The following is a 57,671-nucleotide window of genomic DNA, read 5'->3' as shown; positions in this document are numbered from 1 at the left end:
CGTCCAGCCCGTCGAGTGCGGCGACCGCGCGCACGAGGCGTGCGTGACCGCCGTCCGGGGGCAGCCCCGCGGGCAGGGGGTGGTCGTGCAGCCGGGCCAGCAGCCGTGCCCCCTCCTCCCACGGGGCGTGGTCGTCGCCGGCCTCCAGATCCGCGGGGGTCAGCGGCTCGCCCGCCGGCCAGAGCGTGACGAGCCGGGTGCCCAGCCGCTCCAGGCGGAGAGGGGCGAGCATCAGGCCGGGCAGCCGTCCGGCGGCATCCAGCCGGACGCGCAGGTCCGCCTCGGAGGTCCTCTCGGGATGCGCCTTCAGCACCACATCGCCCACCCGGACCACCACGACTCCGGCGGCGTCGCCCCACGCGGCGGCGCCGGAACCCTGCTTGAGCACCGCCACCGGGCCCTCGTGAGGTGCGAGCCGGACGAGATCGCCGATCAGCTCGGCGGTGGTCCGCCCGAGTCCCGGCGCAGGCCGTTCGAGCCCTCCGGGGGACCGCCCGCCGTCCGCCTCCGCCGCCCCCGCCGTCTGTGCCTCGCGCGGGTCCGGGGGGCCGGCCGGGTCTCCGTCCGGGGGTGCCGCGTCCGCCGCTCCGGCGGTGGGGGACGCTCCGGCGGTGGGGGACGCTCCGTCGCGCGAGGCGATCGGAGCCGGTGCCGACAGTTCGATCACGCGTTCAGCCTATGGTGCCTGTATGAAGATTGGCTTCGCCGTACCGGTCTCGGGCTCGTGGGCGACACCGGGGAACATGAAGCGCATCGCGCGCCGTGCCGAGGAACTGGGCTACCACGAGGTGTGGACCTTCCAGCGGTTGCTCTATCCGGTCGGCCACCCGATGGGGCCGGTGTACCGGAGCGTCCAGGATCCGATCGTCAGCCTGTCCTACCTGGCGGGCCTCACCGACCGGGTCCGGCTCGGCGTCGCGGTGCTGAACCTGCCGTTCGTCTCTCCCGCTCTGATGGCCAAGCAGCTCGCCACCCTCCAGGACGTGTCGGGAGGGCGGCTCGACGTCGGGCTCGGCCTCGGCTGGCTTCCGGAGGAGTTCCTGGCGTCCGGCGTGCCGATGGAACGCCGTGGCAGGCGAGGGGAGGAGTACGTCGAGATCCTCCGCCGCCTCTGGACGGAGGACGTGGTGGAGCACAAGGGCGAGTTCTACGAACTGCCGCCCATTCATCAGGATCCGAAGCCCGTCCCGGCGCCGCCGATCCTGATGGGCGGCACGGCCGCCGTGGCGCTCCGGAGGGCGGGGAGGATCGCCGACGGGTGGATCAGTTCCAGCCGCGCCGATCTGGGCGCGATCGACGAGCAGATCGCCGTCGTCAAGGACGCGGCACGCGAGGCGGGGCGTGATCCCGGCAGACTGCGCTTCGTCTGCCGGGGAGTCACCCGGGTACGCGCGACCGACGAGGGGCCGCTCGCCGGCTCCTACGAGAAGATCCGCGCCGATGTGGCGGCCCTCGGGGCGAAGGGCGTGACGGAGGTCTTCCACGATCTCAACTTCGACCCGGAGATCGGCAACCCGGACGCGGATCCCGTCGAGTCGATGCGCCGGGCCGAGGAGGCGCTCGAAGCGCTCGCCCCCACTCCGTCCTGACCCGTGCCCCGGCGGGCGCGTCGCCTCGCCCGCCGGGCTATGCCGTCATGCCGTGGACCCGGGCGATGAGCTCGTAGGAACGCAGCCGTGCCTCGGCGCCGTGCACCATCGTGGTGATCATCAGTTCGTCGGCGCCGGTGCGCTTGCGCAGCTCGTCCAGACCTGCGCGGACGCCTTCGGCGTCTCCGTGCACCACGTTGGACAGCCGCTCGCGGACGAAGTCCATCTCCATCGGGGTGAACGGGTACGCCTCGGCGGTCTCCGGTGAGGGGAACAGGCCCGGCTTGCCGCGGCGCATGCGCAGCCACGACAGCGCGCCCGGCATGGCCTGCCGGAGCGCCTCCGCCTCCGTGTCCGCCGCGACGGCCGCCACACCGATCAGCGCGTACGGCTCCGCGAGCACCTCGGACGGCCGGAACGAGGACCGGTAGAGGTCGAGCGCGGGCTCGGTGTTCTCCGCGCTGAAGTGGTGGGCGAAGGCGAAAGGCAGCCCGAGCAGCCCGGCCAGCCTGGCGCTGAATCCGCTGGATCCGAGCAGCCAGATGGGCGGCCGGTCGTCGGTCCTGGGGATCGCCTGGATCCGCGCGTACGGATGGTCCTCGGGGAACGCGCCGTCGAGGAAGGAGGTCAGCTCGGCCACCTGCTGGGGGAACTCGTTCGGATCGACGTCGGCGGAGCGGCGCAGGGCGTTCGCGGTCGCCATGTCGGTGCCCGGCGCGCGGCCGAGGCCGAGGTCGATCCGGCCGGGATGCAGCGCGTGCAGCGTGCCGAACTGTTCGGCGACGACCAGCGGAGCGTGGTTGGGCAGCATGACGCCGCCGGAGCCGACCCTGATCGTGCGCGTCGCCGCCGCCAGATGGGCGATGATCACGGCGGGGGAGGAGCTGGCCACGCCGGGCATGCCGTGGTGTTCGGCGACCCAGATGCGGTGGTAGCCCCACTCCTCGGCGCGTCGGGCCAGCTCGGTGCTCGCCCGGAGCGAGTCGGCGGGAGTGCTTCCCTCGCCGACGGTCGCGAGTTCGAGGATCGACAAGGGGGCGTCGGCCGTCCCGCGCGGGACGCCGCGAATGATGTCCGTGGTCACGCCCCGAACAACCGGAGTGGTTTTCCGTTTATTTCGGATGTCTCGGTTTTTTTGCTGTCACGGCGCGTCCGCGATCCGCCGACGCGCGGCCGCCGGCGCCGTGATCACCCGAAGCCCTCGGAGAGACCCCGCGTGATCACGGCCGGCTCGGACCGGTTCAGAGGACCTTGGACAGGAACGCCTGTGTACGGGCGTGCTGGGGGTTGGTCAGCACCTCGCGCGGGACGCCCTGCTCGACGACCACGCCGCCGTCCATGAAGACCAGCGAGTCGCCGACCTCTCTGGCGAAGCCCATCTCGTGGGTGACGACCACCATGGTCATGCCCTCTCGGGCCAGGTCGCGCATGACGTCCAGGACCTCGCCGACGAGCTCCGGGTCCAGAGCGGAGGTGGGCTCGTCGAACAGCATGAGCTTGGGCTGCATCGCGAGCGCCCGCGCGATGGCGACGCGCTGCTGCTGGCCGCCGGACAGCTGTGAGGGATAGTTGCCCATCCGGTCGGACAGGCCCACCCGCTCCATCAGCTGCTCGGCCCTGGCCTTGGCGGCGTCCCGGCTCTCGCCCTTGACGAGGATCGGCGCCTCCATGACGTTCTGCAGCGCCGTCATGTGCGGGAAGAGGTTGAACCGCTGGAACACCATGCCGATGTCCCTGCGCTGCGCGGCGACCTCCTTCTCGCGGAGCTCGTACAGCTTGTCGCCACGCTGGCGGTAGCCGACGAGGTGCCCGTCGACCCACAGCCGGCCCGCGTCGATCTTCTCCAGGTGGTTGATGCAGCGCAGGAAGGTGGACTTCCCGGATCCGGAAGGACCGACGACGCACATCACCTCGCCCTGCCGTACCTGCAGGTCGATGCCCTTGAGAACCTCCACGTGGCCGAAGTTCTTGCAGACCTGCTCGGCCTTCACCATCAGGTCGCCCATCGGCATGTCCGTCTGTTCGCTCACCGGGAGTACCCCTTGCCGTAGTAGCGCTCGAGGTAGTGCTGCCCGATCATCATGATCGACGAAAGGAACAGGTACCAGAGGCAGGCCATGACCAGCATGGGGATGATCTGGTAGGTGTGCGAGTAGATGTTCTGCACGGTGAACGTCAGTTCCAGGTACGGGATGGCCGCGACCAGGGCGGTGTTCTTCAGCATCGAGATCGCCTCGTTGCCGGTGGGCGGTGCGATCACTCGCATGGCCTGGGGCAGGATGATCCGGCGCAGCGTCTGCGGCCTGGTCAGACCGAGCGCGCTGGCCGCCTCCTGCTGGCCCTCGTCCACCGACTGTATGCCACCGCGCACGATCTCGGCCATGTAGGCCGCCTCGTTGAAGATCAGACCGAGCGCCGCCGCCGCGGCCGCGCTGTACAGCGCGTTGGTCTGCGCGGTGACGAACTCCGGGCCGAACGGGATGCCCAGTCCCAGAGTGGGGAAGAGGGCTCCGATGTTCCCCCAGATCAGCAACTGGGTGAACAGCGGCGTGCCGCGGAAGACCCAGATGTACAGCCAGGCCGCGCCGCGCAGCAGCGGGTTGGCGGACAGCCGCATCAGCGCGAGCACGATGCCGAGGACGACACCGCCGATCATGGCGGCGACGGTCAGCCAGATCGTGTTGCGCACACCATCGAGGACCGCGGGCGAGAACAGGTACTTGAGCTGCTCGGACCAGTTGTACGCCTCGTTGGTGACCAGGTTGTTGATCAGCATCGCGGCCAGCACCGCGACCGCCACCCCGGCCACCCAGCGGCCGGGGTGACGCACCGGTACGGCTTTGACCGCCGCGGGACGCGGCTCTGTTTCGCCGACCGACATGGATCAGCCGCCGGCGCCGTTGATCACCGGGGTCGTGATGGCGCCGTCCTGGACGCCCCACTTCTCAAGGATCTTCGTGTAGGTACCGTCCGCGATGAGCTCCTTGAGCGCGCCGAGGACCGCGTCCTTCATCGTGCCCGAGTTCTTCCCGACGGCGAAGCCGTAGGGGGCCGCGTCGTAGACCTGCCCGATGACCTCGAGCTTGTCACCGGTCTCCTTGACGGCGTAGCCGACGATGGGGGAGTCGGCGAGCATGCCGTCGATCTTGCCGGAGACCAGGTCCGCGTTGACCTCGGTCTGCCCCTTGCGCACGACCTGCTCGATCGCGGGCTTGCCGTCCTTGACGCACTTCTCGCTGCGGGCCTTGATGTCGTCGACCTCGACCGTGCCCTGCTGGACGCCGATCTTCTTGCCGCAGGCGTCGTCGGGGTTGACGCCCTTGGGGTTGCCCTTCAGCGCGGCCCACGAGACACCGGCCGAGTAGTACGTCACGAAGTCGACGACCTTCTCGCGCTCGGCGTTGTCGGTGAACGACGAGACGCCGAGCTCGTACTTGCCGGACTGGATGCCCGGAATGATCGTGTCGAAGCCGGCGTTCTGGAAGTCGGCCTTGAGACCGAGCTTGGCGGCGAGCGCCTCGCCCAGCTCGACCTCCCAGCCGACGATCTTCTGGGTGGCCGGGTCGACGGACTCGTTGGGCGGGTAGGAGGCGTCGCTGCCGATGAGGATCTTGCCGTCCGCCGCGATGTTCTCCGGTACGAGCTTGGCCAGCGCGCTCTGGGCGCTGGGGGCCGGAGCAGCGGTGTCAGTGCCGGCGGTGTCGTCGCCGCCGCATGCCGAGAGGGTGAGCCCCGCGGCGATGGCGAGCGCGCCGACCGCCGCGATACGGCGCCGCGTGATTGATCGTGGAAGCACGAGGCACTCCTTGGTTCATCCGGCCGGCTCGCGCCCGGCCGTGCGTGGGGTTTCGGCCTGGTGGCGCCGGTAACCGGTGCCCGGAGCGATGATGACGCCTCGGTCTCTGGAAACGGGCACCAGGGTGACTCTCCTCGAATGGTTTTTCGGGATGGGACACGTTATCCCAGATGTGGGAATCGTCCGCAACCCTTCCGGTGTGCCAGTCGTGTTAACGATGATCTTCCAGCTCGCGTACCGTCCGGCCGCCGGCCCCCGCCCCCTGCCCGCACGCGTCTCGCGGGCCCGGCACGCTCCCTGACATGCTGGAGGCATGAGTGAGGGTAAAGCGATCGAATGCTGGCTGTCGGACATGGACGGTGTGCTGGTTCACGAGGGGCATCCGGTGCCGGGTGCCGACGAGTTCATCACCAAACTGCGCGAGACGGGACGACGCTTTCTCGTACTCACCAACAACTCCATCTACACCCCCCGTGATCTGTCCGTACGGCTTCGCGCCGCCGGCCTTGACGTCCCGCCGGAGTCCATCTGGACATCGGCCCTCGCGACCGCGGCGTTCCTGGCGAGCCAGCGTCCCGAGGGCTCCGCGTACGTCATCGGGGAGGCGGGGCTGACCACCGCGCTGCACCAGTCGGGGTACGTGCTGACCGACCTCGACCCCGACTACGTGGTGCTCGGAGAGACCCGGACCTACAGTTTCACGTCGATAACGCGGGCGATCCGGCTGATCGAGAACGGCGCCAGGTTCATCGCCACGAACCCCGACCCGGTCGGGCCGTCGAACGAGGGCTCCCTCCCGGCCTGCGGCGCCGTCGCCGCCCTGATCACCAGGGCCACCGGTGTCGAGCCGTACTTCGTGGGCAAGCCGAACCCCATGATGATGCGCAGCGCGCTGAACCGGATCGACGCGCACAGCGAGAACACCGCCATGATCGGCGACCGGATGGACACCGACGTGGTCTGCGGCATGGAGGCGGGCCTGCACACGATCCTGGTGCTGACCGGAGTGACGCAGAAGGACCAGATCGACCGGTTCCCCTTCCGCCCGTCACAGGTGGTCAACTCGGTCGCCGACCTGATCGACGCCGTCTGAGTTCCCGTTCGATTCCTGTCACGGCCTGGCAGGATCGGCTGCGAAGCTGACCCCATGAACCGCGTTTACCTGGAGCTGGGACCGAAGAAGGTCTTCGCCTGCTCGCTCGGCTGGCCCGGCTGGTGCCGGATCGGCCGGTCGGAGGAGTCGGCGCTGGACGCCCTGACCGACTACGCGCCGCGCTATCGCGTGATCGCCGAGCGGGCGGGGCTGGCGTTCTCGCCCGGGGACCCGGTCGTGGTCGAGCGGGTACCGGGGACCTCGACCACGGACTTCGGCGCCCCGGACGCGGTTCCCGAGGCCGACGCCGCCCCCGTGGACGCGGCGGAGGCCGGGCGCGGGGTCGCGCTGATGCGGGCCGCCTGGGAGATCTTCGACGAGGTGACCGCGGTCTCACCCGAGGAACTGCGCAAGGGCCCGAGGGGCGGCGGCCGGGACCGCGATCCGATGGTCGCCCACGTCGTCGAGGCGGAACGCGCCTACGCCCGCAAGGTCGGTGTACGGCACAAGCCGTTCCACGGCGACCGGGAGGCCAGGGACGCCATGCGCGCCGAGCTGGCGGACACCCTCGCCCGTCCGGGTGACGCCGTGACGGGCGCGGCCGTGCCGGGCGGCTGGCCGGTCCGTTACGCGGTTCGCCGCATCACCTGGCACGTCATCGACCACATCTGGGAGATGGAGGACCGCCGGTACTGACCCCGGTCAGCCGATCAGTTCGGGCAGCCGGGAGATGTGCTCGCCGAGATAGGTCCCCAGCTCCTCGGGGATCAGGTTGATCGCGCTGATCTCCTCGGGCCGCAGCGGCAGCCGCACCACCTCGTAGTGGCCGCGGGCGGGGTCGGAGAACTCGGGCCCGCAGCGCAGCGCCACGTCCATCGTGACGAGGCGGCAGCCGTACACGTGCTGGGTCTTGACGCCGTTCTCCTGGACGCAGCTCAGCGTGGTGAGCGGGGTGATCGCGTCGACGGTCGCGCCGAGCTCCTCCAGCATCTCCCGCCGGAGCGTGTCCTCAAGCGTGGCGTCCTCGGGCTCGACGTGGCCGCCGGGAACGGACCAGTAGAGGTCGCGGCCCGGCACGGTGCGCCGGAAGAGGATCAGCCGGTCCTCGTCGCCCTCGTTATCGAGGAGTACGGCCCGCACGCTCGGGGGGAGTTCCATCTCCTCAGCCTACGTGGTCACTCCTCGCCCCGACGGAGGCGCTTGACATCGGAGCGGTGTCGTTTGGCCGTCAGGCGGCGCTCGACCGACGCCCGGGAGGGCTTGGTGGCGCGGCGTCGCCTGGGGGGCGGCGCGATCGCCTCGCGGATCAGGTGCGCCAGCCGTATCTCGGCGGCCTCCCGGTTGCGCAGCTGGGAGCGGTGCTCGGACGCCGCGACCGTGAGAACGCCGTCGTGGAGCCGGGAGGCGAGCCGTTCGAGCGCCCGGGTCCGCAGGGCGGGGCCGAGCGCGGTCGTGGTCTCCACGTTGAAGCTCAGCTCGACCCGGCTGTCGGTGGTGTTGACCCCCTGGCCGCCGGGGCCGGATGAGCGTGAGAACCGCCAGCCGAGCTCCGCCTCCGGGATCACGACCGAGCCGCGGACGTGCAACGGGCCTGGCATGGTCTCCTCTTTCTCATTCTCTGTCGCGTTATGCCGTCTTTTGTCGGCGTATCTCGGCGTTCGTGTCGCGTACATCCGGTGCCGGAGATGGTGTCGAGATGGCCTCGGCATGGTGACGGGATGGCGTCGAGAGTGGTTCAGCGTAGCGATCCCGCCCATGGCACGATCAACTGGTTTATCCCAGTGAACCAGGCGGAGTGCGCCTCGGCGATCCCCGGGCGCCCGCGGATCACGTTCGGCGGATCACGTTCGGCGGGGTACGGAGTGTGGAGGCGGGGGCACGAGCATGACGACGATCGTCGGAGTTCACGGGATCGGCAAATACCACTACTACCAGGAGGCCGGAGGGTCACCGGGCAGGGCCGCCGAGACCATGCGGCTCAAGTGGAACGGCTACCTCGACAAGGGGCTGCGCGCCGGAGCGCCGTACGGCGGCGCCGAGTACTTCTCCGAGATCGCGTACTACGCCCACCATCTGCGCCGGACCGCTCCTGCACCGGTCAGGCAGATGGCGCCGGACGCGAAGCTGGTGTTCTCCGACTGGGCGAAGCAGCTCGACGGGCGGCTGCCGAGCCAGGCGGGCGAGACGCTCACCGGGATCGCCCACAGGCTCGCCGAATGGCTGCTCGGCAGGCTGGGCGACCAGGCGGTGCGGTTCGCCGAGGACTTCTGCCCCGAGGTGGCGGCCTACCTCGGCGGCGGCGACCCGAGAACGAAGGCCAGGGACACCGTCGCGGACGTCATCCGGCGCAGGCAGCCGCGGGTCGTCGTCGCCCACTCGCTCGGCAGCGTCGTCGCCTACGAGGCGTTCTGGGCCCACCCCGACCTGTCCACCGAGCTGCTCGTCACGCTGGGCAGCCCGCTCGCGATGCGGAACGTCGTCTTCGAACGCCTGCTTCCGCTGCCCGTCCACGGCAGGGGAGCCCGGCCGCCCGGCGTGGGCCGCTGGATCAACATCGCCGACAAGGACGACATCGCCGCGATCCCGCCGGGGCTGCGCGACCACTTCGAGGGGATCGAACGCGACGTGGCGTGCAACATCGACTGGCTGGACTTCCACACCGTACGGAACTATCTGGGCTGCGGCTCGGCCAACGACTACCTGCGGCCGTACGTCTGACGCGGGCCGCACCGCACTGTTCATCAGGGGTTCCCGCGCAGGTCACAGGGCCAGCCGCGACGTGTAAACCCGCTGGGTTGCACTCCGGGTGTGCAGACGAACACGTCACGAAGAGCGTTCCTGTCAGTGGTGACCGCCGGCGCGGGCGGCCTGATGCTCACGGGGTCGGCCCGGCCCACGCGTGGCCGTACATTGCGGGCGGATCCGTTCGCGCTCGGCATCGCCTCGGGAGACCCGACGGCGGACGGCGTCGTGCTGTGGACCCGGCTCGCCCTGGACCCTCTCGCGCCCGACGGGCTCGCCGGGATGCCCGGACGCGCCGTCGAGGTCGAGTGGCAGCTCGCCGCCGACGAGCGGTTCTCCACCCTCGTCACGTCGGGCACGGCCGTGGCCCGGCCGGAATCCGCGCACAGCGTGCACGTCGAGGCCGCCGGACTCGAACCCGGCCGGGAGTACTTCTACCGCTTCCGCGCGGACGGCCACCTGTCGCCCGTCGGCCGTACGCGCACGGCGCCCGCGTCAGGTTCCGCGGCCGGGAACCTGACCTTCGCGGTGGCGGCGTGCGCGCACTGGGAGCACGGCTACTTCACGACCTACCGGCGGCTCGCCGAGCAGGAGCCGGACCTGGTCGTGCACCTCGGCGACTACATGTACGAGTACCGGCCCGACGGGTACACGGCGGTGAGCGGCACGGTGCGTTCCTTCGCGGGCGCCACCTGCCTGACGCTCGCCGACTACCGGTTGCGGCACGCGCAGTACAAGAGCGACCCCGACCTGCGGGCCGCGCACCGCGTCGCCCCGTGGCTGGTGGCCTTCGACGACCACGAGATCGAGAACAACTGGGCGGGACCGGTCTCCAGCACCGGCGCGCCGGAGTTCTCCGACCGGGTCGCCCATGCCTTCCAGGCGTACTACGAGAACATGCCGCTGCGCCGGGCGAGCGTGCCGCGAGGTGCCCGGATGCGGATCAACCGCCGCGTCTCCTGGGGCGCGCTGGCCGACTTCCACCTGCTCGACACCCGCCAGTTCCGCGACGACCAGGCGTGCGACGACGGCGACCGGGCCGGATGCGACGAACGGCTGAGCGACCGCCGCACGATCCTCGGCGCGGACCAGCGCCGCTGGCTCCTGGACGGCCTCGGCCGGTCGGACGCCCGCTGGAACCTCATCGGCCAGCAGGTCCTGATGGCGCAGCGCGACTTCAAGGAAGGACCGGGCAAGGAGCTCAACATGGACAGCTGGGACGGGTACGCGGCCGACCGGACCCGGCTGCTCACCGGAATCAGGGACGCGGGCGCGGCCAACCCCGTCGTCCTCACCGGGGACGCGCACATGCACCACGCGGCCTCGCTGCGTCCCGACTTCGACGACACGTCGTCCGACCCGGTCGCGGTCGAGCTCGTCACCTCGTCGGTCTCCAGCGACGGCGACGGCTACCGCGACGAGGCCCGTGTCGCCGAGCTGCTGCGGGAGAACCCGCACATCTCCTACATCGACCAGCGGCGCGGCTACATCGTGTGCCGGGTGACGCCCGAGGAACTGCGGGCCGAGTTCCGCACGCTGGAGTACGTCTCGCGGCGCGGCGCTCCCGCGCGGACGTCGGCCCGGTTCACCGTCCCCTCCGGCCACGGCGAGCTCACCTGACCCCGTTCCATTCGCGCGGAGCCTGCCGGGGCCGCTGGTGCGGCGCTCCGGCCTGAGCCCGCGCCCGTCAGCCGGGACCTCGGGCCAGGACCTCAGGCGAGGGCGCCAGGCGAGGGCGTCGGGCCGGGACCTCAGGCGAGGGCGTAGCCGAAGAGGTCACCGTCCCCGCCCGCACCGGCCCCGTCGGTGTGGCCGTCGGTGTGGCCGGCGTTCTCGTACCTGGCTCCGGCGCCGCCGGTGAGCACCCGCGCGGTCCCGGGCAGCAGGCCGGTGAAGGGGCCCTTCTTCCGTTCCGTGCCGATCAGCGTCACCGTGCCCGTCGCCGCGGACGCGACCAGCAGCCCGCCGTCGCCGACCCCGACCGAGGAGCCGAAGCCGCTGCCCTTCAGGCCGGTCACCAGCACGTCGTTCTCGCGGGTCAGCCCACCGGACCGCGTACCCGCGAGCACCTGGACGGCGTCCTCGCCGGGAACGCCCACGATCAGCTCGTCGTCCCCGTCACCGTTCAGATCGCCCGCCGCGAGCGACGTGCCGAACCTGTCGTAGTAGTGCGGCGTCCCCTTGAGGGTGTTCCGCGACCAGAGCTCGCTGCCGACGGCGGTCAGACCGCGGCGGGAGCCGTACAGGACGTTGACCGCCCCGTCGCCGTAGTCCATGCCGCGCACCACCGTGGACAGGTCCTCGCCGGGCACGCCGATCGCCAGGTCGTCCCGCCCGTCGCCGTTGAAGTCGCCGGAGGCGAGCGCGGCGCCGAAGGCGTCCCACTTCTCGCCGTCGCCCTTCACACCCGGGCTTTCCTGCGTGTAGACCCCCGCGTACCGCGTGCGCGGGTCGATGACCGTGACCACCCCCGATCCGGACCGTGTGCCGCCGTCCCCGGGAGCGCCCACCGCGAGCTCGTCGTCCCCGTCGCCGTCGAAGTCCCCGGTCGCCAGCGCCACTCCGAACTGGTCCGTCTCCCCGGGTTCCTGGCCCACCCAGCTCGTCGCCTGCGTGATGAGCCGGCCCTTCCCGTACGGCTCGGCGCCCCCTGAGCCGAAGATCCCGACGCCGCCGCCCCCGTCGAGGCCGGGGACGCCCACGACCAGCTCGTCGTCGCCGTCCCCGTCGAGGTCACCGGCGGCCAGGGCCGCCCCGAACCGGTCGGAACCGTACTTCCGGCCGAGAAGGGTGACATCGACCGTCCCGACCTCCTTCAGGCCGTGTGGCGTGCCGTACAGGATGTGCACGACGCCGTTCCCGTCCGCTCCGGGGACACGATCGCCGGAGAACTCCTCGGACGCGCCGATCGCCAGGTCGGCGCACCCGTCGCCGTCGAAGTCCCCCTTGACCAGAGCCGATCCGAACGCGTCGTCGCGTTCCGGTGTGCCGGAGATCCCGGCCGCGCCCTGGTGCAGCGTCGCGACCTTCTTCGAGCCGTGGAACAGGGTGACCGTCCCGGCGCGCGGCCGCCCGTCCACGGTGGCGTACGGCGCGGCGACCGCGAGGAACGCGGGGCAGGACGCGGCGGTCGCGGGCAGCGCGAGTGACGGGCCGACGACCCAGGGAGCGGTCAGGGCGGTGACCAGCGGAATCAGGACGGTGCGGCGAGTGACGCTCATGGCCGGATCGTCCCCAGTGAATCGGACATCCGGCCCACCACGATATGAACCCCCTGGGTCGGCTACCTGAACTCGGCCGCGTGCTCGCGACATCCCGAGGCGGTCGGCGGTCGGCGGGCGGCGGGCGGTGGGCGGCACAGACGGGGGCGCGTTCAGTTCAGTGGACGGCCGAACCCCTCACCCTCCTGCTCGGGGGCGAACTGCGTGCCGGGCTTCCCCACCCCGCCCGCTCCGCTCCGCTCCGGACCTCCTGCGGGAGAGAGCACGGTCACGCGTTCCTCGGCGCGAGTGGAGACGATGAGCTCGGCCCCGCCGTTCCCGTCGAGGTCGGCCAGGGCCACCTCCTGGCCGAACCCCTGGAGGAAGTCGCCCTGGACACCGGCGGACCGGAGGTCGAACATCTGGGCGCCCCGCGTCGACAATCCGTCCTTGCCGCCGTACAGGACGAAGGCCGCCCCGGCGCCGCCGCTCGCGCCGACCGCGACGTCGGCGTACCCGTCGCCGTTGACGTCGCCGACCGCGACCGCCCCTCCGAAGCCGCTCGTGTCCGCGGGCGGCAGCGGCATGCCGGGAGACGTCAGCGTCCACAGCGCGCGTGTGCCCCGCAGGCCTTCGGCGGAGCCACGGCTGACGTAGATCTGGCCTCCCTCGTCCTCGGCGTCGGCGTAGGCGTTGCCCGCGACCACGTCGCCGTAGCCGTCGCCGTCGAGGTCGCCGATCGCCACGTCGCCCACGCCCCAGCCCGGGAACGTTCCGGGCAGGCGGCCCGCCAGTCCCGACCGCGACCCCTGGTACACCACACCGGTGCCCTCGTCGGCCGGGTCGTCCTCGGAGTAGACCACGGCGAGGTCGGCGAACCCGTCCCCGTCGACGTCACCGGCCGCGAGCGTGGCGACGCGGGCGGTGGGGCCCATGACGGTCTTCCAGGTCGCCGTTCCCTCGCGGACCGCCTTCCCTCCGGAGGTCACCCATACCGTGTCGAAGGTGGCCACCGCCAAGTCGTCGTGGCCGTCGTGGTCGAAGTCGCCGACGGCCAGCGCGGCGCCGAATCCGATGGTGCCCTCGGGCTGCGCCGGCGTGACGGTTCGGTCGGTGAGTCCCCGCCCGCCGCCGAAGGCGATCGCCACGGATCCCGTCCGCCCGCCCTTGCCCGGTGCGCCGATCACCAGATCGGCGTATCCGTCGCCGTCGATGTCGCCGGAGGCGAGGGTCGCGCCGAATCCCTCGCCCTTCACGGCCGCGCCGCCCCTGCCGATGACGTGCCGGTCCGCGCCGGTCACGCCGGTCGTGGAGCCGTACACCACGTTCACGTGACCGGCGCCCTTCGCGCCGTTCACCGTTCCCTCCGGTGCGCCGATGACCAGGTCGGCGTACCCGTCGCCGTTGTAGTCATGAGCCTTCGCCGCCTTCCGCGCGCTCGCCGCCGGTGTCGCCGTGGGAGCGCCGGTCACCGGCCCCGGGCTCGAGGGCAAGGCGGCCACCGGCGTGGGAGGCGCGGAGGCGCCCGCGCCGGAGTTCGCCGCGCAGGCCGCCGTCGTGGCGGCGAGGACACCGGCGAGGAGGCGGGGCGCGAATCCGCCCATGACAAACCTGCCCATGACAAATCCGCTCAGAATGGTCGCGCGCACCAGATCACGATAGGAGCCTGTGCGGCTCCGCGTCGCCGTACCGGAACATCCGCTTCTTCGGGACGGCGCACGTGCGCTCTCCCGCCGCCCCGGTCGCCTGATCAGTCGGTGCGCTCGAGCGGCGGCGCCGCGATCCCGCAGTGCGTACGGCCGGCGGGCGCGGGAGCCACCACCAGCACGTTCGTCCTGATCGTGGAGAACGCGAGCGCGGCGGAGACGGCCAGCATGGCGGCGCTGACCAGCATCGCCGTGTGGAAGCCGGCGGTGAACTCCGCCGGAGAGTTGTACGCGCTCCCGGTCAGGCCGACGAGCGGGGGGACCGCCGCGACCGCGAGCAGGCTGCCGGTGCGGGCCACGGCGTTGTTGATGCCGCTGGCGAGGCCCGCGTACCGCTCCCTGGCCGACGCCAGGACCGTCGCGGTCAGCGGGGCGACCGCCGCCGACAGGCCGAGGCCGTACAGCGTCGCCGCCGGGAACACGTCCACGAGATAGGTGGAGCCGGGACCGATGCGGCTCATCAGCAGGATCCCCGCGGCGCACGCCAGGATGCCCACGGTCATCGGGATCCGGGGGCCCACTCGCCTGGCCAGGTCCCCGGCGCGGGCCGACAGCAGCAGCATGAGGATCGTGACGGGCAACATCGCCGATCCCGCGGCGATCGGTGAGAAGCCGGAGGAGACCTGGAGTTGGACCACGAGTAGGAAGAAGACCACACCCATCGCCGCGTACATGATCATCGTGACGATGTTGATGGAGGTGAAGACCCGGGAGGAGAAGATCTGCACCGGTACCAGGGCCTCCGGTGAGCGCCGGACCTCCAGGACCGCGAAGCAGGCGGCCAGCACCAACCCGGCGACCAGCGCGATCCTCCCGGCGCCCGGTTCGATCAGGCCGTACGTGACGCCCGCGAGGGCCAGGGCGGCGAGCGCCGATCCCAGGACGTCGAAACGCCCCGAGGCCGCGGTGTCCCGGCTCTCCGGCACGTGCCGTACGGTGACCAGGACGGTGACGGCCGCGATCGGGACATTGATCAGGAAGACCCAGTGCCAGCCGACCGCCTCCACCAGCCAGCCGCCGACCAGCGGCCCGACGGCGGCGGCGACCCCACCGAGGCCGGACCACAGGCCGATCGCGCGGGGACGGTCGTCATGCGGGAAGCTCGCCTGGATGATCGCCAATGATCCGGGGGTGAGCAGCGCGCCGCCGATGCCCTGGAGCGCACGGGCGATGACGAGCACCGGGACGTTGGGAGCCACCCCGCACAGGGCCGAGGCCAGCGCGAACCAGACGACGCCGACGAGGAAGATCCTTCGCCTGCCGTACCGGTCGCCGAGCGAGCCGCCGAGCAGGATCAGGGCCGCCAGGGTGAGCGTGTAGGCGTTGATCGTCCACTGGAGATCGGACATGCCCGCCCCGAGATCCCGGCCGAGCGTGGGAAGGGCGACGTTGACCACGGTGCTGTCGAGCATCGCCATCCCTGATCCGAGCACGGTCGCGAGGATGGTCCATCGCCCCGTGGCGGACCGGAGCCGGATCTGGTCAGGTTCCACACGGCCCATCATGGTCCGTGGCCGCGGCCCGCGTGAGGGGGAGGTCTCCGATTCGGGAAGTGTCGGCGGGCTCTGGTAGGACAGTCCCGCAGCTTTCCCCGGCGAGGAGTTCGGCATGGCGGAGTACGACGAGAACGAGGGCTACACCCGGGACTACCGGGATCGGTACGCGGGCCTTCCGGTCACACAGGTTGATCCGGATGACGAGACCGGCGACCTTCCTGCCCCGGATTCGGTGGCCTGGCGGCTGTCGGCCGAGGTCTACGATTCCAACCGCGACTTCGCCGACATGTTCGCCCGGTTCATGGAGCGGGTGGACACGACGAGGGTCTCCGCCGTCGTGATCGGCTCCTGGCAGGAGGCGTACGACACCTCCTCCGAGGAGGTGGTTCGTCTCCTGGTCGACAACGCCGCACGCTTTCCGGCGTTGCGTTCCCTCTTCGTCGGCGCGATGCCGATGGAGGAGTGTGAGATCTCCTGGATCCACCAGTCCGACGTGACGCCGTTGCTGGAGGCGTTCCCGCTGCTTGAGCGGCTGGACGTGCGGGGTGGCACGGGGCTCGGGCTGCGCCCGGTCCGGCAGGGATCGCTGAGGACGCTCCGGCTGGAGACCGGTGGCCTGCCGGGTGCCGTCGTCCGCGCGGTGGGCAACTGCGATCTTCCTGCTCTGGAGCATCTGGAGCTGTGGCTCGGTGTCGAGCAGTACGGCGGCGACGCCACCCTTGCCGACATGGAGGAGATCCTGTCCGGCGTGCGGTTGCCCGCGCTGCGCTACCTGGGGCTGCAGGACAGCGAGATCGAGGACGAGATCGCCGCCGCCGTGGCGACCGCTCCGGTCGTCGCCCGGCTGGAGACGCTCAGCCTGTCCATGGGCATGCTCACCGACGCCGGTGCAGAGGCGTTGCTCACCGGCCAGCCGCTCACGCACCTGCGGCGGCTGGACCTGCACCACCACTACCTGAGCGACGAGATGATCAAGCGCGTCCAGGAGGCGCTGCCCGGCGTCGAGGTCGATCTCTCCGACCAGGAGCAGGGCGAGGACGAAGGCGACGGCGAGGTCTGGCGCTACGTCGCGGTGGACGAGTGAGCGGTCCGGACGAATGAGCGGTGGACCGGCGCGGTTCGCCGTCGTCGGCACACCCGGCGACCGCAGGGTGACGATGTTCGGCGACGCGGTGGTCCGCCACGGCCTGCCCGCGCCGATCGTGATCCCCTGGTGCGATGTCCTCGCGGCGGGTGAGGCGCTCATCCCGCCCGGCGCTCTGGTACGGATCGACTCGCCCGGGGAGGACGCGCGGGCCGACGCCCTGCTGCGCGGCCCCGGCGATCCGAGCCGGGTCGCGGGCGGCGCCCGGTGGTACCGCACCTTCACGGCGGGCCTGGCGCGGGTCCGCGACCTCACCGAGGCCACGCCGTCGGCACACCTGCTCGGCGACCCCGGCGAGATCGCGGTGATGTTCGACAAGCGGCTGACCCACCGGCGGCTCCAGGCCGCGGGCGTCCCCGTCCCGGACGCCCTGCCCGGCCCGATCTCCTCGTACGGCGAGCTGCGGGAGGCGATGGCGCGGCGGCGCTGGGCGCGGGTCTTCGTCAAGCCCGCCCACGGCTCGTCGGCCTCCGGCGTGATCGCCTTCCAGGCGCACGGAGCCCGGGTCAAGGCGGTGACCTCGGCGGATCTCGGCCCAGGCCCGTCGCTGCACAACTCGCTGCGGATCCGGACGTACGAGACCGAGGATGACGTCGCGGCGATCGTCGACGCGCTGGCTCCCGACAGGCTGCACGTCGAGCGCTGGTTCCCCAAGGCGTCCATCGCGGGCCGGGCGTTCGACCTGCGCGTGGTGTGCGTGGCCGGGACGCCGACGCACGCCGTGGTGCGCGCCAGTCGCAGCCCCATGACGAACCTGCACCTCGGCGGTGTCCGCGGCGATCTCGACGCCGTCGCGGGCAGGCTCGGGGACGCGGGATGGGACCACGCCATGGACGTGTGCGCGCGGGCCGCCGCCTGCTTCCCGCGCAGCCTGGCCGTCGGCGTCGACCTCCTGGTCGCGACCGGCTTCCGCTCCGTGGCCGTCGCCGAGGTCAACGCCTTCGGTGACCTGCTGCCGGGCCTGCCCGGTCTCCCCGGCACCCCGGGCGCGGGCCTCGACACGTACGCCACGCAGGTCGCGGCCGCGCTCGGAGGACGGTTCGCGGCGTCATCGGTGCCGGAGCCGCGGGAGGAGCCGGGCGAGTGGGGCGGGGAGGAGACGGCGTGCGTGACATGAACACGGTCGTGGGCAGTCACGACATCCTGCTGGTGACACTCGACACGCTGCGGTACGACGTCGCGGCGGAGCTGGCCGAGGCGGGACGGCTGCCCAATCTCGCCCGCGTCCTTCCCGGAGGGCGCTGGGAACGCCGCCACAGCCCCGGAAGCTTCACCTACGCCGCGCACGCCGCGATGCTCGCCGGATTCCTGCCGACACCGGCCGAACCGGGGCCGCATCCCCGGCCGTTCGCCGCCGTGTTCCCGGGCAGCGAGACGACCGCGTCCGGCACCTGGGTCTTCGACGCGCCCGATCTGCCGTCGGGCCTGGCCGCCGCGGGCTACCACACCGTGTGCGTCGGGGGAGTGGGCTTCTTCAACAAGCTGACCCCGCTCGGCTCGACCCTGCCGGGGTTGTTCGCGGAGAGCCACTGGGCGCCCGAGTTCGGCGTGACCTCGGAGCGCTCCTTCGAGCGGCAGATCGACTGCGCGGAGAGGGCGCTGCGCGATGCCGGGAGGCCGGTGTTCCTGCTGCTCAACGTGTCGGCGCTGCACCAGCCGAACTGGTTCCACCTGGCCGGGGCGACCCGCGAGCACGGTGACACCCGGGAGAGCCACGCCGCCGCCCTGGAGTACGTGGACCGGCACGTCGGGCGGCTGTTCGCCCTGATGACGGCGCGCCGACCGTGTTTCGCGATCGTCTGCTCCGACCACGGCACCGCCTACGGCGAGGACGGCCACACCGGCCATCGGATCGGGCACGAGGTGGTGTGGACCGTCCCCTACGCGGAGTTCGTTCTTGACCGGGCCACGCCGCCCGCGCCGACCGGAGAGTGATGTGAACCAGACCGAGGACGGCACCGGCCGTCCGTACCAGGGCTATGTGTACGCCTACCCGCACAAGACGGCCTACCGGGAGCTCGACCCACGCCCCCGGCTCCGTGACGTGTGGGCGGGGGAGCGGACGGACGCCCTCTTCCTCTACCTGCACATCCCCTTCTGCGAGATGCGGTGCGGGTTCTGCAACCTGTTCACCCGGACCGGCGCGCCCGAGGAGCTGACCTCGGCCTACCTGGCCGCCCTCGAACGGCAGGCGGAAGCCGTACGCGACGCGCTCGGGGAGAAGCCCCGGTTCGCCACGGCCGCGATCGGCGGCGGCACGCCGACCTATCTCAGCGCGGCGGAGCTGACCCGGCTGTTCGACCTGACCGAACGCATCATGGGGGCTGACCTGCGGGCCGTCCCGCTGGCGGTGGAGACCTCGCCGGCGACCGCCACTCCCGACCGGCTGGCCGTCCTGGCCGAACGGGGCGCCACCCGCGTGTCGATCGGCGTGCAGAGCTTCGTCGACGCCGAGGCCCGCGCCGCCGTACGACCGCAGCGGCGCGCCGAGGTGGAGTCGGCCCTGGCCGCGATCCGCGCACAGGGGTTCGAGGCGCTGAACATCGACCTGATCTACGGGATCGACGGTCAGACCCCGGACTCCTGGCGGTACTCCCTCGACGCCGCGCTCGCCTGGCGGCCGGAGGAGCTGTACCTCTACCCCCTGTACGTCCGGCCGCTGACCGGGCTCGGCAGGCAGGGCCGGGCCTGGGACGACCAGCGGCTGGAGCTGTACCGCGCCGGTCGCGACCACCTGCTGGCGGCCGGATACGAGCAGGTCTCGATGCGTATGTTCCGCCTGCCCGGCCACGGCGGCACCACGGAATACAGCTGCCAGACCGACGGCATGGTGGGCCTCGGCTGCGGTGCCCGCTCATACACCCGTGACCTGCACTACTCCTACGAGTACGCCGTGGGCGCCCGTCACGTCCGGGCGATCATCGACGAGTACGTCCGGCTGCCGCGCGAGGAGTTCGAGGTGGCGAACGTCGGATTCCATCTGGACGACGAGGAGCGGCGGCGCCGGCATCTGGTCCAGTCGCTGCTCCAGGCGGAGGGGCTCTCCCGTTCCGACTACCTGAAGCGGTTCGACGCCGACGTGCTCGTGGACTTCGGCGGGGAGCTCGCACGCTTCGCCGAGCGGGGATGGCTGGAGGCGGACGCCGTCCGGCTGCGGCTCACCGCCGAGGGGCTGGCCCACTCCGACGCCATCGGGCCCGCGCTGTTCTCGGGCCGGGTCGTGGCGCTGATGGACGGTTACGAGGAACGATGAACGACAGGATCCGGCTCCCGCGCGTGCCCTCGGACCCCGGTCCCCGCTGCCGGTCCGAGACCTGGCCCGCAGGGGGTCGTGACCAGGATGGGCATCTGTCGATCCTGTACCGGGGCCCGCTGGCGAGTTGCGACTACGACTGCGCGTACTGCCCCTTCGCCAAGCGGCGGGACAGCCCGGAGCGGCTGCGTGCCGACCGGGCGGCGCTGGAGCGCTTCACGGCTTGGGTGGCCGGGCGCGGTCATCCGGTCTCCGTGCTCTTCACGCCATGGGGCGAGGGCCTGGTCCGCTCCTGGTACAGGAAGGCCATGGTCGAGCTCAGCCACCTCTCCCACGTGCGGAGGGTGGTCATCCAGACGAACCTGAGCTGCCGCACCGGCTGGCTCGACGAGGCCGATCTCACCCGGCTGGCGCTGTGGGTGACCTGTCACCCGAGCCAGGTGGCCTACGACCGGTTCCTCGCCAAGTGCCGCGACCTGGCCGGACACGGCGTACGGCACAGCGTGGGCATCGTCGGCCACCCCGACCACCTCGACACCGCCCGCAGACTGCGGGCCGACCTGCCCGCGAGCACCTACCTGTGGGTGAACGCCGAGGAGGGGCGCGCGTACACCGACGACGAGGCGGCGGAGTGGGCCGCGATCGACCCGCTGTTCGGCTACAGCCGATTCGCGCACGCGAGCGCCGGGCTGGCCTGCCGTACCGGTGAGACCGTGGTCTCGGTGAGCGGCGACGGCACGGTCCGGCGGTGCCACTTCGTCCCCGAGGTGATCGGCAACCTCTACGACGGGTCGTTCGACCGGGCGCTGCGGCCCCGGCCGTGTCCCGCGGCCACCTGCGACTGCCACATCGGGTACGTCCACCTGGAGCCGCTCGGCCTGTACGACGTGTTCGCCGGCGGGATCCTCGAACGGATCCCGGCCGACCGGCCCCTCCGGGCCTGAACGCGCGTCGCGAGGCGGTGGTCAGGTCTCGCGCTCGGGGCGGTACTCCTCCTCCGTGACACCGAAGGTCCAGGCCACGCCCTGCCGCGCCCGTACGACCCATGGGGGCACGCGCAGGAAGTAGGTGCGGCGGGTGCCGTCCGGCTCGGGGGTGGAGTTGACCACCTCGACCATGATGACGTCCTCGTCGTCGGGCAGGGCGATCCGCCACAGCACGCCCGTCTCGTCGGCGTGGATCGGGGACGCGCCGGAGTCGGCGAGGTAGCGGTCATAGCCGAAGTGCTCCAGCATGACCCGGCGCAGCTCGGCGTTGCTCTCGGAGCGGATGCGCCCGGCGTCCAGCGTGGCCATGGTCGCGCCGAAATCGGCGGGGACGGGCATCCCGTGCCACGCCTGCAGCGCGAAGCCGTCGGCGAAGAGCATCGCGGGGCCGTCGGCCCGGTGGAGGCGTCCGAGGTCGTCGAGGTGCAGCTCCACGGGCCGCTCGCACAGCAGCGCGACGCGTTCGAACGGCCACCACCATCCGGCCGCCCGCGCGACCTGGCAGAGAGCGCCGAGCGCGGACCGCTCCGTCTCGGCGACTCCGGACAGGATCTCGCGGACCACTCCGGCGTCGGGCGCGAAGACGCAGAGCCACGCGGCGTCGTGCTGGCCGAGGACGGCGTCGAGTGTCACCCGGCGCAGCAGCTCGTCCGTCTCGGCGATCGCCCGCCGGATCTCGAGGACCAGCCGGTTCACCGGGGGCCACAGCTCGCCGCCGCTCGACGCCCAGGCGCCCGACCAGCCGGCCGGGCCGAGCGCCTCGTGGACGGCGCGGCGCGCGCGTTCCCACGGCCCGGTGCGTACGGAGTCACGGACGCTCCGGCCCGCGGGAGCCGTACCGACCTGGGCCAGGACCTGGTCGGCGGCCCGGCCGAGCCCGGCGGCGGCGAGTGCCGCGCGCGCTTCCGGGCCGCCGGACAGCGCGGCGGCCGCGACGGCTCCGGCCGCCGGGGAGTCGAACCAGAGGATGTGCTCGGGCTCGGCCAGCCCGGCGTCGCGGTAGGCGCGCCGTACGCCGTCTTCGGCGGCGGCACGGTCGGCGGGGCCGGTGGCGAGCGCGGCCTCGCGCCAGGTGACGGTCACCCCGGCCGTGGTGAGGTCGGTCGTCATCAGTCGGCCACCACGCGGAACGCTCCGGGGACGTACTCGCGCTGCCTGATCACGCGGTACCACCCCTTCGGGAGGGAGATCGCGTCGTGCTCCTCGTGCACGAGCCGCCCGCCCGAGGGCAGGTGCAGGAAGCCGGGGTTGCGCGGGCTCGGATCGAGCAGCAGGGTGCCGGGACCGGGGATCGCATGGGCATGGCCTGTCGCCTCTCCCAGGGCGAGGACGAGGCGGCCACGCGAGTCTCGCGGCTGCGGTGGCAGCGTCCGCGCCTCCGCGGGCACGGCCTCCTCGGCCACAGGAACGATCAGGATGTCTCCCTGCCGGTACACGACGGCTCCTTTCGGTTGCTGATCGCGAAGATAGGGGACACGGCTGACATTCCGCACACTGCCCGTCCGCTCCGATTACACAATTACGATCGCTCACAGCGAACTCGCGCAAGCAAGGGAACACGGGAAGGCTCTCGTTAGTTGAGTCGGCACAACTCAACCTTTTGGGAGCGACCAGATGACAGAGATCCTTCCCGTCCTTCCCCTCGACGACGAGGTCGTCCTGCCCGGCATGGTGGTCCCGCTCGACCTGTCGGACACCGAGGTCCGCGCGGCCATCGACGCGGCACGGGCAGGGAGCGGCGAGGGCAAGGTGCTGCTGGTGCCGCGCGTCGACGGCCGGTACGGCGCGGTCGGCGTCACCGCCGTGGTCGAACAGGTCGGCCGGTTGCCCGGCGGCGAGCCCGCCGCCGTCGTGCGCGGCGTGAGCCGGATGCGCGTGGGCACCGGGACCACCGGCCCCGGCGCGGCGCTCTGGGTCGAGGCCACGGTGCTGGAGCCGGTCGTCGCCGGTCCCCGGGCCGACGAGCTCGCCAAGGAGTACAAGGCGCTCACCACCACGATCCTGCAGAAGCGCGGCGCCTGGCAGGTCGTCGACGCGGTCAACCAGATCGAGGACCCCTCCGTGCTCGCCGACAGCTCGGGATACGCCCCGTGGCTGACCACGCCGCAGAAGCTGCTCCTCCTGGAGAGCCCGGACCCGGTCGAGCGGCTGGAGAGGCTCGTCGGCTGGGCGCGCGACCACCTCGCCGAGATGGACGTCGCGGAGACCATACGCAAGGACGTCCAGGAGGGCATGGAGAAGCAGCAGCGCGAGTTCCTGCTGCGCCAGCAACTCGCCGCCGTACGCAAGGAACTGGCCGAGCTGAACGGCGACCCCGCGGACGAGGAGGAGGACTACCGGGCCAGGATCGAGGCGGCCGATCTGCCGGAGAAGGTCCGCGAGGCCGCGCTGAAGGAGGTCGCCAAGCTCGAACGCACCTCCGACCAGTCGCCGGAGACCGGCTGGATCCGCACCTGGCTGGACACCGTCCTGGACATCCCGTGGAGCACCCACACCACGGACGCGTACGACATCGCGGGCGCCAGGGCGGTGCTCGACGCCGACCACACCGGGCTCGACGACGTGAAGGACCGCATCGTCGAGTACCTCGCGGTGCGCAAGCGCCGCGCCGACCAGGGCCTCGGCGTGGTCGGCGGCCGCCGCAGCGGCGCGGTGCTCGCGCTGGCCGGACCGCCCGGAGTGGGCAAGACCTCGCTCGGTGAGTCGGTCGCGCGGGCCATGGGCAGGAAGTTCGTCCGGGTCGCGCTCGGCGGCGTCCGGGACGAGGCGGAGATCCGCGGCCACCGGCGCACCTACGTCGGGGCGCTGCCCGGCAGGATCGTCCGCGCGATCCGCGAGGCCGGGTCGATGAACCCGGTCGTGTTGCTCGACGAGATCGACAAGGTGGGCTCCGACTACCGCGGCGACCCGACCGCGGCGCTGCTCGAGGTGCTCGACCCGGCGCAGAACCACACGTTCCGCGACCACTACCTCGAAGTCGAGCTGGATCTCAGCGACGTGCTCTTCCTCGCGACGGCCAACGTCCTGGAGCAGGTCCCCGGCCCGCTGCTGGACCGCATGGAGATCGTCACGCTCGACGGCTACACCGAGGACGAGAAGGTGGCGATCGCCCGGGACCACCTGCTGCCCCGCCAGCTGGAGAAGGCCGGGCTGACGCCGGACGACGTGGCGATCGACGACGACGCGCTGCGCGGGCTCGCGGGCGAGTACACGCGGGAGGCGGGCGTCCGGTCGCTCGAACGGTCGATCGCCCGCATCCTGCGCAAGGTCACGGCCACGGTGGCGCTCGGCGAGGTCGAGCTCCCGGTCGCGGTGTCCGGCGACGGCCTCGTGCCCTACCTCGGCAGGCCGCGGCACGTCCCCGAGTCGTCCCTCCCCGAGTCCCGGCAGCGTACGGCGGTGCCCGGCGTGGCGACCGGCCTCGCGGTCACCGGCGCGGGCGGCGACGTCCTGTACGTCGAGGCGTCGCTCGCCGACCCCGAGACCGGCTCGACCGGCGTGACGCTGACCGGCCAGCTCGGCGACGTGATGAAGGAGTCGGCCCAGATCGCGCTGTCCTACCTGCGCTCGCGCGGGGTGGAGCTGGAACTGCCGGTCGGGTCGCTCAAGGACCGGTCCGTGCACATCCACGTCCCGGCGGGCGCCGTGCCCAAGGACGGGCCCTCCGCGGGCGTCACGATGACGACCGCGCTGGCCTCGCTCCTGTCCGGCCGCCCGGTCAGGAACGACGTCGCGATGACCGGTGAGGTGTCGCTCACCGGCCGGGTGTTGCCGATCGGCGGGGTGAAGCAGAAGCTGCTCGCCGCCCATCGGGCCGGGATCACGACGGTCCTGATCCCGGCGCGCAACGAGCCCGACCTGGACGACGTGCCCGCGGACGTGCTGGCGGACCTCACCGTCCACGCGGTCGGCGACGTCCGCGAGGTGCTCGACCTCGCGCTCACGCCCGCCACGGCGACCCAGACGGCGACCCAGACAGCGACCCAGACAGCGACCCAGACAGTGGCCCAGACAGTGGCCCGGAACGCCGCCGCCTGATCGGCCGCGATCCATCTCGTACGGCTCGCGCCCCGCTCCTGGGGGCGCGAGCCGTACGCGTGTGCGGGCGGGAGGCGAGGGAGCGAGGCGAGAAGGCGGGGCCGGCTCACAGGAGGGAGGGTGTGGATGTGAGATAAGCCACATTGATTGTCGGGAATTATCGGAATTCGCCGCCCTGGTCCTCTGTTGGTGATGACCGTGAACGTGATGTGCGACGGAGCCATGGCCCTGCGGGAGCGGGGCGTCATGATGTGCGGCTGTCGCCCGGCCTGAGCCCCAATTCCTTGATCGTTTCTCGCTCCGAAGGCCTGTTCATGAATTCCCCCACGAACTTCCTCGTCCTGCGCCGTTTCAGCCACCTGCCGTTCCCTCCGGGGACCCGCCGGTCGTGCGCGTCCACCGTCGCCGGCGTCGTCATCGTTCCTGGGGAAGTCTCGTGATCAAAGTGTCCGGTCTGCGCAAGGTCTACGGCTCCGTCGTGGCCCTCGACGGCGTGGACCTCCACGTCCGCAAGGGTGAGATCTTCGGTGTGCTCGGGCAGAGCGGCGCCGGGAAGAGCACCCTGCTGCGCTGCGTCAACCTGCTCGAACGCCCGACGGCGGGGGCCGTCACCGTCGACGGGCGGGACCTGACCGCCCTGGGCGAGGGGGAGCTGCGCCGGGCGCGGCAGGGCATCGGCATGATCCACCAGCACTTCGCCCTGCTGTCCTCGCGCACCGTCGCCGGGAACGTGGCCTTCCCGCTGGAGATCATGGGCATGCCCCGTGACCGGCGGACCAAGCAGGTCGAAGAGCTGCTAGAACTGGTGGGTCTGGCCGGAAAGGCGAAGGCGTACCCGGCGCAACTCTCCGGCGGCCAGAAGCAGCGCGTCGGCATCGCCCGCGCGCTCGCGGGCGAGCCGTCGGTGCTGCTGTCGGACGAGGCCACCTCGGCGCTGGACCCGGGGACCACGCAGTCGATCCTGGCCCTGCTCAAGCGGCTCAACCGCGAGCTCGGGCTGACGATCCTGCTGATCACGCACGAGATGGACGTGATCAAGGCGGTCTGCGACTCCGCGGCCATCATGAGCGACGGCCGGATCGAGGAGGCGGGGCCGATCCCCGAGCTCCTGGCCAGACCGGGGTCCCGGCTCACCCAGGAGCTGTTCCCGCTGCCGCCCGCGGAGCCGGGCAGCGTGACGATCACCTTCACCGGCACCTACACCGGCCGCGCCGACGAACCGGTCGTCTCCCAGGTCGTACGGAAGTTCGACGTGGACGTGAACATCCTCGGCGGCGCGCTGGAGGACGTCGCGGGCGTATCGGCCGGACGGCTCCGCGTACGGCTGACCGGTGAGGAGTCCGGCGCGGCGCTCGGCTACCTGCGCGACCGCGGTCTGCTCGTGGAGGTGGCTTCCCGATGACCTGGTCGGACATGAGCCCCCTGCTGTGGGAGGCCACGGGGCAGACCGCGCGGATGGTCGTCTGGTCCACGCTGTTCACCGTCCTGCTCGGGCTGCCCCTCGGCGTCGCGCTGGTCGGCACCGACAGGGGCGGGCTGTTCCCCGCTCCGGTCGCCCGCCGGATCCTCGGCCTGGTGGTCAACGTCGGCCGGTCGCTGCCGTTCATCGTGCTGATGATCGCCGTCATCCCGGTGACCCGGCTGATCACCGGCACCACCATCGGCACCGGCGCGGCGGCGGTCCCGCTCACGATCGGCGCCGTGCCGTTCTTCGCGCGGCTGGTGGAGACCGCCCTGCGCGAGGTCGGCAGGGACGTCGTCCAGGCCGCGCAGGCCATGGGCGCGAGCCGGGTCACGATCGTGGGCAAGGTCCTGTTGCCCGAGGCGCTGCCGGGCCTGATCGCCGCGCTCACGGTCACCGTCGTCACGCTGATCTCGTACTCGGCGATGGCGGGTGTGATCGGTGGCGGCGGCCTGGGCGACCTCGCGGTCCGTTACGGATACCAGCGGTTCGAGACCGCTCTCATGATCGTCACGGTCGTGGTGCTGATCGTCCTCGTGCAGGCGGTCCAGAGCCTCGGCGACGCCGTCAGCCGCCGGCTCACCCACCGCTGACTTCACGCCTTTTCCCCGTCCCGCCGCCCGGCTCGACGGGGCGGTCCCCTTTCGTCACCCAGATTTCGTCACACAAGGAGTGGTCACACCATGCGCAAGATGTTCGGGCTCCTGCTCGCCGTCGGGCTGTCGCTCGGCCTGGCGGCCTGCGGCTCGTCCTCGTCCTCGTCCTCGTCCCCGGCCGACACGGCGTCGGCCTCGGGCACGGCCGCCGCGAGCGAGCCGCTCAAGATCGGCGTGAGCCCGATGCCGCACGCGGAGATCGTGAAGTACGTCGCGGACAACCTGGCCTCCGCCGCCGGGCTGAAGCTGGAGATCGTGGAGTTCAGCGACTACGTGCAGCCGAACCTCCAGCTCCAGGACGGCCAGCTCGGGGCCAACTACTTCCAGCACAAGCCGTACCTCGACGACTTCAACGCGTCCAAGGGCACCAAGCTGAGCTACGTCACCTCCGTGCACCTGGAGCCGCTCGGCCTCTACTCCAAGAAGGTCAAGGACGTGGCGTCGCTCGGGCAGGGCGCGACCGTCGCGGTGCCGAACGACGCGACCAACCTCGGCCGGGCGCTCAAGCTGCTGGCCGACAACGGCGTGATCACGCTGAAGGACGGCGTCGGCACCGCCGCGACCGAGCGTGACGTCACCGGCAACCCCAAGGCGATCAAGTTCCAGCCGCTCGAGGCCGCCCAGCTGCCCCGGTCGCTTGAGGACGTCGACGCCGCGGTCATCAACGGCAACTACGCCATGGAGGCGAGCCTGAACCCCGAGAGCGACGCGCTGGTCCTGGAGAAGGCCGAGGGCAACCCGTACGCGAACGGCCTGGTGGTGGCCGAGGGCCACGAGAGCGACCCGCGGATCGTCACGCTGTCGAAGCTGCTGACCAGCCCCGAGGTGAAGCAGTTCATCGAGCAGAAGTACAAGGGCGCGGTCATCCCCGCCTTCTGATCCCGGCGGATATCCCGGACATAAATGGGCGAATCATTCGGTCGATTGACCGAATGATTCGCCCATGGTGTCATGGGCTCCATGCTGTACGGAACACCGGTCCTCGACCCGGTCGACGAGAAGGTGCTCGGCGAGGTCGAGGAGATGCGGCGCGACCTGAGATACCTCCTGGCCGAGACCCACCGCTGGGACGGCCAGCTCCGGCGGCAGCTCCAGGCTCGCGCCATCCAGGGGTCCAACTCGATCGAGGGCTACCGGGCGAGCATCGAGGACATCGAGTCCATCATGGTCGGCGAGGAGCCGCTGGAAGCGTCCGCAGGCGTGGCGCGGGAGATCGCCGGATACCAGCAGGCCCTGACCTATATCAACCTGCTGTCCAAGGCGCCGGCGTTCCGGTTCGACGCCGGCCTGCTCAACGCGCTCAACTTCATGATGATCGGTCATCATCTGGACGAGACGCCCGGAACCGTCCGGCCCGGCGGGATCTACGTGCGCAACTCCGCCACCGGAGAGGTCGTCTACGAGGGGCCCGACCACGAGGCGGTGCCCTCCCTGCTCGACGAACTGGTGGACTGGCTGAACTCCGGCGACCTCGACGCGCCGAGCTACGTGCGCGGTGCCATGGCGCATTTCAACCTTGTGGCGATCCACCCGTGGCGGGACGGCAACGGGCGCATGTCCCGGGCGCTGCAGACCCTCGTGCTCGCCCGCGACCAGATCACCACGCCGGAATTCTCCTCGATCGAGGAGTGGCTCGGCATCGGGGAGAACACCCTGGAATACTACGGCGCCTTGCGCGAGGTGCAGCGGGGGCGGTGGGCGCCCCACCCGGACATGCGGTCATGGGTGCGGTTCGTCCTGCGCTGCCACCATATGCAGGCGCAACGCGTCCGGCGGCGGCTGGCGGAGGCCGGGGAGGTCTGGATGCTCCTTGAGGAGCGGGCCGACGCGGAGAACCTGCACCCCCGCTGCGTCTCGGCCCTTTACCAGGTCTTCGTCTCCCGGCGGCTGCGCAGGAGCATGTACCAGTCCGACGAGTCCCTCAGCCAGGGTCAGGCGGCACGCGACCTTCGCGATCTCGTGTCCCGCGACTGGCTGCGGCCGTACGGCGAGACCAAGGGGCGGTTCTACGCGCCGGGGCCGAAGATGCTGGCGATCAGGGAGGATTTCGCCGGCCGGGCCACGCCCCTGCGCGATCCTTATGTGGGTTTCGCGATGAAGTGAGCGGACACTTCCCAGGCTCGATCGTGCAGATTAATGTTCGGTTCTATGCACCCGGGAGCCGTCGCCGCCCTTACCCCCGACAAGCCCGCAGTGATCGTCGTGAGCCCCGAAGCCGGTACGAGCTCACAACCCGCCGGAACCGCCGAGTCCGGACCGGCCACCACCCGCGTGGTCACCTATCGAGAGCTGGACGAGCAGTCCAACCGCCTCGCGCATCTCTTCCGCGCGGCGGGACTGCGGCCGGGCGACCAGATCGCCTTCATGCTGGAGAACCATCCGCTGTTCCTGGTGGTGGCCTGGGCCGCGCACCGGTCCGGCCTGTACTACACCGCGATCAGTTCCCGGCTGGGCAGCGACGAAGTCGCCTACATCGTGGACAACTGCGACGCCAGGGTCTTCATCTCGTCGGCGCGGCTGGCGGAGGTGGCGACCTCCGTCACGAAGGCCACGCCCAAGGTCGAGATCCGGCTCATGATGGACGGCGTGGCCCCCGGATTCACCTCGTACGAGGAGGCCGTCGCGAGCCGACCCCCCACCCCGATCGAGGACGAGTGCCAGGGCTCGGACATGCTGTACTCCTCCGGAACGACCGGGCGGCCCAAGGGGGTCAAGCCCGTCCTGACCAAGGCGCCGCTCGACGCTCCCGGTCCGCTGCTCCAGCTGATCCAGTTCCTGTTCGCTCCCGGCCCTGACAGCGTGTACCTCTCGCCCGCGCCGCTCTATCACGCCGCTCCGCTGCGGTACTGCATGTCCTTCCTGCGGCTCGGGGCGACCGTGGTCGTGATGGAGCGGTTCGATCCCGAGCAGGCCCTGCGGCTCATCGAGGAGTACGGCGTCACGCACGCGCAGTGGGTGCCGACCATGTTCATCAAGATGCTGCGCCTGCCGCCCGAGGTGCGCGGGCGCTACGACATCTCCTCGCTGACCTGCGCGATCCACGCCGCCGCTCCGTGCCCGATCCCGGTCAAGGAGCAGATGATCGAGTGGTGGGGACCGATCGTCCACGAGTACTACGCGGGCACCGAGGGCAACTGCTTCCTCTACGCCGGCTCCGAGGACTGGCTCACGCACAAGGGGACGGTCGGGCGGCCGCTGCTGGGGGTCGCGCACGTCTGCGACGAGGACGGGAACGAACTGCCCGCGGGCAGGCACGGCACGATCTACTTCTCCGACGGCCCGCGGTTCGAGTACCACGGCGACCCCGGCAAGACGCGCTCGGTGCAGGATCCGCAGGGCAGGGGCTGGACCACGCTGGGCGACATCGGCTACCTGGACGAGGAGGGCTTCCTCTACCTCACCGACCGCGGGTCGTACATGATCATCTCCGGCGGGGTGAACATCTATCCGCAGGAGGCGGAGAACGTCCTCGCGCTGCACCCGAAGGTCGCCGACGTGGCGGTCTTCGGCGTGCCGGATCCGCTGATGGGAGAGGCGGTCAAGGCCGTCGTCGAGGCGGCCGACCCCGCGGACGCGGGACCGGCGCTGGAGGCCGAACTGATCGAGTACTGCCGATCGCGGCTCGCGCACTACAAGTGCCCGAAATCCGTCGACTTCAGGGACGAGCTTCCCCGCCACCCCACGGGCAAGCTCTACAAGCGGTTGCTGCGGGACGAGTACTGGAAGTCCGGGAACGTGGCTGATCGCTTAGCGTGACCTTACAGGGCGTTTGGCATCGTGGACGTGTACCGGCGGGAGAGCCGGAAGACGCAGCGGCCACGAGGGGGAAGACGATGAGCTCCGAAGAGCGGACGCCCGAGAACGAGAACACGACGGGCCACGGATGGAGCCAGTTCGGCAGCACCCCGCCCCAGCACGGGCAGTACGGGGCCTACGGCCAGTCCCCCCCGCCGCAGCAGGGTGACACGGCGGCGTTCGCCGCGTCCTCGTTCCAGCAGCCCGTGAAGCGGGCGTGGAGCGGTGGGCAGAAGGCGGTGGCCGGGCTCGCCCTCGCCGCGGTGGCATTGGGCGGCGGGGTCGCGGGGGCCTTCGTCGCGAACAGCTTCGACAACGGCGGGACGGTCATCTCCTCGCCGGTGCTCCCCGTGTCCAACAGTTCGGGGAACACCATCGTGGCGGTGGCCAAGGCCATCCAGCCGTCGGTGGTGTCGGTCAAGGTCAAGACGCGGACCGGCGGCGGTGAGGGGTCGGGGGTCATCCTCTCGGCCGACGGGCTGATCCTCACCAACAACCACGTCGTCGCCGGGGCCGGGCAGGACGCGACGGTCACCGTGAAGTTCAGCGACGGCACGACCGCGTCGGCCACGGTCAAGGGCACCGACCCGGCGACCGACCTCGCGGTTCTCCAGGCCCAGGATGTCTCGGGTCTCACCCCGGCCAGCCTCGGAGACAGCGACAAGCTCCAGGTCGGCGACTCCGTGCTCGCGATCGGCAGCCCGCTGGGCCTGGAGGGCTCGGTGACGTCCGGCATCGTGAGCGCGCTGGACCGCACGCTCACCGAAAGCGGTCAGGACCAGCAGCAGCAGCAACCCTTCCCCTGGGGGCAGGAGCAGCAGCAGCCGACCCAGCAGGTGACCATCGGCGGCATGATCCAGACCGACGCGGCGATCAACCCCGGCAACTCCGGCGGCGCGCTGGTCAACGCGGCGGGCCAGGTGATCGGCATCAACACCGCCATCCTCACCTCGGGCTCCGGCTCCGGCAACATCGGCGTGGGCTTCGCCATCCCGATCAACACCGCCAAGATGGTCTCCGAGCAGCTCATCAAGACCGGCAAGGCGACGCACGCCTTCCTCGGTGTGAGCGTCGCGGACGCGACGGGCGACACGCCCGGAGCGGTCGTCGCCTCGATCACCAAGGGCAGCCCCGCGGACAAGGCCGGCCTCAAGGAGGCGGACCTCATCACCAAGATCGACGACACGGTCGTCGGCGACGCGGAGACCCTGGTGGGCATCATCCGCAGGCACCAGCCCGGCGACAAGATCGCGGTGACCTACACCCGCAACGGCCGGCCCTCGACGGCCACCATCGCCCTGACCGAGAACAGCAGCACGAGCTGACACCCCTCCGCCGTCCCCGCCCGGGGACGGCATCCGTACAGGGCGCCTCCGCACGGGGCGCCCGTACTGGTGTCCGGACAGGTGTCCGGACAGGTGTCCGGACGGGTGATGCCTCAGGCGAGGGCCAGAGGAGGCGAGCGCCGGAGGCGGGGGCAGGTCAGCGGGACGAGGCCCGAGACGACGCGGTCAGGGTCTCCGACTCCCACAGGTCCCGGTAGTACCCGGGCGCCGAGACCAGCTCCGCGTGCGTGCCGCGCTGCGCCACCCGGCCGTCCTCCAGGACCACGATCTCGTCCACCTGCTCCAGGCCGCGTAGGCGGTGGGTGACGAGCAGGGTCGTCCGGCCCCGCGTCGCGTCGAGCAGGTCGGCGGTCAGCGCGTCGGCCGTCTCCTCGTCCAGTGCCTCCGCCGGCTCGTCGAGCAGCAGCACGGCCGGATCGAAGAGCAGGGCCCGTGCGAGCGCCAGGCGCTGGAGCTGGCCGCCCGACACCGTGCGGCCGTCCTCGCCGAGCACCGTGTCCCACCCCGTCCGGTCCGCCCACGTGTCCAGCCGGGCCCGCCGTACGGCCTGGGCGAGCTCGCCGTCCGACGCCTCCGGACCGGCCAGCCGCAGGTTGTCGCGGAACGACGCCTGGAACACGTACGGGTCCTGGGTCAGCCCGGTCATCGCCGCCCGGACGTCGTCCGAGGCGTAGGAGCGGATGTCGACCCCATTGATCGTGATATGGCCCGACTCGATGTCCACGGTCCGCATCAGCGCGGACAGCAGCGTGCTCTTCCCCGCGCCGCTCGGCCCGACGATGGCCACCCGCATGCCCGGCGTGAGGGTCAGGCTGACCCCGTCGAGCGCCGGCTCGCGGTCGCCGTGCCGGACGACCAGGTCCTCCACCTCGACGGTCACCGGGGCCTCGGGCGGGGGCGCGGGGCTGGCCGGCTCCGCCACCACGACCGGGGTCGCCTGGATCTCCCCCAGCCTGCGCAGCGCGGCGCCGACCCCCGCGAAGCGTTCCCCGGCCGCGGCGAGCGGCAGCACCGGTTCGAAGGAGACCAGCGCGGTCAGCGCGAGCACGGCGGTCGCCACCTGGCCGAGCCCGGCGGCCTGCGCGATCAGCACCACCGCGGCCACGGTCGATCCCTGGATGAGGACCCCGAGCCCGAGGGCCGCGGCGTTGATCCTCGCCTGGCCCCGCTCCAGCGCGGAGAGGCGGCCCTCCGCCGCCATCCCGTCCGAAAGTGCCTGCCCCTTCGCGTCGTACGCGGCGAGATCCGCCGCGCCGTGGACCAGGTCGGCCACCCGGGCGGCCAGCTCGGCCCGCGCGGGAGCGATCCTGGCCGACCAGCGGCGGGCGGCGGCGGCCGTACCGGCCGGGAGCAGCACACCGGCGAGTAGTAGTCCGAGGGCGAGCACCAGCGCGCCCACGGGCAGCAGGAACGCCCCGATGACGATGGCCGCGACCCCGGTGAGCAGGGCGGCGACGGCGGGAAGCAGGCAGCGGACCAGCAGATCCTGGACCGCCTCGGTGTCGTCCACCATCCGGCTGAGCAGGTCGGCGCCCCGCTGCCGGAGCGGTCCTGCGGGGATGAGCGACTCGTACAGCCGCTCGCGTGTGCTCGCCTGCGCCCGCAGTGCCACGTCGTGCCCGGTGAGCCGCTCCGCGTACCGCAACACGCCCTTGCCGGTCGCGAACGCGCGCACTCCGACGATCGCGACCGACAACGCGGCCAGCGGCGGCTGCTCGGCGGCCCGCGTGATCAGCCACGCCGCCGACGCGATCAGCGCGACCCCGGCGAGGTCGGCGGCGGAACCCGCGAGGGCGGCGACGACCAGCCTGCGGGCCATCCCCGGGGCGAGGATCGTCCTGCGGAGCCCGGCTCCATGGGGGGCGCTCATCGGGCATCGCCTCTCTCCGCCGCGAGGGCGTCGGCTTCGCGATCATGTCCGCTGTCGTGCTCGTCACCCTGCCCGTGGTCCTGGGGGCGGTCCGGGACGATCCGGCCCCCGCCGATGCGGACGACCCGGTCGGCCAGGCCGATCATCGCGGGCCGGTGCGCCACCACGATGGCGGTACGGCCCTCGGCCAGCGTGCGGGTGGCCTCGACCACGGCGGCCTCGCTGCGGCCGTCCAGGCGGGCGGTGGGCTCGTCGAGCAGCAGGACCTCGGCGGAGGGACGGCAGAACGCGCGGGCCAGCGCGACCCGCTGGCGCTGTCCCGCCGACAGGTTCACGCCGCGCTCGCCGAGCACCGTCTCGTAGCCCTCCGGCAGCGCCTCCACGAACCCGGCCGCCTGCGCCGCGGCGGCGGCCGTACGGATCAGGTCGGGCGAGGCGGAGCCGCCGAGCCCGATGTTGTCCGCGACGGACATGGCGAACAGATGGGGCCGCTGGGGCACGAAGGCCAGCCTGCGTCGCCATTCGTCCAGGTCGAGCGTGCTGAGGTCCACCCCGTCGACCAGCACCCGGCCCTCGGATGGTGTGACGAATCCGAGGAGCAGGTGCAGCAGCGTGCTCTTCCCGCCGCCGCTCTCCCCGACCAGCGCGACCCGCTCGCCGGGCGCGACGACGAGCGACACGTCGTCGAGCGCGGGCTGGTCGCGGCCGGGATAGCGGACCGTGACGTGCTCCAGCCTGATCTCCGGCGCGCGGGACGCTGAGGGAGCGTGCACATCGGCGGCAGCCTGGCCGGGCTGCTTCTCTTCGGGCTGTTTCTCTTCGGGCGGGGCGAGGAGGGCGAACGCCTCGTCCGCGGCGGCCACCCCCTCGACCGACGCGTGGAACTTGGTGCCCATGGCACGCAGCGGCAGGTACGCCTCCGGAGCGAGCAGGAGGACGAGCAGGGCCGTGTCGAGGTCGAGGGAGCCGGAGAGCAGCCGGAGGCCGACGGGGACCGCCACCAGGGCCAGCGAGAGCGACGCCACGAGTTCCAGCACGAGCGACGACAGGAACGCCACCCGGAGCGTCCGCATGGTCGCGGCCCGATGCGCGGCGGCCACGTCGCGGATCACCGAGGACTGGTACCGCGCCCGGCCGAAGGCCCGCAGCGTCGGCAGACCGCGTACGACGTCGAGGAAGTGGCCGCCGAGCCGGGAGAGGGCCCGCCACTGCCGCTCGGTCACCGTCTTGGTGGTCCATCCCACCAGCGCCCCGAAGACCGGGATGAGCGGCAGCGTGAACAGGACGATCAGGCCGGTGGCGAGATCGGCGACGAAGAGCCGGGCCAGCACCGCGACCGGGACGACGGTCGCGACCGCGACGGCGGGCAGGTATCCCGCCAGGTAGGGGTCGAGCGCGTCGAGTCCACGGCCGACGAGCGTGACCAGCTCACCGGAACGCGGGCCCGCGAACACGGTCTCCTGGAAACGCTTCATCAGGCGGGCGCGCAGGACCGACTTGACTCCGGTGGCCGTACGGCCGGCCGAGACGCCCTGGATCCAGCCGAGCAGCCCCCGGAAGAGCACGACCACGACCAGGGGGAGGAGAACCGCCACGGCGAACCGGCCGGACAGTACACCCGCGAGCAGTTCGGCCTGTACGAGCACGAGCAGGCCGGCGAAGACCGCGGCGGCCAGGCAGACGGCCAGATGGCGCCGGACGGCCGGTTCCGCGCGGGCGAGCCGCAGGAGATCCTTGTGCATATATCCCTCAGTATTCCCGAACTCCCGCAGTGCCCCCGACGTGCGCTTTGTCGTCGGGCTGACGACACCGCAGGCGATCTCGAGGTCACGAGACCACCTTGGCATCCGGCAGGGCCGGTGCCGGGTTCGGGGCGGGTGTTGGGCGGGCCCGGACGACCCTCGGCCGGTCAGCGGGCGAACGCCAGGGCCGGCACCAGGGCCGGCACCCGCGTGAGGTCGTCGGCCGGCGCGCTCGACGTCCTCCGTGGACGGCGGATCAGGCGGGGGAGCGGCGGCCGGGACGCCCGTCGTCCTCGTCCCGGCGTACGGGCCCCCGTAGCGGGCTCGCGCGCACACCGGCCCGCGCGGCGACACCGGTACTGCCGCCGCGCGTCGCGGGGAAGCCGTGGCGGGCGCCGGGGGACGGCTCCTGCGCGGGAACGCTGGTCCCCGGTCCTGGCGGGCGGCGCGCGGCATGCTGGGGAGCGGAGGAGGACCACAGGAAGCCTCCGGCGGCGACGGCGGCGACGAGGACGAACCAGGCCAGCGCCCGGCCCGTCCGCAGTCCGTAACCGGACACCAGCCAGTACGCGCCCAGCGCCATCCGGGTGGCCGGGCGGGCGGCGGTGATCCGCCGCATCTCCATCGCGCCGAACGCGAAGTCGGTCGCGGTCCGGTCGTCGTCGACCCGGAGCCCCGCGTACAGATGTTTCAGACGTCCGGGATCGACGGCGCGCCGCGTCGGGCCGAACCGCAGCGTGTGCTCGTCGGCGAGGAGTTGCCGCCTGCTCCACCACCGCACGGGCGGCCAGCTCAGCCGGAGCTGGACCCCGCGCGGGGTGGTGGCGAACACGCAGCCGGTCAGCCGCAGCCGCCCGGGGTCGGGCACACCCGCCAGATGGCATCCGGCCAGATCCACGCCCGTGAGGGAGAGCCGGTCGACGTCGAGCCGCTCCAGGGAGAGCACCCGGACCCGTCCGGCGCGGCGGACCACGCTCGCCTGGCCGCGGGAGACGAGCCCGCGCAGGTCCACGTCGGCGTCGTCCAGCCGCAACACCAGGCGCCCCGTGACCTGGGCGTTGCGCAGGTCGATCAGGCACCCGGACGCGTCGATCTCCAGCTTGCCGTCCGTACGCGCCCCGGCGAGCACGAGGCGCCCGGCGACCGACGAGGGGGACAGGAAGGCGCCGCCGGCGAACCGGGCGCCCTCGAACGCGGCCGCGCCGTCGAAGGCCGACCTGGACAGGGAGACGGCTTTCCGGAATCTGGCGCCACGAAACCGGGCCTCACCGTGGAACCGGGTGCCGTCGAACGAGGTGAACCCGGTGAAATCGGCCTGGTCGAAGGAGGCGGACGACAGGCACGCGTCGCCGAAGAGCGCGTCGCTGCCCACCCGCACCCGGTCGAAGGACGCGTGGCCGTGGACGCGGGCGCCGTGCATCGACAACTCGCGGGCGAACGTGGTCTCCGCGAAGGAGACGTTGCCGGTGAACCTGGACCCGAAGAACGACGCGAGGCCGTCGAAGCGGGCGCGGGCGAACGACGCGTCGCCGAGGAACTCCACCCCGGCGAAACGGGCGGGAGAGGTGAAGCGCGCCAGGTCGAACCGGGCACGGCCGAGAGATCGGCGGGTCGCGGCGAGCACGAGGTCGAGCAGTTCCGCGCCGACCAGGGTGCCGCGCAGGTCGACGCCCTGCCCGGGAGAGAGGGCCCGGAGGCGCGAATCCAGCTCGTCGGGGCCCAGGTGGGCCAGGCAGCGTCCGTACGGCTGATGGGCGGCGCCGGCACATCCGTCGTGGGCGCACGTGATCCAGCCGACATCGAGGAAGCTCGGGGGCATGGAGGAGTCATACCCACATTCACGGGCGTTCGGGATCGATGACGCCCCGCTTGCCGCGGTCCAGGTGCTCCGTACGGGGAACCCGCGGATAGCGCAGGTCGAAGACGGGACGCTCGGACCTGATCGGCGGGATGGTGAGGAAGTTGTGACGTGGCGGCGGGCATGACGTGGCCCATTCCAGGGAGTTGCCGAACCCCCACGGATCGTCCACCCGCACCCGTCTCCCGTGCCGTGCCGTACGCCAGACGTTGTAGAGGAACGGCAGCGTCGAGATGCCCAGGAGGAACGCCCCGCAGCTGGAGACGACGTTCAGCGTGGTGAAGCCGTCGGACGCGGCGTAGTCGGCGTATCGGCGCGGGAAGCCGTCCACGCCGAGCCAGTGCTGGACGAGGAACGTCATCTGGAAGCCGACGAACAGGCTCCAGAAGTGGATCTTTCCGAGCCGGTCGTCCAGCATCTTCCCGGTGAGCTTGGGCCACCAGAAGTAGAAGCCGGCGAACATCGCGAAGACCACGGTCCCGAAGACCGTGTAATGGAAGTGGGCCACGACGAAGTAGGTGTCGGTGACGTGGAAGTCCAGCGGCGGTGAGGCGAGGATGACGCCGGTGAGGCCGCCCAGCAGGAACGTCACCAGGAAGCCGACGCAGAAGAGCATCGGCGCCTCGAAGCTCAGGTGGCCGCGCCACATCGTGCCGGTCCAGTTGAAGAACTTGATCCCGGTCGGCACCGCGATCAGGAAGCTCATCAACGAGAAGAACGGCAGAAGCACCTGCCCGGTGGCGAACATGTGGTGCGCCCACACTGCCATGGACAGCAGCGTGATCGAGATCGTGGCGCCCACCATGCCGACGTAGCCGAACAGCGGCTTACGGCTGAACACCGGGATGACCTCGGTGATGATCCCGAAGAACGGCAGGGCGATGATGTAGACCTCGGGATGCCCGAAGAACCAGAACAGGTGCTGCCAGAGGATCGCTCCGCCGGTCTCCGGATGGAAGACGCGGCTGCCCATCTTCCGGTCGATCTCCAGGACGATCAGAGCCGCCGCCAGCACCGGGAACGCCAGGAGCGCCATGACCGAGGTCAGCAGGATGTTCCACGTGAAGATCGGCATCCGGAACATCACCATGCCGGGCGCACGCAGCCCGATGATCGTGGTGACGAAGTTGACCGCGCCGAGGATCGTCCCGAGACCGGACAGGGCGAGGCCCATGATCCACAGATCGACGCCGTGGGACGGGCTGAACTGGATGAGCGACAGCGGGGCGTAGCCGGTCCATCCGTACGCCGCGGCGCCCCCCGCGGTTCCGAAACCAGCCAGCACCATGATCCCGCCGAACAGGAACAACCAGTACGCCACGGCGTTCAGGCGGGGAAATGCGACGTCCGGCGCCCCGATCTGCAGCGGCATGATCGCGTTGGCGAAACCGGCGAACAAGGGTGTCGCGAAGAGCAGCAGCATGATCGTGCCGTGCATGGTGAAGAACTCGTTGTACTGCTGGTTGGTCACGAACTGCAGTCCGGGTGCCGCCAGCTCCGCCCGGATGATCATCGCGAACAGGCCGCCGACCAGGAAGAAGCAGAAAGACGTGATGAGGTAGAGATGCCCGATCACCTTGTGGTCGGTGGTGGCGAGCCAGGAGATGAGCCGGGCCCCGGTCCGGATCCGCTCCTTGGGCGCCGGGCGCGAGGCTTGCGTGGTCATGGCGTCTCCTGTCCCCGAAAAGGAGGCTTCCAGCCGTCATGTACCCGCCCGGCCACGGATGGAATGCTGGGCAGGGGGCAAGGGGTTATGCCCGCTGAGACGCAGACGAAAGGAGTCGCCGATGGCGACCATCGAGGTAACCGAGAAGAACTTCAACGAGATCGCCGACAAGGGCATCGTGCTGCTGGACTTCTGGGCGTCGTGGTGCGGCCCCTGCCGTACGTTCGCCCCGATCTTCGAGAAGGCGTCCGAGCAGCACGACGACATCACGTTCGGCAAGATCGACACGGAGGCTCAGCCCGGTCTGTCCGAGGGGTTCGACATCACGGCGATTCCCACGATCATGGCGATCAGGGACGGCATCGTGGTGTTCGCCCAGCCCGGTGCCCTGCCCGCTCCGGCGCTCGACGACCTGATCAAGCAGCTTCGGGGGCTCGACATGGACGCCATCCGCGCCGAGATCGACGCGGAGATGAAGCAGAAGTAGGGCGCGTCCCGGTCCGCTGAACGCGGCCGGGCTCTTCGAACGGCAGGCCCGCCCTGGCCAGCCTGCCACGGCTGACGCGCACGGCCCCGCCGAGGGCCGCCGGTTCATGAGTGTTCGCTCGGAACCGGCGGCTCAGTGTCGACCGTTCACGGCCGCGCGCCCGCCGTTCAGGACCGCCCGCGGTTCAGTACTGCGAGCGGCTCAGGACACCGCGGTTCAGGACTGCGAGCGGTACAGCTCCGCGACGCGGAAGGCCAGGTCGAGCGACTGGCTGCGGTTGAGGCGCGGGTCGCAGGCGGTCTCGTACCGCAGCGACAGATCCTCTTCCACGATCGGGTGCCCGCCGCCCACGCACTCGGTCACGTCGTCACCCGTGAACTCGATGTGGATGCCGCCCGGGTGCGTGCCCAGCGCGCGGTGCACCTCGAAGAATCCGGCCACCTCGTCGAGCACGTCGTCCAGGTGGCGGGTCTTGTGGCCGCTCGGCGCCTCGAAGGTGTTGCCGTGCATCGGGTCGCAGATCCACGCCACCGTGGCACCGCTCGCGGTGACCTTCTCCACGAGAGTCGGAAGGGCCTCGCGGACCTTGCCCGCGCCCATCCGGCTGATGAAGGTGAGCCGCCCGGGCTCGTTGTCCGGGTTGAGCTTCTCGACCAGCGTGAGCGCCTCCTCGGGCGTCGTCGTCGGCCCGAGTTTCACCCCGATCGGGTTCTGGATGCGGCTGAAGAACTCCACGTGGGCTCCGTCGAGCTGCCGGGTGCGCTCGCCGATCCAGACCATGTGCGCCGACACGTCGTACGGCAGGCCGGTCCGGGAGTCGACCCTGGTGAGCGCGCGGTCGTAGTCGAGGATCAGCGCCTCGTGCGAGGAGTAGAAGTCGACCGTGTGGAACTCGTCGGGCTCCGGGCCGCAGGCTCGCATGAACGCGAGGGCCTGGTCGATCTCACGGGCGAGCTGCTCGTAGCGCCGTCCGGCAGGGGACTCGGCCACGAAGTCCTGGTTCCAGGCGTGCACCTGGCGCAGGTCGGCGTAGCCGCCCTTGGCGAACGCGCGGGCGAGGTTCAGCGTGACGGCCGAGGAGTGGTAGGCGCGCAGCAGGCGGCCCGGATCCGGCGTGCGGGCCTCGGCGGTGAAGTCGAAGCCGTTGACCATGTCACCCCGATAGGCGGGCAGCTCCAGCCCGTCGCGGATCTCCGTGTTCTTGGAGCGCGGCTTGGCGAACTGCCCCGCCAGGCGGCCGATCTTGACGACCGGGATCTTGGCGGCGTACGTGAGCACGATCGCCATCTGCAGCAGCGTCTTGAGCTTGTTCCGTACGTTGTCGGCGGTGGCGCCGGAGAAGGTCTCCGCGCAGTCGCCGCCCTGCAGCACGAAGGCCTCACCGCGGGCCACGGCCGCGAGGCTCGCCTTCAGCTGGTCGCACTCTCCGGCGAACACCAGCGGCGGCAGCCCCTGAAGCTCGGACACGACCTTGTCGAGTTCGCCGCGGTCGGGCCAGTCCGGCTGCTGGGCCGCGGGCAGGTCACGCCAGGAATCGAGATTGATTGCGCTCACGACATACCAGGTTATTGCACACGGTCAGTGAAGACGGACGTCATGTCCACGTAGTGAGATCACGTTGATGACGTCGAGGGACATTCGCCGGTGGTTTCGCCGCGATATCGATTCGAGATCTCCCCGGAGTCTCCTGGGAGGTGTTCTGAAGCGTCTGATGTGGAAACGGCCGTATGTGGGTAATGAGTATCGGCCGCAATGCGCACGCTGAGGCAGGCGTTTCGCATGGCGGCGGCGAACGTCAACGCAGGACGTTCAGGGCGCGGGTGAGGGAGTCGGCCGTGCGCGTGCGGAGCGGCGCGTAGGCCTCCTCCGGATACTGGCGGGGGCCGTTCTCCACCAGCATGATCAGGTAGAGGTAGGTCCGGTAGAGGGCGTCGCGGATCCGCGCCTCCGGGCCGGTCGCCAGGGTGCCTCCGGCCTCCCGGTAGCCCACGAGCAGCGGGTCGTCGTCCCGCAGCTCCGCGAAGATCGTCGGTGTGACGAAGTCGGCGAGGGGATCGCCCCAGAAGGCCCGCTCGTGGTCGATGAGCGCCTGGATCCGCGGCCGGCCGCCCGTACCACCGTCGTCGCCACCGTCCATGCCGGACAGGAACACGTTGCCCGGCCAGATGTCGAAGTGGACGAGCGCGGGCCGGGTCACCTGGTCCAACGCGTACGCGTTGGAGTAGACGAGGCCGGCGATCTCCAGGAGCGAGGCCGGCAGCGGCGTCGCGTACCGTACGGCGTCGTCGAGGATCGCCCCCACCATGACGAGGAACGCCTCCCGCCAGCTCGGCCCCGTCAGGCCCGCGTACGGATAGCCGAAGACGCCGTCGCCCGGGATCGTATGCAGCCGGGCGAGGTGGTGGCCGAGCTCGAACCTGAGGGTGTTCTCGTGGTCGGGGCCGAGCGTCGCCCGGTTCCACGGCACGCCGTCGAGCGCCGACAGGATCAGGTAGTCGCCGCCGACGAGGGGATCGTCGTAGCCCGCGTACAGCAGGTCCGGGAGGGGCACGCCGGAGCCGGAGGCCAGGTGGTACACCATGGCCTCGGTCCGCAGCAGATCACGCTCGTAGGTCAGGAGCTCCAGATCGGGGGGAGGGCCGACCTTGAGTACCACCTGGCGCCCGTCCTCCAGGCCGAGGCGCCACACGGCGTTGGCGAACCCGTCCGGGAGCTCCTCCGCCGACACGACCCCCGTGCCGAGCGCGTCGAGGACAAGGGCGTCGAGCTGGGCGGGGGACAGCCGCCGCTTCGTCTTGCTATCCATTTGTGTTCCCGCTGTCAGGTCAGAAGGTCGTTATCGTCCACCTGGCCTCGTGCGTGTCCCCCGGCTTGAGCACGACGAGGTCGGTGCCCGAGTTGAAAGCGTCCGGCGGGCAGGTCATCGGCTCCACGGCCACGCCCCGGTGGCCGAGTCCGGTGCCCGTGCAGACCTGCACCCAGGGCATCACCGCGAGATCCCAGGAGATCTCCACCCCGCCCTCCGGCCCGCGCAGCCGGACCCGGCCCGCGGTCAGGCCGGTGAAGGCGTGGTCGATCGCGGTGGCGCCGAGCGCGCGCGGCTGCCGGAAGTCGTACGGCGTGCCCGAGACGTCCTCCAGGGCACGCGGGCGGAGCAACTCGTCCGTCGTCAGCACCTGCCCGGCGGGGAGGTCGAGTTCGTACGCCTCGACGTCCGGACCGGCGAGCAGCCACGGGTGCGGGCCGCAGCCGTACGGCGCGGCGTTCGTGCCGACGTTCTCCGCGGTGACCGTGGTGACCAGGCCGCTCGCCGACACGTCGTGGCGCACCTGGAGACCCAGATGGAACGGGTAACCGGGCGTCGGCTCGATGGTGTGCGTGAGCCGGACGAAGCCGTGGTCGTCCTCGGCGGCGAACAGCTCGGCCACGGTCCACGGCACGTCGGCGACGAAACCGTGCAGGGCGTTCCCCCGGTCGGGCTCGTTGACCGGGAGCTCGTGGTGCTCGCCCTCGAAGTCGTACGCCGCGCCCGCGACGCGGTTGGGCCAGGGGGCGAGCAGGGTGCCGCTGTAGTAGGGGATCGGCCCATCCTCAGGCCAGCTCGTCACCAGGTCGCGGCCGTCGTGCCGGAGAACCCGCAGGGCGGCGCCCCGAGGGCTGATCTCGGCCTGGTAGCCGCCACCAAGGATTTCGTACTGGGCCACGGGGGATGTCCTTTCGCCGGGGAACGGTCATATCAGCGTAAGCGAGCCCAATCATCACGTATGGCCGGTGATACGCCGGAGGGATGGGAGCGCTCCCACAGCGGGTAAGTTAGGGCGTTTTGGCGGAAGAGTCAACTAAATCGGCGGAGTGACGCGCCGATTCATGGAACCAGGAGAAAACCGCTGGAAGACCGCGATTTCCCAGGTCCCGGCCGGGTCCGTCCGAGACACGGGAAATCGCCGCCCGGGACAAATCGCCGTCCGGGGCGACGGAATACCCGTTGGGACATGGAGATCAGCCGTCCCGGACCGGGCCGGGGCCGTCGGGACGGCGGCGAACACAGGCGTGGGGTTCCGGGGTTCGACCGCGGTCGTCGTATCCGGGGCTCGGGCGCCCGGATGCCTTCCCGGGCACCCGAGCGCGGAGCGGTGGAGCCTCCGATCCGGTGTCAGCGCACCTCGCCGGACTTGATGACGTCCCGGTACCAGAGGGCGCTGTCCTTGGGAGTGCGCTTCTGGGTCTCGTAGTCGACGCGCACGATGCCGAAGCGCTGGCTGTAGCCCTCGGCCCACTCGTAGTTGTCCAGCAGCGACCACACGTGGTACGCCTCGACGCGGGCGCCTTCCGCCATCGCACGGTGCATCGCGGTCAGGTGGTCGCGCAGATAGTCGATCCGCTCCGTGTCGCGTACCCGCCCGTCGGGGCCGGGGGCGTCCACGGTGGCCAGGCCGTTCTCGGTGATCACCAGCGGCACGCCGCCGTAGTCCTTCTCGAGGCGGACCAGGATGTCGTGGAAGCCTTCGGGATAGATCTCCAGCCACTCCGCCTGCGCCCTCGGGTGCGTGAAGACCCGCTCGCCCTCGCCGTTCACGAAGATCGGCGTGTAGTACTGCACACCCAGCAGGTCGATCGGCTCGCTGATCGTGGCGAGGTCGCCCTCCTGGATGTGGTCGCGCATCGGGCCGCGCTCCGCGATCCACGCCATGGTGTCCTCGGGGTAGCGCCCCTTGAAGATCGGGTCGAGGTACAGGCGGTTCTCCAGGCCGTCTTGGTGGCGCGCGGCGGCGAGCGCCTCCGGGCTCTCGTCGGCCGGATAGGACGGGTGCAGGTTCAGCGCCGGGCCGATGCGTCGCCCGGGGTGCCCGGCGTGCAGGCGCTGCGAGGCGAGCCCGTGCCCCAGCAGCAGGTGGTGCAAGGCGACGAACGCCCGCGCGTCGTCCTTCACCCCGGGAGCATGGATGCCCTCCCGGTAGCCGCAGTCCACGACGGTCTTCGGCTCGTTGATCGTCACCCAGTCCCTGACGTGCAGGGCGCCGAACACGATCTCGGCGTAGTCGGCGAACCGCTCCGCCGTGTCCCTGTTCTCCCAGCCGCCCCGGTCCTGGAGCTCCTGAGGGAGGTCCCAGTGGAACAGCGTGGCCATCGGGCGGATGCCGCGCTCCACCAGCCCCTCGACCAGCCGCCGGTAGAAGTCCAGGCCCTTCTGGTTGGGCACGCCGGAGCCGGACGGCTGGATCCGCGGCCAGGCGATCGAGAACCGGTAGCTCTGCAGGCCGAGCTCCGACATGAGGTCGAGGTCCTCGGCGTAACGGTGGTAATGGTCGGCTCCCGGCTCCCCGGTGTCGCCGTCACGCACGTTCCCCGGGACGGCGCTGAAGGTGTCCCACACGGACACGCCGCGGCCGTCCTCGGTGGTCGCGCCCTCGATCTGGTACGCGGCGGTGGCGGCGCCCCAGACGAAGTCCGATGGAAATCTCGCCGGTGAATTCATCAGGCTGGTCCAATTCTCACGTATTGAAATGTCCGGGGTTTTCCAGCACCGTCCGGAGCGCACCGAGAAATTCCGCCGCTTCCCGTCCGTTGATGAAACGATGGTCGTAGGAAAGTCCCAATCCGCAGATTTTCCGTACGGTGAAGCCGTCGCCTTCCCGGACCACCTCGGGACGCGGCGCGGTCAGCGCCAGCGCGCACGTCTGGCCGGGGAAGACGATGGGCGCCGCCATGACGATGCCGTCGTACGTGTGCAGGGTGAGCGTGATCGCGCCGCCCCGGAGGTCTCGCTCCCGGAAGCTCCCTTCGAGCGCCGTACGGCGGAAGCCGGTCAGGTCCCGCGCGATCTCGGCGACGGAGCGGCCGGCCGCGTCCCGGACGACCGGGATGAACAGCCCCTTGCCCACGTCGACCGTCACGCCGACGTCCGCGCCGGCGGCACGCCTGGCACGCGGACCGTGCGGGCCGGGGACCGGCGACGCGAAGAAGAGCGGGAAGACGTCGAGGAGCCCGCCCACGGCCTTGACGACCAGTTCGGGCACCCCGACGAGGACCCGGTGCCGCCGGGTCAGGTCACGGGTGAGCGGCAGCGCGTCGGTCACGTCGACGTTCATGAGGGTGAAGGCCGACGGGATCTCCCGGCGTGACCGCTCGACGACCTCCGCTGTCCGCCGCTGCGCCCGCGACAGCGCGATCAGCTCGCCCGCGTCGTGCTCATCCTGTTCACCCGGAGGCTGCTCGCCCGTCGCCCCGCCGACCGGGCCGGCTCCGAGCCCTTCCAGGTCCGCGCGCCTGACGACCTTCCTGCCGAGCGCGCGGATCCGATCCGGTGAGATGCCCAGCTCGTCGATCAGTCTCCGCGCGGGCGCGGTGACGACGATGTCGTCCCCGCCCGTGCCCGCGAGAGGATCACTGCCGGGTGACGCGCCGCCGGGCGACCCGTCGCCGGACGCCTCGTCGCCGGGCGGTTCGTCGCCGGGCGCGAGCAGCCGGGCGATGGTCTGACCGGGGGCGCACTCGGCTCCCTCCCGGACGAGCCGCCGAAGGACGCCCTCCTCCTCGGCCGTCAGTTCCTCGACCGTCTTGGAGGTCTCCACCGTGACGAGAGGGTCCCCGGCCCGTACGGCGTCGCCGTCCTTGGCCAGCCACTCCACGAGGACGTACGCCGCGTCGTTGTTGTTGAGCTTCGGCACCCGGAAATCGCTCATGAAAGGGCCTCGCGTACGGCGGTCTGGATGTGGCCGGCCTGCACCAGCACGTCACGTTCGAGATGAGGAGCGGCGGGGATGACGCTGTCCGCCGAGTTGACCAGGGTGATCGGGCGGCGCAGCCCGGACCACAGCCGCGGGTAGAGCACACGGGCGACCTCGGCGCCCCACGTGCCGCCCTCGGTGCCGTCGTCGATCACGCAGACGTGCCGCGCCTCCTCCAGGTCGGGGAGGTGCGGAACCGGGTAGAGCTGGGCGGGGACCAGCAGCTCGCAGACCAGCTCGTCCTCCAGGAGCAGCGCCCGCATGGCGTCCAGCGTCCGGTGGACCAGCCCGCCGTGCGTGATGAGTGTGCAGTCAGGCTCCGCCGTACCGTCGAGGAAGACCCGTGCGGTGTCGCCGGCGAGTTCGAACCTGAACAGGTCGTCCAGGCGGTACATGTGCCGGGTGTAGAGCACCTTGTCCTCGAAGAACAGGCACGGCCGGTCCAGGGAGAACATCCGGGCGAACAGCTCGGCCGCGTCGTGGAACGGCGTCATCTCGAACAGGGAGAGGCCGGGCACCCCGATGAAGTGCTTCTGCAGGCTCTGGCTGTGCGTCGGGCCGTAGCCGCGGTTGCCGCCGGTCGGGCAGCGCACGATGAGCGGCACGGGCACGGGCCTGCCGTACATGGTGGTGGACTTGGCGGCGAAGTTCGTGATCTGGTCGAACGCCAGCGCCACGAAGTCGGAGAACATGATCTCGACGATGGCCTTGTCCCCGGCGAGCGCCAGTCCGGCGCCGACGCCCGCGACGGCGCCCTCACTCAGCGGCGTGGACCTGACGCGGGAGCCGAACCGGCTGGACAGCCCCCTGGTGACCTTGAACGCCCCGCCGTACGGGTCGGAGATGTCCTCACCGAGCAGGTGCACGGCCGGATCGGACTCCATGAGGTCGTGCAGGGCCTGGTTGAGGTGCTCGGAGACCCGCGTCACGGCCGCCGTCCCGAGGCCCGCCCGGCGGTGGCTTGTCCGGGTACCTCCTGGAACGCGGGCGGAGGGACCACGAGGGGGCGGGCGGTGACCTCGGCGGTGACCTGTCGCACCAGCGCGAGTTGCTCCCGGTCGATCCGGCCGAACCGCTCGGGGTCGGCCTCGGCGTAGCGGGCGTACCAGTCGGACTCGCGTGCCCGCTGGATCTCCGCCGGTGAGCGGGTGTCGTCGCCCTTGCTGTGCGGGCCGATCCGGTGTGTGACGAACTCGACGACCAGCGGCGACGGCTCGGCCCGTACGGCGTGGACCAGCGGGGCGAGGCCGGCCCGGATCTCCTCGACCTCGGTGGAGGTGACCCGGTGATGGCGCACGCCGAACGCGGCCGCCCGGGCGCCGATCGTCCCGGCGAGCTGCGCGGACGTCGGAGTGGACTGGGCGATGCCGTTGTGCTCGACCACGACGAGAAGGGGGAGGCGCCACAGCAGGGCCATGTTCAGCGCCTCGTAGACGGCGCCCTCCCCCCACGTGCCGTCGCCGATGTAGGCGCAGGCGAGTGCTCCGGAGCCGGCGAGTTTCAGCGCCACGCCGGTCGCCACGGGCAGGCTCTCGCCCTGGACCCCGGTGGACAGGAACCTCCGGTGGTAGAGGTGCTGGCTGCCGCCGATCCCGCCGCACACCGCGCCCTCACGTCCCATGATCTCCGCGAGCAGCCCGTACGGCTCCGCGTGGCGGGCGAGGAAGTGCCCGTGTCCCCGGTGGTTGCTGAACACGAAGTCGTCGTCCCGGAGCAGCGGCGTCAGCGCGACGGGGATGTACTCCTGCCCCAGACACGTGTGCGTCGTCCCGCTGACCGCTCCCTGCTCGAAAAGCCGGAGCAGCGCCAGCTCGAAGTGCCGGATGAGCAGCAGCGACCGGAGGTCCTGATCCGAGGGGGGTGGCCGCAGGCTCGGAGGCGGTGCAGCGGTGACGATCACGGGTGGTGCGCTCCTGGGCGTCGGCGATCGAAGGCGCGCTCAACCACGGCACGGCCGTTCACGGCCACACGTGTCCTTGGGAGCGCTCCCACCGGAGCGTAGATTCGAGAGAGATCGCTGTCAATCCCCGAAGTGATGAGGCGGGCTCGCTGTTTCACCTGCCCATTCCATGAACTGCGGAAATATCACCACTTCTGGGCTTTAGTCGGTAATAACGGACTGAAACATCCATGACACTTGACGAACCAAAGGCGTAATCTCTAGCCTCCACTGCCGTGGGAGCGTTCCCACTCATATTGCCGACGTCCGGGTTTCCGCAGCGCGAGTGGCAGCGACCCTCCGTGCCGCGGCGATCGACTCGGTGTCGTCGGTACGGCACAGCACCGCACCACCGCACGCACGCAGCACACGCACGCAGCACACGCACGCAGCACTGCCTCGAACGTCTGCCGTCAACGTCGTCGTCAGCATCGTCGTCAGCATCGTCGTCAGCATCGTCGTCAGCATCAGTCCATCTGATCAACCGTACTGATCACCGCACCGTTCAGAACGTCGTCAGCGCGTCGTCGTCAGCGCGTCGTCGTCAGCGCGCCGTCACCACGCGGCGCCGTCACGCATCGTCGTCGGCATCGGCCGCCGGCACGTTCGCCGCGTCCGCGCGGCAGCACTGGCGGAACCGGTCGCAAGGGGAATGTCATGTCAAGAACGCTGGAAACCGCCGAGGTGGCGGCATCGTGACGCGGACCGGGCTCTCACCGGCGAAACAGGCACTGCTCGCCCAGCGGCTGAAGGTGGCGCAGGCGGCCACCGTGACGGTGCCGCCGCGCCCGCCCGGCACCATTCCACCGCTCTCGCACGCCCAGGAGCGGCTGTGGTTCCTTGAGCAGTACGCCCCGGGAACCACCGCGTACACCGTCGCCTTCGCCGTCCGGCTGGACGGCGAGATCGACGAGGACGCGTTCGACCGGGCACTCACCGACGTCGCGCGGCGTCACGAGAGCCTCCGCGCCCGGTTCGTCACCACGGACGACGGCACACCCGAGATCGTCGTGGACACGGAGCCGGTGGTCGAGCTGCGGCTGTCGGACGACACCGCCGCGGTGCGCGAGGAACTGGACCGGCCCTTCGACCTCGCGACCGGTCCGCTGCTCCGCGCCCTCCTGGTCCGGCTCGGCCCGGCCGAGAACGCGCTGCTGCTCACGATGCACCACACCGTCACCGACGGCTGGTCCTGCGACATCGTGGTGGAGGAGCTCCTCGCCCTCCACGAGGTGTACCGGACCGGGACCGACGCCGGTCTCGCGCCGCCGCCGGCGCAGTACGGCGACTACGCGCTCTGGGAGCGGGGGCGGTCCCACGACGACGACATCCGCTACTGGCGGGAGCGGCTGGCCGGGCTGGCGCCGCTGGAGCTGCCCACCGACCTGCCGCGTCCGCCCGAACAGGGATGGGACGGCGCCGCCCACGGACTGGAACTGGACCGCGAGCTCGGCGACGCGCTGGCGGAACTGGGCAGGGCGCACGGCGCGACGCCGTACATGACGCTGCTCGCCGCGTTCCAGGTGTTGCTCTCCCGCTATTCCGGGCAGCACGACTTCGCGGTGGGCTCACCCGTCTCCGGACGCGACCTGCCGGAACTGGAACGGGTGGTCGGGCTCTTCATCAACTCGCTGCCGATGCGGGCCGACCTGTCCGGCGACCCGTCGTTCACCGAGTTGCTCGCCCGGGTGCGGGAGACCGCGCTCGACGCCTACGCGCACCAGGAGCTTCCCTTCGACCGGCTCGTGGGCGAACTCGGCGTCGAGCGCGACGTCAGCAGGTCGCCGGTCTTCCAGGTGATGTTCGCGCTGCAGAACTACCGGTCGGCGCCGCTGCGCACCCAGGGGCTGGGCATGTCGGCGTACCCGATCGAGGTGTCCGCCACCCGGTTCGACCTCGCCCTCTACCTGATGGAGACCGGGGAGGGACTGCGCGGGAACATCACCTACCGCACCGAGTTGTTCACCGCCGAGACGATCCGGCGGATGGCCGCCTGCTTCGAGCGACTGCTCCGGTCGATCGTCGCCGATCCCGGAGCGCGGACGTCCGAACTGGAGATTCTCCCTCCGGAGGAGCTCGGCCGGGTGCTGGCGTTCGGCGCGTCCGCGCCGGTACCGCCGGTACCGCCGGTCCCGCCGGTCCCGCCGGTCCCGCCGGTACCGCCGGTACCGCCGTTCGACGGTGTGCTGCTGCATGAGGTGATCGCGGCACAGGCCGCGCGCACCCCCTCGGCCACGGCCGTCGTCTCCGGCGACGTCTCGCTCACGTACGCCGAGCTGGACCTGCGGGCCGAGCGGCTGGCGCGCCGCCTGCGGGGGCTCGGCGCGGGGCCGGACGACCGGGTCGCGATCTGTCTGGAGCAGTCGGCCGGGCTCGCGGTCGCGGTCCTCGGCGTGCTCAAGTCGGGCGCGGCCTACCTGCCGCTCGATCCCGAGCACCCGGCCGAGCGGCTCGCCTACGTCCTGGCCGACGCCGGTGCCGGGATCGTGGTGACCAGCGCCGACCTGCGCGACCGACTCCCCGATGACGTGATCCCGGTCCTCCACGAATCGGACGGTACGGAGGGTGGCACGGGGAGCGGCGGCGCGCGCGGCGTCGGGGACGGAAGCCGGGGGGCCGACGGCGTCCGGGGCGCCCCGGGCGACCTGGCGTACGTGATCTACACGTCCGGCACCACCGGGCGGCCCAAGGGGGTGGGGGTCCAGCACCACGAGGTCCTCGTCTATCTCGCGGGCGTCAGGGAACGGCTCGGCGTCGAGCCGGGGTCGTCCTTCGCGTTGCTCCAGTCGCTCGCCTTCGACTTCGGCGTGACGGTGTTCTACCTGTGCCTGATGACCGGCGGCACGCTGCACCTCGTCCCCTCCCGTACGGCGGGGCCCGAGCTGGCGGAGACGTTCCGCCGGGTCGGGGTGGACTACCTCAAGATCACTCCGTCGCACCTGGCCGCGCTGCTCGCGGACGCCGAACCCGCAGAACTGCTGCCCGCGAAGCTCCTGCTCCTCGGCGGTGAGGCGGCGCCGCGCGGATGGGCGGGCGAACTGGCCGCGCTGGGCGAGTGCCGGGTGGTCAACCACTACGGGCCCACCGAGGCGACGGTCGGTGTGACCACCTACGAGGTCACTCCTTCTCCGCCGCCTCCGGCCGTCTCCACGCACCCGGCGGCCTCGATCTCATCGACGAGCCTTCCGATCGGGTCCCCGCTTCCCGGAGCGCGGGTGCACGTGCTCGACGAGCGGATGCGGCCGGTCCCGGTCGGCGTGCCCGGCGAGATCTACCTCGGCGGCGACCGGCTGGCACGCGGATACCTCGGCAAGCCCGGCCTGACCGCCGACCGCTTCGTCCCCGACCCGTACGGCGGGCCCGGGGCGCGCATGTACCGCACCGGAGATCTCGGCAGGTGGTCACCCTCGGGCGACCTGGAGTTCCTCGGCCGCCGCGACCTCCAGGTGAAGATCCGCGGCTACCGGGTGGAGCTGGGCGAGGTGGAGTCCGTGCTCGCGGACCACCCCGACGTGGCCCAGGCCGTCGTCGAGCCCCGTGGCGAGCAGCTCGTCGCCTATCTCGTCGGCCATGCCCTCCCCGACCGTCCCGACGCGCGGGCCGAGGGACCGGACGCGATCGAGATGCGCGCCTGGCTGGCCGAACGGCTGCCCGCCTACATGATCCCGGTCAGGTACGCGTGGCTCGACGAGCTGCCGCTCAAATCGCACGGCAAGGTCGACCGGGCCCGGCTCCCCGAGCTCGGCGCCGAGGCTCCGGCCGCCCTCTTCGTCGCCCCGGCCACGCCGGCCGAGGAGACCGTCGCGGACATCTGGACGGACGTGCTCGACGTGGAGCGGGTGGGCGCGCTCGACGACTTCTTCACGCTGGGCGGCCATTCGCTGCTGGCCATGCGGGTGATCGCCCGGCTGCGCAAGGCGTATCCGGACCGCACCGTCACCGTGCTCGACCTGTTCAAGCACCGGAGCGTCCGCGAGCTCGCGCTGCTCCTCGAAACCGGGGACTCCGGCCCACGCACGCTGCTGCACCGGCTCACTCCCGCCAGGAAGGCCGCCTCCACCCTCGTCTGCGTGCCGTACGGCGGGGGCAGCGCCGTGGTCTACCAGCCGCTCGCCGACGCGCTGCCCGCCGACTGGGCGTTGTACTCGGTCGCCGTACCCGGTCATGAGCTGGGTGAGGAGGCCCGGCCGTTCGACGAGGTCGTACGCGACTGCGTGGCCGAGATCATCGAGATCACGGACGGCGCCTCCGGGCCGCTCGTGCTCTACGGGCACTGCGGGCTCGGCGTCATGCTCATCACCGAGATCGCCCGGCAGGTGGAGGCGACGGGACGCGAGGTGGAGGCCATCTACCTCGGCGGCATCTTCCCCTTCGCCAAGCCCGGTCGTGGTCTCGGCTGGCTCGGCACGCTGATGGACCGGCTGACCAGCGACCAGGGACGGGTCAACGCCCTCACCGCCGCGGGGCTCGACGTCGAGGATCTCGGCCGCGAGCAGATCCGGCTGATCGTCGAGAACCGGCGCGAGGGCACCCGCGCGGCCGAGCGGTACTTCACCCGGCTCTTCGAGGAGGAGGAAGCGGGAGTACGCGCGCCAATCATCTCGGTGGTGGGGGAACGGGATCCGGCGGCCGAGTTCTACCAGGAGCGCTACCGCGAGTGGCACCGGATCACCGACACGGCGGCCTGCGTGGTGATCGACGAGGCCGGGCACTTCTTCATGCGCTACCGCGCCGCCGAGCTGGCCGAGATCATCACCGGCACGCACACGGCCATCGCCTCGGGGCGTACGGCGCCGCTGGAAGGGCCGCTGGAACACGACGACGAGCGCACCTGGTGGCTACAGGGCGTGTCGCGCACACCATCCGGCCCGGTCCACGGTCCGGCGCGGCCGAAGGACGGCGCGGCGGCCCGATCGGGGCCGCCGCCGAGCATGCGGCGGTTCCTCCTGGTCGCGGCGGGCCAGCTCATCTCGATCACCGGCTCCGCGCTGACCGAGTTCGCCATCCCCATCTGGATCTATCTCACCACCGGGTCACTCGCCCGGTTCGCGCTGTTCGCCGTGCTCGGCCTGGTGCCCGGCATGCTGGCCGCGCCGCTCGCGGGCGCGATCGTGGACCGCTACGACCGCAGGAAGGTCATGCTCGCCGGAGACATCGGCGCGGGCGGCACCCAGCTCGTACTGGGCGTCCTGCTCTGGACCGGCAACCTCCAGGTGTGGCACGTCTACCCCCTGCTGGTCGGCCTCTCCGTCGCGCTGACCTTCCAGCGCCTGGCGTACGGCTCCGCCATTCCCCAGCTCGTGCCGAAGCGCTTCCTCGGCCACGCCAACGGCGTCGTGCAGATGGTCACAGGAACCGCGCAGCTCGTGGTGCCGCTGATCGCGGTCGGCCTGATGGCGGCGATCGGGCTCGAGGGCATCCTCGCGATCGACGTGGCGAGCTACGCGGTCGCCACGCTGATCGTGCTCTTCGTCCGCTTCCCGTCGTCGATGGCCTGGCGGCGCCGCGAGAGCATGCTCGCCGAGATGGCGGGCGGCATCCGGCACTCGTGGGGCAACAAGGGTTTTCGCGCGATGCTCGTCTTCTTCGCGGTGCTGAACGTGTTCCTGTCCCCGCTGTTCCTGATGATCTCGCCGCTCGTGTTGTCGTTCGCGTCGCTGGCCGACGTGGGCCGGGTGTCGTTCGCCGGAGGTCTCGGCGTCTTCCTCGGCGGGCTGGCGATGACCGCGTGGGGCGGGCCGCGGCGGCGCCGCCTGTACGGCGTGCTCGTCGCCACGCTCGCGCTGGCGGTGTTCTGCCTGCTGACCGGGCTCCGCGCGGACCTGGTGACGATCGCGGTGGGCGCGTTCGGCATGTCGCTCTGCCTGACCGTGCTGAACGGCGTCTACGCCACGATCATCCAGGTCAAGGTGCCGCAGCGGTTCCACGGCCGGGTCATCGCGCTCAACACGCTGGTCGCCTGGTCCACGCTGCCGATCGGGTTCGGCCTCGTCGCGCCGTACGGCACGGAGGTCTTCGAGCCGCTGCTCGCCCCGGACGGGCCGCTCGCGGGCACGGTCGGCCTGGTGCTCGGCACCGGCGAGGGGCGAGGGATCGGCCTCATGTACGCCTGCTTCGGCCTGGCCATCGCCACGATCGCGCTCGTCGCCATGCGGACCGGAGTGCTGCGGCGGTTCGACGCCGAGGTGCCCGACGCCCTGCCGGACGACCTGGTCGGAGTCCAGGCGCTCGGCGGCCGCGTACCGGGCGGGACCCGGCGCGACTCGAAGGAGGTGCCCGCATGACGGGCCTGACCGCGTACACCGTTCCGGAGCTGCTGCGCATCCGCGCGGAACAGGAGCCGGACGGCGTGGCGATGATCGTCGACGGCCACGGGACGATGACGTTCGCCGAGTGGGACCGGCGGTCCACGGCGGTCGCCGGCGGGCTGGCCGGGCGCGGCGTCGCGCACGGGGACCGGGTCGCGCTGCTGTTCGGCAGCCGTGACTGGATCGACTTCGCCGTGGCGTTCTGCGGCGTGCTCAAGGCGGGCGCGGTCGCCGTGCCGCTGTCGGACCGCCTCGCGCCCGCCGAGACGCGCTACATGCTGGAACACTGCGCGGCCTCCGCCGTGCTGCACGGCCGGGATCTCGCCCCGCCGGACGGCGGTCACTGGGCCGCCGCCACGGCGGACGTCGAATCGGGCCTCGGGCCGGCGTCGTACGGCGACGCGCGGGTCCGGCCCGCGGACCTGGCCCAGATCCTCTACACGTCGGGCACCACCGGGCGGCCGAAGGGGGTCGGCGCCAGCCACGCCAACCTGGCGTACGGATGCGTCACCCAGCCGAACCGCCGCAGGTTCGCGCACTCCCGTCATCTGCTGCACGCCTTCCCGATCGGGACCAACGCCGGTCAGACCATGCTGCTGAACGCCCTCGACGCGCGTCCGGCGGTCCTGACACCCGCCAGGTTCACGCCCGGCCGCTTCGCCCGGATGATCGAGACGTACCGGCCGGGGACCGTGTTCATGGTGCCGTCCATGGCGATCGAGCTGCTCAACGCGGGGCTGCACGAGCGGCACGACATGTCCAGCGTGCTGCTGCTCGGCTCCGCCGCCGCCGCGCTGCCGCCCGCGCTCTCGGAGCGGCTGGCGGCGGCGTTCCCCAACGCGACGGTGACCAACTACTACACGTCCACCGAGGCGGCGCCCGCCCAGACCATCATGATCTTCGATCGGGATCGGCCCGCCGCCCTGGGGCGGCCCGCGTTCGGCGGCGCGCTGCGCGTCACCGACGAGGCGGGAACCCCGCTGCCCGCCGGCGAGGTCGGGGAGGTCTGGATGCGGTCGCCCACCTCCACCCGCTCCTACTACGGCGACGCGGCCGCCAGCGCCCAGGCGTTCAGGAACGGCTGGGTGCGGATGGGCGACCTCGGCTACGTCGACGCCGACGGCTACCTCTATCTGGTGGACCGGGAGAGCGACGTGGTCAAGACCGGCGCCTTCAAGGTCTCCACGCTGCAGGTGGAGGCGGCGCTGTACGAACACCCGCGGGTCGCGGAGGCGGCGGTGTTCGGCGTCCCGCACCCGGTGCTCGGGACCGCGCTCGCCGCCGCGATCGTGCCCAGGTCCGCCGGGCTGTCCGCGACCGAGGTACGCGCCTTCCTGATGGACCGGGTGGCCAGGCACGAGCTCCCCGAGCGGGTGTTCGTCGTCGACGACCTGCCCCGGAACCGGTCGGGAAAGGTGATCAAGAAGGAGTTGTCCGCGCTGCTCGGCGACTCCAGGCTCCATACGGAAGGCGATTGAGATGTCACTGACGCTTGTGGACGAGGGAGAGCAGGCCTCCCTCGCGCAACACGGCATGTGGATCACCGAGCGGATGGGGGCGGGCGGCCGGGTCTACCACATGCCGCTCGCCGTGTGGTTCGACGGCCCGCTCGACACCGACCGGCTGCTCTCCGCGTGCGGCGCGGTCGTCGAGGCCCACCCCGCGCTCGCGGTCGCCCTGGTCGAACGCGACGGCGCCCTCGGGAGGGTGCCCGCCGCCGTGGTCCCGCCCATCCGGTTTCAGGACGACTCCGGGAGCGACCCCGCCGGGCTGATCGACCGCGAGACGGGCCTCGGGCTGGACCTGCGCACCGGGCCGCTCGCCCGCTTCACGCTCCTGCGCCTCGCCCCGGAACGGCACGTCCTCGTGTTCGTCGCCCACCACGCCGTCTTCGACGGCATGTCCAAGGACATCCTGGTGCGGGACCTCGCCGCCGCGTACGCGGGCAGGCCCCTGACACCCCTCCCCATCACGTACGGCGACGCCGTCGCGGAGGAGAACGCGCGGGTGGCGGAGCGGCTCGACGCGGCGGCCGAGTTCTGGCGGAGCCGCTGGCGGGACCACCAGGACCTGCTGCTCCCCGGGCTCACCACACCCTCGACCCGGGCCGCCGCGGGCGAGGCCGTCGACTTCGCGATCGGGCCGGAGATCGCCGCGACGGCCGAGAGGATCGGGGTCACCCGGTTCGAGCTGGTGCTGGCCGCGCTGCACACCCTGCTCCACGCGTACGGGAACGACGGGGCGGCGGTGGCCGTGGACGTCTCCACCCGCACCGAGCGGACGCAAGACCACATCGGGCTGTTCGTCAACGAGCTGCCGCTGACGGTCACGCCCGAGGGGGCGTTCGCGGGCACGTTCGCCGGGCTGGCCCGCGCGGTGCGGGACGAGCTGCGCGCCGTCTACCGCTACCGGCAGGTCCCGCTCGCCCGCGCGGTGGGCGGGGTGAGCCCGCGCACCGCGCTCACCCCGGTCTCGGTCAGCTACCGCAGGCGCGACGGGGACGCCCCCGACTTCCCCGGACTCGGCGTGTCCGTCGACTGGATGATGTTCAACCAGGCGGTCCGGGGCACCCTGCACCTCCAGATGGTGGACGGGCCGGACGGCGTCGCCGCGCGGGTCCAGTTCAATCCGGCGATCCTCGGGCGGGCGCACTGCGAGGCCGTGACCGGCCACCTGCTCACCCTGCTCGACGCGGTCGCGGCCCACCCCGACGCGGAGATCTCCGACCTGCCGCTGCCCGCCCCGGTGCGGGTGTCCGCGGCGTCCCCGGC

General features: G+C 71.4%; 46 protein-coding genes (1 of these 46 running past the window's edge). 22 read left to right on the top strand and 24 right to left on the bottom strand.

Annotated features, from left to right (window positions below; genetic code table 11):
• Positions 1 to 667, bottom strand: partial view of a phosphotransferase family protein gene (locus tag IMZ11_RS18490; protein ID WP_228643075.1) — the 5' portion only. Its footprint begins 530 nt before the window's first position; the window shows 667 of its 1,197 coding nt (coding positions 1-667); its start codon is at positions 665 to 667; its stop codon lies beyond the left edge, outside the window.
• A gap of 22 nt (positions 668 to 689) precedes the next feature.
• On the opposite strand from IMZ11_RS18490, the gene IMZ11_RS18485 reads away from it, so the two are divergent.
• Entirely contained in the window at positions 690 to 1,589 is a 900-nt protein-coding gene (locus IMZ11_RS18485) for a TIGR03619 family F420-dependent LLM class oxidoreductase (protein WP_228643073.1), read from the top strand.
• A 37-nt stretch (positions 1,590 to 1,626) separates the two neighbouring features.
• Here the strand turns inward: IMZ11_RS18485 and IMZ11_RS18480 are convergent, their stop codons facing one another.
• The 4 genes from IMZ11_RS18480 to IMZ11_RS18465 all read right to left on the bottom strand — a co-directional run bounded on the left by IMZ11_RS18480 (position 1,627) and on the right by IMZ11_RS18465 (position 5,385).
• Positions 1,627 to 2,673 carry an LLM class flavin-dependent oxidoreductase gene (locus IMZ11_RS18480; RefSeq protein WP_228643071.1) on the bottom strand — a complete coding sequence of 349 codons (1,047 nt, stop codon included), beginning with the start codon at positions 2,671 to 2,673 and terminating at the stop codon, positions 1,627 to 1,629.
• A gap of 157 nt (positions 2,674 to 2,830) precedes the next feature.
• A complete protein-coding gene (locus IMZ11_RS18475) occupies positions 2,831 to 3,601 on the bottom strand; it encodes an amino acid ABC transporter ATP-binding protein (RefSeq protein WP_374462321.1) in 771 nt (256 codons plus the stop codon).
• A 14-nt stretch (positions 3,602 to 3,615) separates the two neighbouring features.
• A complete protein-coding gene (locus tag IMZ11_RS18470) occupies positions 3,616 to 4,470 on the bottom strand; it encodes an amino acid ABC transporter permease (RefSeq protein WP_228643069.1) in 855 nt (284 codons plus the stop codon).
• A gap of 3 nt (positions 4,471 to 4,473) precedes the next feature.
• On the bottom strand, positions 4,474 to 5,385 hold the full coding sequence (locus tag IMZ11_RS18465; RefSeq protein WP_228643067.1) for an ABC transporter substrate-binding protein: 912 nt from the start codon (positions 5,383 to 5,385) through the stop codon (positions 4,474 to 4,476).
• 313 nt (positions 5,386 to 5,698) lie between these two features.
• Here IMZ11_RS18465 and IMZ11_RS18460 point away from each other — a divergent pair, with 313 nt between their 5' ends.
• On the top strand, positions 5,699 to 6,478 hold the full coding sequence (locus IMZ11_RS18460) for an HAD-IIA family hydrolase (RefSeq protein ID WP_228643065.1): 780 nt from the start codon (positions 5,699 to 5,701) through the stop codon (positions 6,476 to 6,478).
• Positions 6,479 to 6,532: 54 nt separating this feature from the next.
• On the top strand, positions 6,533 to 7,174 hold the full coding sequence (locus IMZ11_RS18455; protein WP_228643063.1) for a DinB family protein: 642 nt from the start codon (positions 6,533 to 6,535) through the stop codon (positions 7,172 to 7,174).
• Between the two features lie 6 nt (positions 7,175 to 7,180).
• Here IMZ11_RS18455 and IMZ11_RS18450 read toward each other — a convergent pair whose 3' ends face one another.
• Positions 7,181 to 7,636 carry an NUDIX domain-containing protein gene (locus IMZ11_RS18450; protein WP_228643061.1) on the bottom strand — a complete coding sequence of 152 codons (456 nt, stop codon included), beginning with the start codon at positions 7,634 to 7,636 and terminating at the stop codon, positions 7,181 to 7,183.
• A gap of 17 nt (positions 7,637 to 7,653) precedes the next feature.
• Positions 7,654 to 8,076 (bottom strand): alternative ribosome rescue aminoacyl-tRNA hydrolase ArfB, encoded by a 423-nt coding sequence (gene arfB / locus IMZ11_RS18445; protein WP_061260195.1) that lies wholly within the window; start codon positions 8,074 to 8,076, stop codon positions 7,654 to 7,656.
• 286 nt (positions 8,077 to 8,362) lie between these two features.
• Here arfB and IMZ11_RS18440 point away from each other — a divergent pair, with 286 nt between their 5' ends.
• Positions 8,363 to 9,196 (top strand): hypothetical protein, encoded by an 834-nt coding sequence (locus IMZ11_RS18440; protein ID WP_228643059.1) that lies wholly within the window; start codon positions 8,363 to 8,365, stop codon positions 9,194 to 9,196.
• A 90-nt stretch (positions 9,197 to 9,286) separates the two neighbouring features.
• Entirely contained in the window at positions 9,287 to 10,840 is a 1,554-nt protein-coding gene (locus tag IMZ11_RS18435; RefSeq protein WP_228643056.1) for an alkaline phosphatase, read from the top strand.
• Positions 10,841 to 10,971: 131 nt separating this feature from the next.
• On the opposite strand, the gene IMZ11_RS18430 is transcribed toward IMZ11_RS18435, so the two are convergent.
• The 3 genes from IMZ11_RS18430 to IMZ11_RS18420 form a co-directional block, all read right to left on the bottom strand.
• On the bottom strand, positions 10,972 to 12,441 hold the full coding sequence (locus IMZ11_RS18430) for an FG-GAP repeat protein (RefSeq protein WP_228643054.1): 1,470 nt from the start codon (positions 12,439 to 12,441) through the stop codon (positions 10,972 to 10,974).
• 152 nt (positions 12,442 to 12,593) lie between these two features.
• A complete protein-coding gene (locus tag IMZ11_RS18425; protein WP_228643052.1) occupies positions 12,594 to 14,039 on the bottom strand; it encodes an FG-GAP and VCBS repeat-containing protein in 1,446 nt (481 codons plus the stop codon).
• A gap of 131 nt (positions 14,040 to 14,170) precedes the next feature.
• Positions 14,171 to 15,628, bottom strand: coding sequence for an MFS transporter (locus IMZ11_RS18420; protein ID WP_228643148.1), 1,458 nt, complete (start codon positions 15,626 to 15,628; stop codon positions 14,171 to 14,173).
• A 106-nt stretch (positions 15,629 to 15,734) separates the two neighbouring features.
• Between IMZ11_RS18420 and IMZ11_RS18415 the strand changes: the two genes are divergently transcribed.
• From IMZ11_RS18415 to IMZ11_RS18395, 5 genes are read left to right on the top strand one after another with little or no spacing between them, the layout of a single operon-like run.
• Positions 15,735 to 16,706 (top strand): STM4015 family protein, encoded by a 972-nt coding sequence (locus tag IMZ11_RS18415; protein ID WP_228643050.1) that lies wholly within the window; start codon positions 15,735 to 15,737, stop codon positions 16,704 to 16,706.
• A gap of 13 nt (positions 16,707 to 16,719) precedes the next feature.
• Positions 16,720 to 17,883: an STM4014 family protein gene (locus IMZ11_RS18410; RefSeq protein WP_228643048.1), complete on the top strand. Its 1,164-nt coding sequence runs from the start codon at positions 16,720 to 16,722 to the stop codon at positions 17,881 to 17,883.
• Positions 17,880 to 18,701, top strand: a complete 822-nt coding sequence (locus IMZ11_RS18405; RefSeq protein WP_061260201.1) for an STM4013/SEN3800 family hydrolase — start codon at positions 17,880 to 17,882, stop codon at positions 18,699 to 18,701. Before IMZ11_RS18410 ends, IMZ11_RS18405 begins: the two co-directional genes overlap by 4 nt.
• A gap of 1 nt (position 18,702) precedes the next feature.
• Positions 18,703 to 20,019, top strand: a complete 1,317-nt coding sequence (locus IMZ11_RS18400; RefSeq protein ID WP_228643046.1) for an STM4012 family radical SAM protein — start codon at positions 18,703 to 18,705, stop codon at positions 20,017 to 20,019.
• Positions 20,016 to 20,963: an STM4011 family radical SAM protein gene (locus IMZ11_RS18395; RefSeq protein WP_228643044.1), complete on the top strand. Its 948-nt coding sequence runs from the start codon at positions 20,016 to 20,018 to the stop codon at positions 20,961 to 20,963. Before IMZ11_RS18400 ends, IMZ11_RS18395 begins: the two co-directional genes overlap by 4 nt.
• 21 nt (positions 20,964 to 20,984) lie before the next feature.
• Here IMZ11_RS18395 and IMZ11_RS18390 read toward each other — a convergent pair whose 3' ends face one another.
• Together IMZ11_RS18390 and IMZ11_RS18385 are read right to left on the bottom strand one after the other, a co-directional pair.
• Positions 20,985 to 22,115 carry a DUF6745 domain-containing protein gene (locus tag IMZ11_RS18390; RefSeq protein ID WP_228643042.1) on the bottom strand — a complete coding sequence of 377 codons (1,131 nt, stop codon included), beginning with the start codon at positions 22,113 to 22,115 and terminating at the stop codon, positions 20,985 to 20,987.
• On the bottom strand, positions 22,115 to 22,441 hold the full coding sequence (locus IMZ11_RS18385) for a hypothetical protein (protein ID WP_228643040.1): 327 nt from the start codon (positions 22,439 to 22,441) through the stop codon (positions 22,115 to 22,117). Before IMZ11_RS18385 ends, IMZ11_RS18390 begins: the two co-directional genes overlap by 1 nt.
• Before the next feature lie 178 nt (positions 22,442 to 22,619).
• Here IMZ11_RS18385 and lon point away from each other — a divergent pair, with 178 nt between their 5' ends.
• The 8 genes from lon (at position 22,620) to IMZ11_RS18350 (ending at position 32,281) form a co-directional block, all read left to right on the top strand.
• Positions 22,620 to 25,043 carry an endopeptidase La gene (gene lon, locus IMZ11_RS18380; RefSeq protein ID WP_228643038.1) on the top strand — a complete coding sequence of 808 codons (2,424 nt, stop codon included), beginning with the start codon at positions 22,620 to 22,622 and terminating at the stop codon, positions 25,041 to 25,043.
• A 314-nt stretch (positions 25,044 to 25,357) separates the two neighbouring features.
• Positions 25,358 to 25,483, top strand: a complete 126-nt coding sequence (locus tag IMZ11_RS45320; RefSeq protein WP_255706674.1) for a hypothetical protein — start codon at positions 25,358 to 25,360, stop codon at positions 25,481 to 25,483.
• Positions 25,480 to 26,445, top strand: a complete 966-nt coding sequence (locus IMZ11_RS18375; RefSeq protein ID WP_228643036.1) for a methionine ABC transporter ATP-binding protein — start codon at positions 25,480 to 25,482, stop codon at positions 26,443 to 26,445. Before IMZ11_RS45320 ends, IMZ11_RS18375 begins: the two co-directional genes overlap by 4 nt.
• Positions 26,442 to 27,098: a methionine ABC transporter permease gene (locus IMZ11_RS18370; protein ID WP_228643034.1), complete on the top strand. Its 657-nt coding sequence runs from the start codon at positions 26,442 to 26,444 to the stop codon at positions 27,096 to 27,098. Before IMZ11_RS18375 ends, IMZ11_RS18370 begins: the two co-directional genes overlap by 4 nt.
• Before the next feature lie 90 nt (positions 27,099 to 27,188).
• The gene (locus IMZ11_RS18365) at positions 27,189 to 28,040 is read left to right on the top strand and encodes a MetQ/NlpA family ABC transporter substrate-binding protein (RefSeq protein ID WP_228643032.1); all 852 of its coding nucleotides are present in this window, start codon (positions 27,189 to 27,191) and stop codon (positions 28,038 to 28,040) included.
• A gap of 81 nt (positions 28,041 to 28,121) precedes the next feature.
• Positions 28,122 to 29,264 (top strand): Fic family protein, encoded by a 1,143-nt coding sequence (locus IMZ11_RS18360; RefSeq protein ID WP_228643030.1) that lies wholly within the window; start codon positions 28,122 to 28,124, stop codon positions 29,262 to 29,264.
• Between the two features lie 45 nt (positions 29,265 to 29,309).
• Positions 29,310 to 30,917 carry an acyl-CoA synthetase gene (locus IMZ11_RS18355; RefSeq protein WP_228643028.1) on the top strand — a complete coding sequence of 536 codons (1,608 nt, stop codon included), beginning with the start codon at positions 29,310 to 29,312 and terminating at the stop codon, positions 30,915 to 30,917.
• Between the two features lie 77 nt (positions 30,918 to 30,994).
• Positions 30,995 to 32,281 carry a S1C family serine protease gene (locus IMZ11_RS18350; protein WP_228643026.1) on the top strand — a complete coding sequence of 429 codons (1,287 nt, stop codon included), beginning with the start codon at positions 30,995 to 30,997 and terminating at the stop codon, positions 32,279 to 32,281.
• A 157-nt stretch (positions 32,282 to 32,438) separates the two neighbouring features.
• Here IMZ11_RS18350 and cydC read toward each other — a convergent pair whose 3' ends face one another.
• The 4 genes from cydC to ctaD all read right to left on the bottom strand — a co-directional run bounded on the left by cydC (position 32,439) and on the right by ctaD (position 39,438).
• Entirely contained in the window at positions 32,439 to 34,172 is a 1,734-nt protein-coding gene (gene cydC / locus IMZ11_RS18345; protein WP_228643024.1) for a thiol reductant ABC exporter subunit CydC, read from the bottom strand.
• Positions 34,169 to 35,914, bottom strand: a complete 1,746-nt coding sequence (gene cydD, locus IMZ11_RS18340; protein ID WP_228643021.1) for a thiol reductant ABC exporter subunit CydD — start codon at positions 35,912 to 35,914, stop codon at positions 34,169 to 34,171. Before cydD ends, cydC begins: the two co-directional genes overlap by 4 nt.
• A 256-nt stretch (positions 35,915 to 36,170) precedes the next feature.
• Positions 36,171 to 37,733: a pentapeptide repeat-containing protein gene (locus tag IMZ11_RS18335; protein WP_228643019.1), complete on the bottom strand. Its 1,563-nt coding sequence runs from the start codon at positions 37,731 to 37,733 to the stop codon at positions 36,171 to 36,173.
• 19 nt (positions 37,734 to 37,752) lie between these two features.
• The gene (ctaD, locus tag IMZ11_RS18330; RefSeq protein WP_228643017.1) at positions 37,753 to 39,438 is read right to left on the bottom strand and encodes a cytochrome c oxidase subunit I; all 1,686 of its coding nucleotides are present in this window, start codon (positions 39,436 to 39,438) and stop codon (positions 37,753 to 37,755) included.
• A gap of 121 nt (positions 39,439 to 39,559) precedes the next feature.
• Here ctaD and IMZ11_RS18325 point away from each other — a divergent pair, with 121 nt between their 5' ends.
• Positions 39,560 to 39,925 carry a co-chaperone YbbN gene (locus tag IMZ11_RS18325; RefSeq protein WP_228643015.1) on the top strand — a complete coding sequence of 122 codons (366 nt, stop codon included), beginning with the start codon at positions 39,560 to 39,562 and terminating at the stop codon, positions 39,923 to 39,925.
• A gap of 216 nt (positions 39,926 to 40,141) precedes the next feature.
• Here IMZ11_RS18325 and IMZ11_RS18320 read toward each other — a convergent pair whose 3' ends face one another.
• From IMZ11_RS18320 to IMZ11_RS18285, 8 genes are all read right to left on the bottom strand, one after another.
• Complete coding sequence (locus IMZ11_RS18320) at positions 40,142 to 41,479, bottom strand: class II 3-deoxy-7-phosphoheptulonate synthase (protein WP_228643013.1); 1,338 nt, start codon at positions 41,477 to 41,479, stop codon at positions 40,142 to 40,144.
• 241 nt (positions 41,480 to 41,720) lie between these two features.
• Positions 41,721 to 42,731, bottom strand: a complete 1,011-nt coding sequence (locus IMZ11_RS18315) for a phosphotransferase family protein (RefSeq protein WP_228643011.1) — start codon at positions 42,729 to 42,731, stop codon at positions 41,721 to 41,723.
• A gap of 19 nt (positions 42,732 to 42,750) precedes the next feature.
• Complete coding sequence (locus IMZ11_RS18310) at positions 42,751 to 43,629, bottom strand: aldose 1-epimerase family protein (protein WP_228643009.1); 879 nt, start codon at positions 43,627 to 43,629, stop codon at positions 42,751 to 42,753.
• Positions 43,630 to 44,078: 449 nt separating this feature from the next.
• Positions 44,079 to 45,401, bottom strand: coding sequence for a GH1 family beta-glucosidase (locus IMZ11_RS18305; protein ID WP_228643007.1), 1,323 nt, complete (start codon positions 45,399 to 45,401; stop codon positions 44,079 to 44,081).
• Positions 45,402 to 45,417: 16 nt separating this feature from the next.
• Entirely contained in the window at positions 45,418 to 46,608 is a 1,191-nt protein-coding gene (locus IMZ11_RS18300; RefSeq protein ID WP_228643005.1) for a 2-oxo acid dehydrogenase subunit E2, read from the bottom strand.
• Entirely contained in the window at positions 46,605 to 47,582 is a 978-nt protein-coding gene (locus IMZ11_RS46240; RefSeq protein ID WP_228643003.1) for an alpha-ketoacid dehydrogenase subunit beta, read from the bottom strand. The genes IMZ11_RS18300 and IMZ11_RS46240 overlap by 4 nt, the downstream gene beginning before the upstream one ends.
• Positions 47,579 to 48,553 carry a thiamine pyrophosphate-dependent dehydrogenase E1 component subunit alpha gene (locus IMZ11_RS18290; RefSeq protein ID WP_228643001.1) on the bottom strand — a complete coding sequence of 325 codons (975 nt, stop codon included), beginning with the start codon at positions 48,551 to 48,553 and terminating at the stop codon, positions 47,579 to 47,581. The genes IMZ11_RS46240 and IMZ11_RS18290 overlap by 4 nt, the downstream gene beginning before the upstream one ends.
• A 291-nt stretch (positions 48,554 to 48,844) precedes the next feature.
• The gene (locus tag IMZ11_RS18285; RefSeq protein WP_228642999.1) at positions 48,845 to 49,060 is read right to left on the bottom strand and encodes a hypothetical protein; all 216 of its coding nucleotides are present in this window, start codon (positions 49,058 to 49,060) and stop codon (positions 48,845 to 48,847) included.
• A 227-nt stretch (positions 49,061 to 49,287) separates the two neighbouring features.
• Here IMZ11_RS18285 and IMZ11_RS18280 point away from each other — a divergent pair, with 227 nt between their 5' ends.
• The 3 genes from IMZ11_RS18280 to IMZ11_RS18270 all read left to right on the top strand — a co-directional run.
• Complete coding sequence (locus IMZ11_RS18280) at positions 49,288 to 54,876, top strand: non-ribosomal peptide synthetase/MFS transporter (RefSeq protein ID WP_228642997.1); 5,589 nt, start codon at positions 49,288 to 49,290, stop codon at positions 54,874 to 54,876.
• Positions 54,873 to 56,378: a class I adenylate-forming enzyme family protein gene (locus IMZ11_RS18275; RefSeq protein ID WP_228642995.1), complete on the top strand. Its 1,506-nt coding sequence runs from the start codon at positions 54,873 to 54,875 to the stop codon at positions 56,376 to 56,378. The genes IMZ11_RS18280 and IMZ11_RS18275 overlap by 4 nt, the downstream gene beginning before the upstream one ends.
• A gap of 1 nt (position 56,379) precedes the next feature.
• Positions 56,380 to 57,671: condensation domain-containing protein (locus tag IMZ11_RS18270; protein WP_228642993.1), on the top strand; the 1,292-nt coding region annotated here is incomplete at its 3' end.

The sequence above is a fragment of the Microtetraspora sp. AC03309 genome, assembly GCF_020826795.1.
GTDB lineage: Bacteria > Actinomycetota > Actinomycetes > Streptosporangiales > Streptosporangiaceae > Microtetraspora > Microtetraspora glauca.
Note: the sequence above shows the minus strand (reverse complement) of the source record. Positions and strands in the feature narration are given on the sequence as shown.

Bases quoted from the DNA above. Each gene is read 5' to 3' on its own strand.
- IMZ11_RS18485 (WP_228643073.1), top strand. From the start codon at position 690: ATGAAGATTGGCTTCGCCGTACCGGTCTCGGGCTCGTGGGCGACACCG.
- IMZ11_RS18475 (WP_374462321.1), bottom strand. From the start codon at position 3,601: ATGCCGATGGGCGACCTGATGGTGAAGGCCGAGCAGGTCTGCAAGAAC.
- IMZ11_RS18470 (WP_228643069.1), bottom strand. From the start codon at position 4,470: ATGTCGGTCGGCGAAACAGAGCCGCGTCCCGCGGCGGTCAAAGCCGTA.
- IMZ11_RS18460 (WP_228643065.1), top strand. From the start codon at position 5,699: ATGAGTGAGGGTAAAGCGATCGAATGCTGGCTGTCGGACATGGACGGT.
- IMZ11_RS18455 (WP_228643063.1), top strand. From the start codon at position 6,533: ATGAACCGCGTTTACCTGGAGCTGGGACCGAAGAAGGTCTTCGCCTGC.
- IMZ11_RS18450 (WP_228643061.1), bottom strand. From the start codon at position 7,636: ATGGAACTCCCCCCGAGCGTGCGGGCCGTACTCCTCGATAACGAGGGC.
- arfB (WP_061260195.1), bottom strand. From the start codon at position 8,076: ATGCCAGGCCCGTTGCACGTCCGCGGCTCGGTCGTGATCCCGGAGGCG.
- IMZ11_RS18440 (WP_228643059.1), top strand. From the start codon at position 8,363: ATGACGACGATCGTCGGAGTTCACGGGATCGGCAAATACCACTACTAC.
- IMZ11_RS18430 (WP_228643054.1), bottom strand. From the start codon at position 12,441: ATGAGCGTCACTCGCCGCACCGTCCTGATTCCGCTGGTCACCGCCCTG.
- IMZ11_RS18425 (WP_228643052.1), bottom strand. From the start codon at position 14,039: ATGGGCAGGTTTGTCATGGGCGGATTCGCGCCCCGCCTCCTCGCCGGT.
- IMZ11_RS18420 (WP_228643148.1), bottom strand. From the start codon at position 15,628: ATGGGCCGTGTGGAACCTGACCAGATCCGGCTCCGGTCCGCCACGGGG.
- IMZ11_RS18415 (WP_228643050.1), top strand. From the start codon at position 15,735: ATGGCGGAGTACGACGAGAACGAGGGCTACACCCGGGACTACCGGGAT.
- IMZ11_RS18410 (WP_228643048.1), top strand. From the start codon at position 16,720: ATGAGCGGTGGACCGGCGCGGTTCGCCGTCGTCGGCACACCCGGCGAC.
- IMZ11_RS18405 (WP_061260201.1), top strand. From the start codon at position 17,880: ATGAACACGGTCGTGGGCAGTCACGACATCCTGCTGGTGACACTCGAC.
- IMZ11_RS18395 (WP_228643044.1), top strand. From the start codon at position 20,016: ATGAACGACAGGATCCGGCTCCCGCGCGTGCCCTCGGACCCCGGTCCC.
- IMZ11_RS18390 (WP_228643042.1), bottom strand. From the start codon at position 22,115: ATGACGACCGACCTCACCACGGCCGGGGTGACCGTCACCTGGCGCGAG.
- lon (WP_228643038.1), top strand. From the start codon at position 22,620: ATGACAGAGATCCTTCCCGTCCTTCCCCTCGACGACGAGGTCGTCCTG.
- IMZ11_RS45320 (WP_255706674.1), top strand. From the start codon at position 25,358: ATGAATTCCCCCACGAACTTCCTCGTCCTGCGCCGTTTCAGCCACCTG.
- IMZ11_RS18370 (WP_228643034.1), top strand. From the start codon at position 26,442: ATGACCTGGTCGGACATGAGCCCCCTGCTGTGGGAGGCCACGGGGCAG.
- IMZ11_RS18365 (WP_228643032.1), top strand. From the start codon at position 27,189: ATGCGCAAGATGTTCGGGCTCCTGCTCGCCGTCGGGCTGTCGCTCGGC.
- IMZ11_RS18360 (WP_228643030.1), top strand. From the start codon at position 28,122: ATGCTGTACGGAACACCGGTCCTCGACCCGGTCGACGAGAAGGTGCTC.
- IMZ11_RS18355 (WP_228643028.1), top strand. From the start codon at position 29,310: ATGCACCCGGGAGCCGTCGCCGCCCTTACCCCCGACAAGCCCGCAGTG.
- IMZ11_RS18350 (WP_228643026.1), top strand. From the start codon at position 30,995: ATGAGCTCCGAAGAGCGGACGCCCGAGAACGAGAACACGACGGGCCAC.
- cydC (WP_228643024.1), bottom strand. From the start codon at position 34,172: ATGAGCGCCCCCCATGGAGCCGGGCTCCGCAGGACGATCCTCGCCCCG.
- cydD (WP_228643021.1), bottom strand. From the start codon at position 35,914: ATGCACAAGGATCTCCTGCGGCTCGCCCGCGCGGAACCGGCCGTCCGG.
- IMZ11_RS18335 (WP_228643019.1), bottom strand. From the start codon at position 37,733: ATGCCCCCGAGCTTCCTCGATGTCGGCTGGATCACGTGCGCCCACGAC.
- ctaD (WP_228643017.1), bottom strand. From the start codon at position 39,438: ATGACCACGCAAGCCTCGCGCCCGGCGCCCAAGGAGCGGATCCGGACC.
- IMZ11_RS18325 (WP_228643015.1), top strand. From the start codon at position 39,560: ATGGCGACCATCGAGGTAACCGAGAAGAACTTCAACGAGATCGCCGAC.
- IMZ11_RS18315 (WP_228643011.1), bottom strand. From the start codon at position 42,731: ATGGATAGCAAGACGAAGCGGCGGCTGTCCCCCGCCCAGCTCGACGCC.
- IMZ11_RS18305 (WP_228643007.1), bottom strand. From the start codon at position 45,401: ATGAATTCACCGGCGAGATTTCCATCGGACTTCGTCTGGGGCGCCGCC.
- IMZ11_RS18300 (WP_228643005.1), bottom strand. From the start codon at position 46,608: ATGAGCGATTTCCGGGTGCCGAAGCTCAACAACAACGACGCGGCGTAC.
- IMZ11_RS18285 (WP_228642999.1), bottom strand. From the start codon at position 49,060: ATGCTGACGACGATGCTGACGACGATGCTGACGACGATGCTGACGACG.
- IMZ11_RS18275 (WP_228642995.1), top strand. From the start codon at position 54,873: ATGACGGGCCTGACCGCGTACACCGTTCCGGAGCTGCTGCGCATCCGC.